The 57671-nt window shown below is 71.6% G+C and carries 53 protein-coding genes and 2 pseudogenes (1 of these 55 only partly in view); 16 read left to right on the plus strand and 39 right to left on the minus strand.

Annotation, left to right across the window (positions count from 1 at the left end; all coding sequences use genetic code 11):
* Window positions 1–161: the 5' portion of a crossover junction endodeoxyribonuclease RuvC gene (gene ruvC / locus T398_RS00555; protein ID WP_018220215.1), read on the minus strand. It extends 370 nt beyond the left edge of the window; the window shows 161 of its 531 coding nt (coding positions 1–161); its start codon is at window positions 159–161; the stop codon falls past the left edge of the window.
* Between the two features lie 234 nt (window positions 162–395).
* Between ruvC and T398_RS00560 the strand changes: the two genes are divergently transcribed.
* Window positions 396–1178: a 3-hydroxybutyrate dehydrogenase gene (locus T398_RS00560; protein WP_496443400.1), complete on the plus strand. Its 783-nt coding sequence runs from the start codon at window positions 396–398 to the stop codon at window positions 1176–1178.
* Between the two features lie 14 nt (window positions 1179–1192).
* Window positions 1193–3112 (plus strand): helix-turn-helix domain-containing protein, encoded by a 1920-nt coding sequence (locus tag T398_RS00565; protein ID WP_496443402.1) that lies wholly within the window; start codon window positions 1193–1195, stop codon window positions 3110–3112.
* A gap of 99 nt (window positions 3113–3211) precedes the next feature.
* Here the strand turns inward: T398_RS00565 and T398_RS00570 are convergent, their stop codons facing one another.
* From T398_RS00570 to T398_RS00610, 9 genes are all read right to left on the minus strand, one after another.
* Entirely contained in the window at window positions 3212–4225 is a 1014-nt protein-coding gene (locus tag T398_RS00570; protein WP_496443404.1) for a branched-chain amino acid ABC transporter permease, read from the minus strand.
* Window positions 4222–5103 carry a branched-chain amino acid ABC transporter permease gene (locus T398_RS00575; protein ID WP_496443406.1) on the minus strand — a complete coding sequence of 294 codons (882 nt, stop codon included), beginning with the start codon at window positions 5101–5103 and terminating at the stop codon, window positions 4222–4224. Before T398_RS00575 ends, T398_RS00570 begins: the two co-directional genes overlap by 4 nt.
* Complete coding sequence (locus T398_RS00580) at window positions 5100–6359, minus strand: ABC transporter substrate-binding protein (protein ID WP_496443408.1); 1260 nt, start codon at window positions 6357–6359, stop codon at window positions 5100–5102. The genes T398_RS00575 and T398_RS00580 overlap by 4 nt, the downstream gene beginning before the upstream one ends.
* Before the next feature lie 40 nt (window positions 6360–6399).
* Window positions 6400–7092 (minus strand): ABC transporter ATP-binding protein, encoded by a 693-nt coding sequence (locus T398_RS00585; RefSeq protein WP_496443410.1) that lies wholly within the window; start codon window positions 7090–7092, stop codon window positions 6400–6402.
* Window positions 7079–7840 (minus strand): ABC transporter ATP-binding protein, encoded by a 762-nt coding sequence (locus T398_RS00590; RefSeq protein ID WP_496443412.1) that lies wholly within the window; start codon window positions 7838–7840, stop codon window positions 7079–7081. Before T398_RS00590 ends, T398_RS00585 begins: the two co-directional genes overlap by 14 nt.
* 709 nt (window positions 7841–8549) lie before the next feature.
* A complete protein-coding gene (locus T398_RS00595) occupies window positions 8550–9437 on the minus strand; it encodes an alpha/beta fold hydrolase (protein ID WP_496443414.1) in 888 nt (295 codons plus the stop codon).
* Between the two features lie 342 nt (window positions 9438–9779).
* The gene (locus T398_RS00600; RefSeq protein WP_496443416.1) at window positions 9780–10823 is read right to left on the minus strand and encodes an aminotransferase class V-fold PLP-dependent enzyme; all 1044 of its coding nucleotides are present in this window, start codon (window positions 10821–10823) and stop codon (window positions 9780–9782) included.
* Between the two features lie 74 nt (window positions 10824–10897).
* Window positions 10898–14431, minus strand: a complete 3534-nt coding sequence (gene dnaE / locus T398_RS00605; protein WP_496443418.1) for a DNA polymerase III subunit alpha — start codon at window positions 14429–14431, stop codon at window positions 10898–10900.
* Window positions 14432–14576: 145 nt separating this feature from the next.
* The gene (locus T398_RS00610; RefSeq protein ID WP_496444037.1) at window positions 14577–16358 is read right to left on the minus strand and encodes a proline--tRNA ligase; all 1782 of its coding nucleotides are present in this window, start codon (window positions 16356–16358) and stop codon (window positions 14577–14579) included.
* A 448-nt stretch (window positions 16359–16806) separates the two neighbouring features.
* Here T398_RS00610 and T398_RS00615 point away from each other — a divergent pair, with 448 nt between their 5' ends.
* The 4 genes from T398_RS00615 (at window position 16807) to T398_RS00630 (ending at window position 20821) form a co-directional block, all read left to right on the plus strand.
* Window positions 16807–18099 (plus strand): sensor histidine kinase, encoded by a 1293-nt coding sequence (locus T398_RS00615; protein WP_496443420.1) that lies wholly within the window; start codon window positions 16807–16809, stop codon window positions 18097–18099.
* Entirely contained in the window at window positions 18096–18788 is a 693-nt protein-coding gene (locus tag T398_RS00620; RefSeq protein WP_496443422.1) for a response regulator, read from the plus strand. Before T398_RS00615 ends, T398_RS00620 begins: the two co-directional genes overlap by 4 nt.
* 90 nt (window positions 18789–18878) lie before the next feature.
* Window positions 18879–19763 (plus strand): ABC transporter ATP-binding protein, encoded by an 885-nt coding sequence (locus T398_RS00625; protein ID WP_496444039.1) that lies wholly within the window; start codon window positions 18879–18881, stop codon window positions 19761–19763.
* Window positions 19760–20821 carry an ABC transporter permease gene (locus tag T398_RS00630; RefSeq protein WP_496443424.1) on the plus strand — a complete coding sequence of 354 codons (1062 nt, stop codon included), beginning with the start codon at window positions 19760–19762 and terminating at the stop codon, window positions 20819–20821. Before T398_RS00625 ends, T398_RS00630 begins: the two co-directional genes overlap by 4 nt.
* Window positions 20822–20896: 75 nt before the next feature.
* Here T398_RS00630 and T398_RS00635 read toward each other — a convergent pair whose 3' ends face one another.
* From T398_RS00635 to pgsA, 7 genes are all read right to left on the minus strand, one after another.
* A complete protein-coding gene (locus T398_RS00635) occupies window positions 20897–21646 on the minus strand; it encodes a YebC/PmpR family DNA-binding transcriptional regulator (protein ID WP_496443426.1) in 750 nt (249 codons plus the stop codon).
* Window positions 21647–21885: 239 nt separating this feature from the next.
* The gene (pdxT, locus tag T398_RS00640) at window positions 21886–22491 is read right to left on the minus strand and encodes a pyridoxal 5'-phosphate synthase glutaminase subunit PdxT (RefSeq protein WP_496443428.1); all 606 of its coding nucleotides are present in this window, start codon (window positions 22489–22491) and stop codon (window positions 21886–21888) included.
* Window positions 22492–22564: 73 nt separating this feature from the next.
* Entirely contained in the window at window positions 22565–23485 is a 921-nt protein-coding gene (gene pdxS, locus T398_RS00645; protein ID WP_496443430.1) for a pyridoxal 5'-phosphate synthase lyase subunit PdxS, read from the minus strand.
* 125 nt (window positions 23486–23610) lie between these two features.
* Window positions 23611–24105, minus strand: a complete 495-nt coding sequence (locus T398_RS00650) for a hypothetical protein (protein ID WP_496443432.1) — start codon at window positions 24103–24105, stop codon at window positions 23611–23613.
* A 63-nt stretch (window positions 24106–24168) separates the two neighbouring features.
* A complete protein-coding gene (locus T398_RS00655) occupies window positions 24169–25329 on the minus strand; it encodes a glycosyltransferase family 4 protein (protein ID WP_496443434.1) in 1161 nt (386 codons plus the stop codon).
* A 16-nt stretch (window positions 25330–25345) separates the two neighbouring features.
* Window positions 25346–26278: a phosphatidylinositol mannoside acyltransferase gene (locus T398_RS00660; protein WP_496443436.1), complete on the minus strand. Its 933-nt coding sequence runs from the start codon at window positions 26276–26278 to the stop codon at window positions 25346–25348.
* Window positions 26279–26300: 22 nt separating this feature from the next.
* Window positions 26301–26936, minus strand: coding sequence for a phosphatidylinositol phosphate synthase (gene pgsA / locus T398_RS00665; RefSeq protein WP_496443438.1), 636 nt, complete (start codon window positions 26934–26936; stop codon window positions 26301–26303).
* A gap of 247 nt (window positions 26937–27183) precedes the next feature.
* Between pgsA and T398_RS00670 the strand changes: the two genes are divergently transcribed.
* Window positions 27184–29337, plus strand: a complete 2154-nt coding sequence (locus T398_RS00670; RefSeq protein ID WP_496443440.1) for an elongation factor G-like protein EF-G2 — start codon at window positions 27184–27186, stop codon at window positions 29335–29337.
* Window positions 29338–29387: 50 nt separating this feature from the next.
* On the opposite strand, the gene T398_RS00675 is transcribed toward T398_RS00670, so the two are convergent.
* From T398_RS00675 to T398_RS00685, 3 genes and pseudogenes are all read right to left on the minus strand, one after another.
* Window positions 29388–29900, minus strand: coding sequence for an HIT family protein (locus T398_RS00675; protein WP_496444041.1), 513 nt, complete (start codon window positions 29898–29900; stop codon window positions 29388–29390).
* A 64-nt stretch (window positions 29901–29964) separates the two neighbouring features.
* A complete protein-coding gene (gene thrS, locus T398_RS00680; protein ID WP_496443442.1) occupies window positions 29965–31980 on the minus strand; it encodes a threonine--tRNA ligase in 2016 nt (671 codons plus the stop codon).
* An 87-nt stretch (window positions 31981–32067) separates the two neighbouring features.
* A pseudogene (locus T398_RS00685) lies at window positions 32068–32456 on the minus strand (ADP-ribosylglycohydrolase family protein); the annotation flags it as partial.
* On the opposite strand from T398_RS00685, the gene T398_RS00690 reads away from it, so the two are divergent.
* Complete coding sequence (locus T398_RS00690; RefSeq protein WP_018725602.1) at window positions 32399–33088, plus strand: response regulator transcription factor; 690 nt, start codon at window positions 32399–32401, stop codon at window positions 33086–33088. The pseudogene T398_RS00685 and the gene T398_RS00690 overlap by 58 nt on opposite strands.
* Window positions 33089–33117: 29 nt before the next feature.
* A complete protein-coding gene (locus T398_RS00695) occupies window positions 33118–34191 on the plus strand; it encodes a HAMP domain-containing sensor histidine kinase (protein ID WP_496443444.1) in 1074 nt (357 codons plus the stop codon).
* 193 nt (window positions 34192–34384) lie between these two features.
* Here T398_RS00695 and T398_RS00700 read toward each other — a convergent pair whose 3' ends face one another.
* Both T398_RS00700 and T398_RS00705 read right to left on the minus strand, forming a co-directional pair.
* Window positions 34385–35407, minus strand: coding sequence for an adenosine deaminase (locus T398_RS00700; RefSeq protein ID WP_496443446.1), 1023 nt, complete (start codon window positions 35405–35407; stop codon window positions 34385–34387).
* Window positions 35404–35996, minus strand: a pseudogene (locus T398_RS00705) (methyltransferase domain-containing protein). The gene T398_RS00700 and the pseudogene T398_RS00705 overlap by 4 nt, the downstream one beginning before the upstream one ends.
* An 81-nt stretch (window positions 35997–36077) precedes the next feature.
* Between T398_RS00705 and T398_RS00710 the strand changes: the two are divergent.
* A complete protein-coding gene (locus tag T398_RS00710; protein WP_496443448.1) occupies window positions 36078–36209 on the plus strand; it encodes a hypothetical protein in 132 nt (43 codons plus the stop codon).
* Window positions 36203–36442: a hypothetical protein gene (locus tag T398_RS00715; RefSeq protein ID WP_496443450.1), complete on the plus strand. Its 240-nt coding sequence runs from the start codon at window positions 36203–36205 to the stop codon at window positions 36440–36442. The genes T398_RS00710 and T398_RS00715 overlap by 7 nt, the downstream gene beginning before the upstream one ends.
* Window positions 36443–36561: 119 nt before the next feature.
* Here T398_RS00715 and T398_RS00720 read toward each other — a convergent pair whose 3' ends face one another.
* The 6 genes from T398_RS00720 to T398_RS00745 form a co-directional block, all read right to left on the minus strand.
* Window positions 36562–36765 (minus strand): cold-shock protein, encoded by a 204-nt coding sequence (locus T398_RS00720; protein ID WP_013732668.1) that lies wholly within the window; start codon window positions 36763–36765, stop codon window positions 36562–36564.
* Window positions 36766–37059: 294 nt separating this feature from the next.
* Window positions 37060–37329, minus strand: coding sequence for a DUF4235 domain-containing protein (locus T398_RS00725; protein ID WP_496443452.1), 270 nt, complete (start codon window positions 37327–37329; stop codon window positions 37060–37062).
* On the minus strand, window positions 37326–37640 hold the full coding sequence (locus T398_RS00730; RefSeq protein ID WP_496443454.1) for a DUF3618 domain-containing protein: 315 nt from the start codon (window positions 37638–37640) through the stop codon (window positions 37326–37328). The genes T398_RS00725 and T398_RS00730 overlap by 4 nt, the downstream gene beginning before the upstream one ends.
* Window positions 37637–38092, minus strand: a complete 456-nt coding sequence (locus T398_RS00735; protein ID WP_496443456.1) for a phage holin family protein — start codon at window positions 38090–38092, stop codon at window positions 37637–37639. The genes T398_RS00730 and T398_RS00735 overlap by 4 nt, the downstream gene beginning before the upstream one ends.
* A 293-nt stretch (window positions 38093–38385) precedes the next feature.
* Window positions 38386–39585: a mechanosensitive ion channel family protein gene (locus T398_RS00740; RefSeq protein ID WP_496443458.1), complete on the minus strand. Its 1200-nt coding sequence runs from the start codon at window positions 39583–39585 to the stop codon at window positions 38386–38388.
* A 266-nt stretch (window positions 39586–39851) separates the two neighbouring features.
* Window positions 39852–40211 (minus strand): hypothetical protein, encoded by a 360-nt coding sequence (locus T398_RS00745; protein WP_496443460.1) that lies wholly within the window; start codon window positions 40209–40211, stop codon window positions 39852–39854.
* A gap of 68 nt (window positions 40212–40279) precedes the next feature.
* Here T398_RS00745 and T398_RS00750 point away from each other — a divergent pair, with 68 nt between their 5' ends.
* Window positions 40280–41491 carry a cysteine desulfurase-like protein gene (locus T398_RS00750; RefSeq protein WP_496443462.1) on the plus strand — a complete coding sequence of 404 codons (1212 nt, stop codon included), beginning with the start codon at window positions 40280–40282 and terminating at the stop codon, window positions 41489–41491.
* Window positions 41492–41548: 57 nt separating this feature from the next.
* Here T398_RS00750 and T398_RS00755 read toward each other — a convergent pair whose 3' ends face one another.
* On the minus strand, window positions 41549–43045 hold the full coding sequence (locus tag T398_RS00755; protein WP_496443464.1) for a glycoside hydrolase family 3 protein: 1497 nt from the start codon (window positions 43043–43045) through the stop codon (window positions 41549–41551).
* 154 nt (window positions 43046–43199) lie between these two features.
* Between T398_RS00755 and T398_RS00760 the strand changes: the two genes are divergently transcribed.
* Complete coding sequence (locus T398_RS00760; protein ID WP_496443466.1) at window positions 43200–43322, plus strand: hypothetical protein; 123 nt, start codon at window positions 43200–43202, stop codon at window positions 43320–43322.
* 78 nt (window positions 43323–43400) lie between these two features.
* On the opposite strand, the gene T398_RS00765 is transcribed toward T398_RS00760, so the two are convergent.
* The 8 genes from T398_RS00765 to T398_RS00800 are packed head-to-tail and all read right to left on the minus strand — an operon-like array spanning window position 43401 to window position 52281.
* The gene (locus T398_RS00765; protein ID WP_496443468.1) at window positions 43401–44384 is read right to left on the minus strand and encodes a DNA topoisomerase IB; all 984 of its coding nucleotides are present in this window, start codon (window positions 44382–44384) and stop codon (window positions 43401–43403) included.
* A complete protein-coding gene (locus T398_RS00770) occupies window positions 44368–45339 on the minus strand; it encodes a glycosyltransferase family 9 protein (protein WP_496443470.1) in 972 nt (323 codons plus the stop codon). Before T398_RS00770 ends, T398_RS00765 begins: the two co-directional genes overlap by 17 nt.
* Window positions 45336–46022, minus strand: coding sequence for an SDR family oxidoreductase (locus T398_RS00775; protein ID WP_496443472.1), 687 nt, complete (start codon window positions 46020–46022; stop codon window positions 45336–45338). Before T398_RS00775 ends, T398_RS00770 begins: the two co-directional genes overlap by 4 nt.
* Entirely contained in the window at window positions 46019–47530 is a 1512-nt protein-coding gene (locus tag T398_RS00780) for a PfkB family carbohydrate kinase (RefSeq protein WP_496443474.1), read from the minus strand. The genes T398_RS00775 and T398_RS00780 overlap by 4 nt, the downstream gene beginning before the upstream one ends.
* A gap of 2 nt (window positions 47531–47532) precedes the next feature.
* Complete coding sequence (locus T398_RS00785) at window positions 47533–48273, minus strand: D-sedoheptulose-7-phosphate isomerase (protein WP_496443476.1); 741 nt, start codon at window positions 48271–48273, stop codon at window positions 47533–47535.
* A complete protein-coding gene (locus tag T398_RS00790) occupies window positions 48270–49490 on the minus strand; it encodes a glycosyltransferase (protein ID WP_496443478.1) in 1221 nt (406 codons plus the stop codon). The genes T398_RS00785 and T398_RS00790 overlap by 4 nt, the downstream gene beginning before the upstream one ends.
* Complete coding sequence (locus tag T398_RS00795; RefSeq protein WP_496443480.1) at window positions 49475–50452, minus strand: glycosyltransferase; 978 nt, start codon at window positions 50450–50452, stop codon at window positions 49475–49477. Before T398_RS00795 ends, T398_RS00790 begins: the two co-directional genes overlap by 16 nt.
* Window positions 50449–52281 carry an HAD-IIIA family hydrolase gene (locus T398_RS00800; protein ID WP_496443482.1) on the minus strand — a complete coding sequence of 611 codons (1833 nt, stop codon included), beginning with the start codon at window positions 52279–52281 and terminating at the stop codon, window positions 50449–50451. Before T398_RS00800 ends, T398_RS00795 begins: the two co-directional genes overlap by 4 nt.
* Before the next feature lie 421 nt (window positions 52282–52702).
* Here T398_RS00800 and T398_RS00805 point away from each other — a divergent pair, with 421 nt between their 5' ends.
* Window positions 52703–53470, plus strand: coding sequence for a polyprenol monophosphomannose synthase (locus T398_RS00805; protein ID WP_496443484.1), 768 nt, complete (start codon window positions 52703–52705; stop codon window positions 53468–53470).
* Between the two features lie 90 nt (window positions 53471–53560).
* On the opposite strand, the gene T398_RS00810 is transcribed toward T398_RS00805, so the two are convergent.
* Window positions 53561–55150 carry a phytoene desaturase family protein gene (locus T398_RS00810; RefSeq protein WP_496444043.1) on the minus strand — a complete coding sequence of 530 codons (1590 nt, stop codon included), beginning with the start codon at window positions 55148–55150 and terminating at the stop codon, window positions 53561–53563.
* Between the two features lie 87 nt (window positions 55151–55237).
* On the opposite strand from T398_RS00810, the gene T398_RS00815 reads away from it, so the two are divergent.
* On the plus strand, window positions 55238–56671 hold the full coding sequence (locus tag T398_RS00815; RefSeq protein WP_496444045.1) for an aldehyde dehydrogenase family protein: 1434 nt from the start codon (window positions 55238–55240) through the stop codon (window positions 56669–56671).
* 47 nt (window positions 56672–56718) lie between these two features.
* Here T398_RS00815 and T398_RS00820 read toward each other — a convergent pair whose 3' ends face one another.
* The gene (locus T398_RS00820; protein WP_496443486.1) at window positions 56719–57132 is read right to left on the minus strand and encodes a ChaB family protein; all 414 of its coding nucleotides are present in this window, start codon (window positions 57130–57132) and stop codon (window positions 56719–56721) included.
* A gap of 112 nt (window positions 57133–57244) precedes the next feature.
* Here T398_RS00820 and T398_RS00825 point away from each other — a divergent pair, with 112 nt between their 5' ends.
* Window positions 57245–57661: a DUF2795 domain-containing protein gene (locus tag T398_RS00825; protein ID WP_496443488.1), complete on the plus strand. Its 417-nt coding sequence runs from the start codon at window positions 57245–57247 to the stop codon at window positions 57659–57661.
* Window positions 57662–57671 lie beyond the last annotated feature (10 nt).

Genomic DNA, 57671 nt, shown 5'->3' on the forward strand with positions numbered 1-57671 from the left:
GTGAGCGAACGGTCCAGGGTCAGCAGGCGCAGCGGCAACTCGTCATCGGGGTCCGTGTGGACGACGTGGTAGGCCACCAACGTGCAGGGACGCCCCGGCACGCCCTCGACCACGCCGACCCCGCACCGGGTCAGCCCCGGGTCAACGCCGAGCACCCGCACGCCGCCTCCTCCCCGACCGCCAGCAGTACGTGTGTTCGACACCCTATCGAGATCGTCGGAGCCGCAGCCGACGGGACACGCCGGAGCCCGACGGCGGTGCGGACGCCGAGCCCGACGGCGGTGCCGGCACCGCCGGGATCCGCCCGATGTCGACTGCGACCACACAGCACCGACGACGAGTATGTGCCGCTACCCCATGTGCGCCTGACCGTACAGGTCGTAGTTTCATCCGCCATGACGGCAGATCCGAGGACGACCCCCCACGTCGTACAGGTCGATCTCACCGGCCGGACCGCCCTGGTTACCGGGGGTGGCAGCGGCATCGGGCGGACGTGCGCGCGCCGACTCGGCGCCGCCGGCGCCGCCGTGGTGGTGGTGGACCGGGACCTCACCGCCGCCCGGACAGTCGCCGCCGAGGTGGGCGGCCGGGCCGTCGGCGCCGACCTGGCGGACCCGGAGACGGTCAACCGCCTCGACACCAAGGTCGACATCGTGGTCAACAACGCCGGGCTCCAACACGTCGCCCCGGTCCCGGAGTTCGCCGTGGAACGCTTCGAATACCTACACCGGGTGATGGTCGAAGCCCCGTTCCTGGTCATCCGCCGGGCCCTGCCGCACATGTACGCCGCCGGCTGGGGACGCATCGTCAACATCTCCTCGGTGCACGGGCTGCGCGCCTCGCCGTACAAGGCGGCGTACGTCTCGGCGAAGCACGCGTTGGAGGGCCTGTCCAAGGTAGTCGCCTTGGAGGGGGCCGCGCACGGTGTGACCGCCAACTGCGTCAACCCGGCGTACGTGCGTACCGCGCTGGTGCAGCGCCAGATCGCCGACCAGGCCGCCCGCCACGGCATCCCGGAGTCCGAGGTCGTCGAGAAGATCATGCTGGGCCGGGCGGCCATCAAGCGGCTGCTCGAACCGGAGGAGGTGGCCGAGTTGGTGGCGTACCTGTGCTCACCACCGGCGGCGTTCATCACCGGCGCGTCCATCGCTGTCGATGGGGGGTGGACGGCGAACTAGGGTAACCCCCCACAATGGCCCTCATGTCCTCGCCGGTGGAGTTCCTGGAACTACTCGCCCGCGAAGCCGCGGCGGTGGAGTTCGAGGGCCCGTTGGTGGCCGCGCGCACCACCGGCGCGCCCCCGGAGCGGCTGGCCGAGCTGGAACGGGCCAAGACGGTCGCGTTGCGGGTACGGGCGCTGCTGGAACGACGGCGACGCCGGGAAAGTGAGCTCTCCGGGCTGTACGACACCGTCAGCGACCTGGCCGGGCTCCGCGATCTGGACGACGTGCTGCGGGCGATCGCGCGCCGGGCCCGGAACCTACTCGACACCGATGTCGCGTACATGACGCTCAACGACGACACGCACGGCGACACCTACATGCGGGTCACCGACGGCTCGGTGTCGGCTCGATTCCAACGGCTGCGGCTGCCGATGGGCGCCGGCCTCGGTGGTCTGGTCGCCCAGTCCGGCGCCCCCTACGTCACCGCGAACTATCCGGCGGACGACCGGTTCCACCACACCCGGGAGATCGATGCCGGCGTCAGCGAGGAGGGCCTGGTGGCGATCCTCGGCGTGCCGCTGCGGCTGGGCTCGATCTCGATCGGCGTGCTCTACGCGGCCAACCGCTCGGCGCGCCCGTTCGCCCGGGAGGAGGTGGCCCTGCTGGCGTCGCTGGCCGCGCACGCCGCCGTCGCGATCGACACCGCTCGGCTGCTCACCGAGACCCGCTCCGCGTTGGCGGAACTGTCGGCGGCCAACACCACCATCGGGGCGCACAGCGCGTCGGTGGAGCGCGCGGCGGCGGCCCACGACCGGATGACCGCGCTGGTGCTCCGCGGCGGCGGAGTGGAGGAGGTCGCCGCCGCCGTACCGGAGGTCCTGGGCGGGGCGCTACTGGCCCTGGACGCCGAGGGCCGGCTCCTGGCCCGGGTCGGTGAGATCGACGAACCGAGGCGGGCGGAGATCGTGGCGGCGGTGGCCGCGTCCCGGGCCGCCGGGCGCAGCGTGCGTCGCGGCCCACTCTGGTACGCCGCCGTGGTCGCCGGCGCCGAGAATCTGGGGGCGTTGGTGCTTCGCCCGGACGACGATTTGGTCGACGCCGACCAGCAGATCCTGGAGCGGGCCGCGCTGGTCACCGCGCTGCTGCTGTTGTTTCGGCGGACGGTCGCCGAGGCGGAGGGGCGGGTCCGCGGTGAACTCCTCGACGACCTGATCGCCGACCCGCCGCGGGACGCCGACGCGCTCCGTGCCCGGGCCCGCCGACTCGACGTGGACGTGGACACCGCGCAGCTGCTGGTCTGCGTGCACGACGGCGCGGTCGCCGCGACGGACTCGGCCCGACAACGGGCCCTCTCCTGGGCCAGCACCTACGCCGGCACCCGCGGCGGGCTGGCCGCGGCCCGGCACGGGAAGGTGGTGCTGATGCTGCCCGGCTCGGACGCGGGCGCCGCCGCCCGCGCCGTGGCGCGGGACCTGTCCCGGCTGACCGGCCGTCGGGTGACCGCCGGCGGCGCTGGTCCCGCCACCGGTCCGGCTGCGCTGGCAGCGGCGTTCCGCGAGGCGGAGCGCTGCCTGACCGCACTTGGCGCGCTCGGGCGGGCCGGGCAGGGCGCCAGTGCCGACGAGCTGGGCTTCGTCGGTCTGCTGCTGGGCGCGGTCGAAATCGGCGGCGACCGCGATGTCTCCCGGTTCCTGGCAGCCACCGTGGGGCCCGTGCTCGACTACGATGCCCGTCGGGGCACCGCCCTGGTGCGGACCCTGGAGGCGTACTTCGGGGCGGGAAGCAGCCTGACCCGCGCCGCGGAGCAGCTCCACGTGCACGTCAACACGGTCACCCAACGGCTGGAGCGGGTCGGTCACCTCCTCGGCGTCGACTGGCAGCAGCCGGAGCGCGTGCTCGAGGTGCAGCTCGCGCTCCGGCTGCACCGTCTCCGCCAACCGTCCGGCTGAGACTGCCCGGCTGAGCCCCGTCCGGCTGAGGCTGCCCGGCTGAGCCCCGTCCAGTTGAGTCCCGCCCGGTTGGGTCCGCGCGCGCCGGGTGGCCGGGCGTCAGTCCTGCCGCCCCCACCAGCGCCGGGCCAACGCGGACGCGGTGCCCCAGATACCCCGCCGGAACAGCAGCACCACCACGACGAAGATGCCGCCGGTGACCAGCCCGATCGCCTCGAAGCCGGAGAACGACAGCCAGTCCTCCAGGCGGACCAGGATGCCGGCGCCGAGCACCCCACCCCAGAGGGTGCCGATGCCGCCGAGGACCACCACGATCACCGCCTTGCCGGAGGTGGTCCAGTGCAGGACCTCCAGCGAGACGAAGCGGTGACTGACGGCGAAGAGCCCACCGCCGAGACCGGCGACGAAGCCGGAGAGCACAAAGACGGTGAGCTTGTACCGGTGCACCGGGTAGCCGAGCGCACGGGCGCGCGCCGGGTTGTCCCGGATCCCGACCAGCACCCGACCGAACGGCGAGTGGACGATCCGCCACGCGCCGGCCAGACCGAGCAGCACGATCGGCAGGATCGCGTAGTAGAAGTAGTAGTCGTCGGTCAGATCCAGCCCGAACAGCTCCCGCGGCACCCCCTGCAGGCCGTTCTCGCCCTGGGTCACCGACCGCCACTCGTTGGCGACGTAGTAGACCAGCTGCGCGAAAGCCAGGGTGACCATGGCGAAGTAGATTCCGGTTCGCCGTACCGCCAGGTAGCCGATCGGCACCGCGAGCACCGCCGCGGCGAGCGCCCCGGCCAGCACCGCGGCCGGAAACGGCAGGCCCAGGTGGATCGCCACCAGACCGGTCACGTATGCCGACACGCCCCAGAAGGCCGCGTGCCCGAAGGACAGCAAGCCGGTGAAGCCGAGCAACAGGTCCACCGCGACGGCGAACAGCGCCCAGCAGAGGATGTCCACCGCCACCGCCGGGTACAGGCCGTTCGGTAGCCAGAGCGCCACCGCCAGGCCGGCGCCGAGCAGCGCGTACCGGGCCCAACCGGGGGCCCGGGCCGCCGCGGCCAGCCCGCTGGGCGCCCCCCGGCCGGCCGGCTCGGACCTGCTCTCCACGGTGTTCGTCATGCTGGCGCCTCCGCCCGGCCGAAGAGTCCGGCCGGGCGCCAGAGCAGCACGGCGGCCATCACGATGAAGACGATCGTCTGGGACACGATCGGGAAGGCGGAGAGGTACGCCTCGGCCCACGCCTGCACCATCCCGATCCCGAAGCCCGCGGCGACCGAGCCGAAGATCGACCCCAGCCCACCGATCACCACCACCGCAAACACCACGATGATCAGGTCCGCTCCCATCAGCGGGTTGACCGCGCGCATCGGCGCGGCGAGCACCCCGGCCAGCCCGGCCAGCGCGATACCGAAGCCGAAGACCGGGGTGATCCACCGCCCGACGTTGATGCCGAGCGCCCGGGTCAGCTCCGGCCGCTCCGTCGCGGCCCGAACGACCATGCCGACCCGGGTACGGGCCAGCGCCCACCACACCCCGACACAGACCGCCACCGCGAACCCGAGGATGAAGACCCGGTACGTCGGGAAGTCGAAGAGCCCGAAGTCGACCGAGCCGCGGAGCCCGGCCGGCGCCTCGTACGGGCTGGACTGCACCCCGTACCGGAGCTTCACCAGGTCCTGCAGGATCAGCGTGAGGCCGAAGGTGAGCAGGAAGTTGTAGAGCGGGTCGAGTCGGGTGAGCCGGTGGATGAACGCCCGCTCGAGCGCCATGCCGAGCAGCGCCAGGGCCAGCGGCACGACCACCAGGGCGACCCAGAACGGTACTCCCGCCTCGGCCAGCAGCACGTACCCGCCGAAGGCGCCGAGCATGTAGAAGGCGCCGTGGGCGAAGTTCACCACCCGCAGCATCCCGAAGATGACCGCGAGGCCGAGCGCGAGCAGGGCGTAGAACGCCCCGCTGACCAGCCCGTTGAAGGTGCTCTGGAGAAAAGCGGTCACAGCGTGCAGTCCGGGGACGGGGCTCGGAACGCCTCCTCGGCCGGGATGGTGTCGAGGATCCGCACGTAGTCCCACTCCTCGGTGACCTCGGACTGCGGCTTCACCTGGGCCAGGTAGGCGTCATGGATCACCCGGTGGTCCGCGGCCCGGATCTTGCCGTTGCGCAGGAAGACGTCGTTGACCTCCTTGCCCTCCAGCTCTGCGACGATCGTGTCGGCGTCGTCGGTGCCGGCCGCCTGTACCGCCTCCAGGTACTGGGTGGCGGCGGAGTAGTTCGCCGCGTGCGCGAACGACGGCCGGGTCCCCGTCGCCTGCTGGAAGCGGTCGGCGAACTCCCGGTTCTGCTGGTCGAAGTTCCAGTACCAGGCGTCGGTGTAGGTGGTGCCGGCCAGCGCCGCCGGGGTGAGCGAATGAATGTCGGTGATGAACATCAGGCCGACGGCCAGACCCACGCCCTTGTCGCGCAGCTCGAACTCGTTGTACTGCTTCACCACGTTGACCAGCTCCGCGCCGGCCTGCATGGTGCCGAGGACGTCCGGCTTCGGGTCCAGCGTCGCCGCCTTGAGTAGATAGGTGGAGTAGTCGCCGCTGGTGTTCGGGAACGGCGCCCCGTCCTTGCCGACCACCCGCCCACCGGCGTCGGCGATGGCCGCGGAGAAGCTCTTCTCCATGTCCTGGCCGAAGGCGTAGTTCGGGTAGAGGATGTACCAGTTCCGGCCGACCTGCTCGGTGGTGGTCCGGCCCGTGCCGTTGGCCAGCATGTACGTGTCGTACGCATAGTGGAAGGTGTATTTGTTGCAGCTCTTGCCGGTGAGGTCGGTGGTCGCCGCGCTGATGTTGAAGTAGAGCCGGCGCTTCTCCTTCGCCACGTCGGCGACCCGCAGTGCCGCCGACGAGGTGGGCACATCCAGGATCAGGTCGACCCCCTGCCGGTCGTACATCTCCTGGGCCTTGCTGTTCGCCAGGTCCGGCTTGTTCTGGTGGTCGGCGCTGCGCACGCTGATGTCCGTGGTGACCGCCCGGTCGCCGTACCTCGCCCGGAAGTCGGCGATCGCCAGCTCCACGGCCGTGACCGAGTTTCGGCCCGACAGCTCGGAGTAGGCGCCGGACTGGTCGTTGAGGACACCCAGCACGATCGCGCCACCGGTCACCTTCTCGTCCCCATCAGACTGGGGACCCCCACCACCGCAGCCGGCGACCACGAGCGCCGTGGCCGTTGCCGCCGCAACCACACCCACCGTCCTACGCATGACCATCCCTTCGTCCGCGCACCGCGCGGGATCGGTCCTGAGCTACTCAGATGCCGAGGTAGGACAACAGTTCACGTTCCCGCGACCGCACCTCGGAGTTCTCCATCGCCGCTGTGACGCACCCCTCGGCCAGCAGGTAGTGCCGGTCGGCGACGCTGGTGGCGAAGCGCAGGTTCTGCTCCACCAGCAGCACCGTCACCCCGTGCCGTTTGGCTTCCCGCAGCAGGTCACCGACCTGCTGCACGAGCAGCGGCGCCAGCCCTTCGGTCGGTTCGTCGCAGAGCAGCATGCGGGCGCCCATCCGCAGGACCCGGGCCAGCGCCAGCATCTGTTGCTCGCCGCCGGAGAGCGTCGTGGCGGCCGAGTCGCGCCGCTGGTAGAGGGCGGGGAACGCCTCGTACACCCGCTCCAACGACCACGGGTCCGGCCCGACGGTGGGCGGCAGGGTCAGGTTCTCCGTCACGGTCAAGGTCGCGTAGCTACCCCGGTCGTCGGGGACCCAGCCGAGTCCCAGCCGGGCGCGCCGGTCCGCCGGCAGGTTGCCGAGCTCTGTCCCGCTCAGCTCGACGGTGCCCCGCCAGCCGGTGTGCAGGCCCATGACGCAGCGCAGCAGGGTGGACTTGCCGGCGCCGTTGCGGCCCACCAGGGTGACCACCTCCCCGGGGCGCACGTGGAGACCGGCGTCCCGCAGCACCCGTGCCTCGCCGTACCAGGCGGAGAGGTTCTCAATGCGCAGCATCGGCCGCTCCCAGATAGGCGGTGATCACCCGTTCGTCGGTACGGACCTGCTCGTACGGGCCCTCGACGAGGACCCGGCCGGCCTGCAGGACGGTGACGGTGTCGGCGAGCCGCCCGACGACGCTCATGTTGTGCTCGACCAGCACCACGGTTCGGCCCTGCCGAACCTGGGCGATCAACTCGACGGTGCGGTCGACGTCCTCCAGCCCCATGCCCGCGGTCGGCTCGTCCAGCAGCAGCACCGTCGGGTCCAGGGCGAGGGCGATCGCCAGCTCCAGGGCGCGCTTGCGGCCGTACGCGAGCGCCTCGGCGGGAACCGCCGCCTGCTCGGCCAGGCCGACCAGCTCCAGCAGCTCGTCGGCCCGGTCGGTGTAGCGCCGCATCAGCTTCACCGACCGCCAGAACCGCCAGCCCAGCCCGCTCGGACTCTGCAACGCCAACTCGACATGCTCGCGGGTGGACAGCTGCGGAAAGAGGCTGGTGATCTGAAAGGACCGGGCGATGCCCCGGCGGGCGACCTGCTCCGCCGGCAGGCTGGTGATGTCCCGTCCCGCCAGCTCGATCCGGCCACCGGTGGGCGGCAGGAAGCCGGTGAGCAGGTTGAACAGGGTTGTCTTGCCGGCACCGTTCGGGCCGACGAGCGCATGCACACTGCCCTCGGCGACCGCCAGGTCAACGCCGTCGACGGCGCGGAAGCCCCGGAAGTCGCGGATCAGCCCGTGGGCCGACAGGAGCCCTTGCCCGGCCATCGCCACCCCTCTCCCCGGCCTGGCGACGGACAAAGTCGGTGACTGCGGTCACAGGTCCGTCGGGTGTGCAGGAAACCTACGGCCGTAGATCGAAGAGAGGCTATGTTGCCAGACACCACATTCCTACACCCGGATGCGTGGCCGGACTACGCCCCCGGAGCGCGCGGTCCCGGGGACGGTCGGACGACGCCCCCGAACGCCGCTTCCGGGGGGTCGTCCGGAACGCGGGGTTCGGGGCCTCGTCAGCGCGGACTTGGTCCATTGTGGGAGGTCGAGGCAGTAGAGGTCATGCATCGCCTCGTACATGTGCCCGGCGAGGTAGCCAGCGAGTGACGCGGTTGGTCCCTCGTACTCGGCCTGCAACAGCAGGCGGGCTTCGGCGCAGGGCCACTGTTGACCACCCACCCACCCTGGCCTCAGCGACCTCGACGCCCACCAGGCCGGCCCGGCCGACCTGGCCGCAGCGATCCGCGGGCACCGGGTAACACCGCCCGCGGGCCGCAGCGCTTCGACTCGCCTATTGACGCCGTCGGGCAGCCTCTTCGACCGGCTACCCGACGACACCAGGTGCTATCCGGGCCACGGGGCAGGACTCGACGTTGGGATGGAAACGTCCGTCACTCGACCAGTGACGGTCGAGGGGCTGGTGGTAGCCGTCAGCCAACGAAGTGTCACCCTGAAACAGGGTGCCGTACAGTGCAGACGATCGTCACGGCGCGCAGCCGGCGAACTCCGGGCTTGCCGGGGTACCGGTGGACGGGCCGAAGAACAGCAGGGCGCAGTCGCCGAAGAAGTCGGGGTTCTCCTCGGGGATCCAGTGTCCGGAGTCAGGGGCGAGCACCGTCCGCACATCGTCGGCGACCTGCTGGAAGGACTCGGCTACGAGCGACCCGAAGACATGCTCAGCGCCCATCGCCATCACCGGTATCTCGAGCCGCTTCGACTCGGCGTGCTCCTGATAGTCGGCGGCGTCGGTCACGAATGCCCGATAGTACTCGTAGCCGGCCGAACGCTTGTCCGGGTTCTTGTAGGCCCTGAAGTAGACATCCTGTGCAATCAGCTCAGGGTGCTGGGCCTGCTCGAAGAGCATGCCCAAATAGGTTGAGACTTCATTGTTGTCCATGATGGTCTCGGGGATCGGTGCCGGCGAGGCGTTGAACAGCAAGTGCCAGCTGATGCCGTACAGGTCTTCCAGTCCGAAGCCCGGCAGCGGGCTCTCCACGACACCGATGCGGGTGACCTCCGTGGGATAGTCACGCGCATAGTTGAAGGCCACCATCGCCCCAAGGTCGTGCCCGAGCAGCGCCACCTGGGTATAGCCAAGATTGTTGACCGCCTGACGGACAAGGCGTGCCGTGGTGGCCTTGTCGTATCCGGCCGTTGTGGGGTCAGAGCCGCCGAGCCCTGGCAGATCCAGGGTAATCACCGTGTGCTGCTCGGCCAGGGCGGGGATCACCGGCTGCCACGACCACGAGGTCTGGGGCCAGCCGTGCAGCAGCACCAGCGGCGAACCAGAACCCGTTATGGTGTACCGCAACGTGCCACCTTCCACAGGGACATCACCCCGCCGGTCAGCACCGCCGCTGACTGTCGTCACGGCCGGTTCCGCCTCGGCGGCTGACACCGCAGCGGTAGCGCTCGCCCCCATGGTGACCAGAAGCCCCGCGGTGACCGCGGCGGAGGCAGCGGCTCGTCGTGCGCGACCACGAGGTCGGTACGACACGAGGCCTGCAACAGCACGTAATGCTCGCACATGCATAGACACATCACTTCCCTGGTCGGGAACCGCTCATACGGCTCGTGAGTCGTCGCTGCCCTGTGGTAGCCGTGGACCCGGCCCCGGACATCGGGCAGACCCACTATTTATACAGTCCCGCTCCATTTTGCTGTAGTGGGCGAAGGCGACGCGCACGGCCCCGGCGCGGACGCGTCGGGGCGGTCAGCCGGTCAGCGCGTCAAGCGCCCGGTCAACGTCGTCCTCGCTGGAGTAGAGGTGGAACGAGACCCGGACCCGGCCGGCGCGTACCGCCGCCCGTAGGCCGGCGCGCTCCAGCCGCGACTGTGCCTCCGGCACCTCGGCGGTGGTGATCGCGCTGTCGCCGGGCGCCAGCCCCAGGCCGGCGCGGAATCGGTTGGCCAGCGCCACGTTGTGCGCGTGGATCGCCGGCATCCCCACCTGCAGCAACAGTTCCAGGGCGGGGGCCGCACCGATGTAGCTGAACCAGGCCGGCGAGATGTCGAAGCGACGAGCGCTGTCGGCGAGGCGCAGCGGCGGACCGTAGTAGGAGTCGTGTGGGTCGGCTCCGGCGTACCAGCAGGCGGCGTCGGGGCGCATCCGGTCCCGCAGCTCGGGCGCGTAATAGGCCAGGGCCGTCCCCCGCGGGGCCAGCAGCCACTTGTACGCGGCGACAACGACCACGTCCGCGAGCGCGGAGTCGAACGGCAGCCAACCGCAGGCCTGGGTGGCGTCAACCGCCACCAGGGCGTCGTGGGCCCGGGCCGCGGCGACGATGTCCGCGTACCGGGCCACCGCGCCGTCGGCGGACTGCACCAGGCTGAACGCGACCAGGTCGGTGTCGGCGTCGATCGCGTCCACGAGACCCGCCAGCGGAACGGTCCGCACCCGGACGCCCCGCTGCTCCTGGGCCAGCCAGGGAAAGAGGTTGGAGGTGAACTCGACCTCGGGGACCACCACGGTCGCGCCCGCCGGCAACGCCGCGGCCACCGGCGCGAGCAGCTGCGACGCCGCACTGCCGATCGCGACATCCCGTTCGGGGACCCCGACCAGGCGCGCGAACGCCGCCCGGGTACGCGTCGTCGCCTCGTCCCAGCCCGCCCACGTCGCCCCCACGTTCCCCGTGCGCCAGCCGGCGAGCGCCTCCTGCAACGCCGCCCACGCCGGGTCGGGCGGCAGCCCGTAGGAGGCGGTGTTCAGCCAGCCCTCATGGGGCTGCCACAGCTGCTGTGCCTGCTTGATCTCCATGGCACCGACGCTAGCGACCGGACCCGTCGCCGCGGAGGACCAATTCGGCGCGGGCGGCCCCGGCACCGGGCCGGTCAGCCCACGTTGGCCGGGCCGAGGACGCTCTTCAGGTCGGCCATCAGGGCGGTTGTCGGCGCCACCCGGAACGGGCCCAGTCGTAGCCGGGTCACCTTGCCGCCGTTGAGGAGCTTGACGTGCACCTCCGCGTCGCCGGGGTGCAGCACCAGGGTCTCCTTGAGTCGCTCCACCAACGGCGGCGTGCAGCGGGTGACCGGGATGGTGAGGGTGACCGGCTTGTTCGCCGAGTTGCTGCTGACATCCGGGATCGACATGTCCATGGCCATGATCCGCGGGGTGTCGTCCCGGCGGTCGACCCGCCCCTTGACCACCACGATCGCGTCCTCGGCGATGTATTCCCCGATCACCTCGTAGGTGTTGGGGAAGAACAGCGTCTCCACCCCGCCGGCCAGGTCCTCCAGCGTCGCCGACGCCCACGCCCGGCCCTGCTTGGTGACCCGGCGCTGCACCCCGGAGAGGATGCCCGCGAGGGTCACCACCGTCCCGTCGGGGACGGTCCCCTCCTCGGAGAGGGCCGCGATGGTGGTGTCGGCCGCCGCACCGAGCACATGCTCCAGGCCGAACAGCGGATGGTCGGAGACGTAGAGGCCGAGCATCTCGCGCTCGAAGGCGAGCTTCTCCCGCTTGTCCCACTCCCCCTCGGCGATGACCGGCATCACCGTGGTGCTCTGTCCGGCGTCGGTGTCGGCGAACCCGGCGCCGAAGAGGTCGTACTGGCCGACGGCCTCCTTGCGCTTGACGTCGGCGTACGCGTCGATGGCGTCGGCGTGCACCGTGAGCAGGCCCTTGCGGGAGTGGTTGAGTGAGTCGAACGCGCCCGCCTTGATCAGGGATTCAATGGTCTTCTTGTTGCAGACGACCGCTTCCACCTTGGACAGGAAGTCGTAGAAGTCGGCGTAGGCGCCCTTCTCCCCCCGGCAGCGCATGATCGCGCTGACCACGTTCGCCCCGACGTTGCGGATCGCGGCCAGGCCGAACCGGATATCCCGGCCGACCGGGGTGAACGGCCCGGCCGAGGTGTTCACATCCGGCGGGAGCACCTGGATGCCCATCCGGCGGCACTCCGACAGGTAGAGCGCCATCTTGTCCTTGTCGTCGCCCACCGAGGTGAGCAACGCCGCCATGTACTCGGCCGGATAGTTCGCCTTGAGATAGCCGGTCCAGTACGACACCAGGCCGTACCCGGCGGTGTGGGCCTTGTTGAACGCGTAGTCGGCGAAGGGGACGAGGATGTCCCACAGCGTCTGGATCGCCTCGTCGGAGTAGCCGTTGCCGCGCATGCCGTCGCGGAACGGCACGAACTCCTTGTCGAGGACTTCCTTCTTCTTCTTGCCCATCGCCCGGCGCAGCAGGTCGGCCTTGCCGAGGCTGTAGCCGGCGAGGACCTGGGCGGCGCGCTGCACCTGCTCCTGGTAGACGATCAGGCCGTAGGTGGGGCCGAGGATCTCCTCCAGTGGCTCGGCCAGCTCCGGGTGGATCGGGGTGATCTCCTGGAGGCCGTTCTTGCGCAGCGCGTAGTTGGTGTGCGAGTTGGCACCCATCGGGCCCGGCCGGTACAGCGCCAGAACGGCGGAGATGTCCTCGAAGTTGTCCGGCTTCATCGTCCGCAGCAGCGACCGCATCGGCCCGCCGTCGAGCTGGAACACACCCAGGGTGTCGCCCCGGGACAGCAGCTCGTAGGTCGGTTTGTCGTCCAGCGGCAGCTGGAGCAGGTCGACCGTGCGCCCGTGGTTACTCTCGATGTTCTTCAGCGCGTCGTCGATGATGGTCAGGTTGCGTAGGCCGAGGAAGTCCATCTTCAACAGCCCGAGCGACTCGCAGGTCGGGTAGTCGAACTGCGTGATGATCGCCCCGTCGGCGTCCCGACGCATCAACGGTATGTGGTCGACGATCGGCTCGGCGGACATGATGACCCCGGCGGCGTGCACCCCCGTCTGCCGGATCAGCCCCTCGATCCCGCGCGCCGTGTCGATGACCTTCTTGACGTCCGGGTCGGACTCGTAGAGGCCACGGATCTCGCCGGCCTCCGCGTACCGGGAGTGTTTCGGGTCGAAGATGCCGGTCAGCGGGATGTCCTTGCCCATCACCGCCGGGGGCATCGCCTTGGTGATCCGGTCGCCGACCGCGTACGGGTAGCCGAGCACCCGCGCCGAGTCCTTGATCGCGGCCTTCGCCTTGATCGTGCCGAAGGTCGCGATCTGGGCGACCTTGTCCTCGCCCCACTTCTCGGTGACGTACTTGATCACTTCACCGCGCCGACGCTCGTCGAAGTCGATGTCGACATCCGGCATCGAGACCCGCTCGGGGTTGAGGAACCGCTCGAAGATCAGACCGTGTGGCAACGGGTCCAGGTCGGTGATGCCGAGGGCGTACGCGACGAGCGAACCGGCGGCCGAACCGCGGCCCGGCCCCACGGCGATTCCCTCGTTCTTGGCCCACTGGATGAAGTCGGCCACCACGAGGAAGTAGGACGGGAACCCCATCTGGATGATGACGCCCAGCTCATACTCGGCCTGCTTGACGTGGGTCTCCGGGACGCCGTTCGGGAAGCGGCGGGCGAGCCCCTTGAACGTCTCCTTGCGGAACCAGGACTCGTCGGTCTCCCCCGCCGGCACCGGGAAGACCGGCATCAGGTTCCGGAAGTCGAACATTCCGGCCGGGTCGACCATCTCCGCGACCAGCAGGGTGTTCCGGCAGCCCGCGAGCCACAGGTCGGAGGAGTCGACGGCGCGCATCTCGTCGGCGGACTTGATGTAGTAGCCGCTGCCGTCGAACCGGAACCGGTTCGGATCGGCGACGTTCGCCGCGGTCTGCACGCAGAGCAGCACGTCGTGCGCCTCGGACTGCGCCTGGTAGGTGTAGTGCGAGTCGTTCGTCACCACCGGCGGGATATCCAGCTTGTGGGAGATCTCCGTCAGCTCCTGGCGAACCCGGCGTTCGATGTCGATGCCGTGGTCCATCACCTCCAGGAAGAAGTTTTCCTTGCCGAAGATGTCCTGGTATCTCGCGGCGGCCTTCAGCGCCTCGTCGTACTGGTCCAGCCGGAGCCGGGTCTGCACCTCCCCGGAGGGGCAGCCGGTGGTGGCGATCAACCCCTCGGAGTGCTCGGCGAGCAGCTCCGCGTCCATCCGCGGCCACTTGACGAAGAACCCCTCGGTGAAGGAGCGGCTGGTCAGCTTGAACAGGTTGTGCAGACCGACCTTGTTCTTCGCCCAGATGGTCATGTGGGTGTAGCCACCGCTGCCGGAGACGTCGTCGCTCTTCTGCTCCGGCCGCCCCCAGCGCACCCGCTTCTTGTGGAACCGCGACTCCGGCGCGACGTACGCCTCGATGCCCAGGATCGGTGTGACGCCGGCCGCCATGGCCTGCTTGTAGAAGTCGTTCGCGCCGTGCATGTTGCCGTGGTCGGTCATCGCCACAGCCGGCATCCCCTGCCGGTTGACCTCGGCGAACAAGTCCTTCAGCCGGGCCGCGCCGTCGAGCATCGAATACTCGGTGTGCACGTGCAGATGCGCGAACGAATCGCCCATGCGTGAGCCCCCCCGGGTCGCTTCATGGGTGGTGGGAAGAACGGTCGGCCCACCCTATCCCTGGCCGCCGACACAGCTCCAGCGAGCCGCGCGGGACGCCCGACCGGTCGGCGGGGCGCCGGGAAAGCACCCCGCTGGCGGGGGATCAGTCGGCGAACACCTCGGCCGGCAGCTCCACCGGGACCACGGTCGCGTCGATGTCGGCCCGCAGGGCGGCGATCCGCCGGACCAGCTCGGCCACCACCCCGGCGAAGGGCACCCGAGTCGTGACCCCGGTCACCCGGTCCCGGACCTCGGCCGCGCCCTCGGCGACGCTGCGCCGGCCGATGGTGAGCCGCAGCGGCAGACCGACCACGTCCGCGTCGGCGAACTTGACGCCGGCCCGTTCGGCCCGGTCGTCGAAGAGCACCTCCACTCCGGCCGCCCAGAGCTCGTCGTAGACCCGCCGGGCCAGTTCACCGGCGGCGGACGCCGGGTCGTCGAGGAGGGTGAGGTGCACGTGGTACGGCGCGACGGTGACCGGGAGCCGCAGCCCTCGCTCGTCTCGGTGTTCCTCCGCGAGGCAGGCGAGCAGGCGCCCCACCCCGATGCCGTAGCAGCCCATGGTCACCGGCTTACGCCGGCCGTCAGCGTCGAGGTACTCCGCGCCGAGGGCGGCCGAGTAGCGGGTACCGAGCTGGAAAATCTGCCCTACCTCGACCCCGCGGGCGGTCCGCAGTGCGCTGCCGCACTCCGCGCAGGCGTCACCGGCACGGGCGGCGGTGATGTCGCCGACGTGATCGGCGACGAAGTCCCGCCCCACGTTGACGTTGCGCAGGTGCACGCCCTCCCGGTTGGCGCCCGCGACCAGGTTCGTGGACGCGGCAACCAGCTCGTCAACGACGACGGTCACGCCCGTCACCCCGACCGGCGAGCCGTAGCCGGCCACTGCGCCGACCTTGGCGATCTCCTCCTCGGTCATCGGACGCAGCTCCGCCGCCTGCACCAGGTTGCCGATCTTGGTCTCGTTCGCCTCCATGTCGCCCCGGACGACCGCCAGGATGAACTCGGTGCGTACCGTCTGGTCGCGCTCCTCCCGCGACGCGGCCAGGAAGATCGCCTTGGCGGTCTCGGCCGCCGGCACGCCCAGCGCCGCCGTCAGCGCAGCGATGGTGGTGGCCCCCGGGGTGGCGATCTCCGCCAACTCCGCCCACGGCGCGGTGGACGGCGCCGGCTTGCCGAAGGTGGCGGCCTCCCGGTTGGCGGCGAAGCCACAGGAGTCACAGATCAGCAGGGTGTCCTCGCCGATCGGGGTGAGGTAGACGAACTCGTGCGCCAGGCTGCCGCCCATCATGCCCACGTCGGAGCGGACCGCCGCGACCGGCAGCCCACACCGCCGGAAGATGGTGAAGTACGCCTGATACTGCGTCCGGTACCGCTCCGCCAGCCCCGCCGCGTCCACATCGAAGCTGTACGCGTCCTTCATGACGAACTCCCGTACCCGGATCAGGCCGGCCCGCGGACGCGGGTCGTCCCGGAACTTCGTCTGGAGTTGAAACACCAGCCGCGGCAGCTGGCGGTAGGACTCGATCTCCGACCGGCCGAGGAACGTCACCAACTCCTCATGGGTCATCGCCAGGACCAGGTCCCGGCCGCGACGATCCCGGAATCGGGCCAGCTCCGGGCCGACCGTGAAGTATCGGCCGGACTGCTTCCACAGCTCCGCCGGATTCACCACCGGCATCGAGACCTCCTGCCCCCCGACGCGCTCCAGCTCCGCGCGCAGCACGGCCTCGATCTTGCGGATGGTGCGCCAACCGAGCGGAAGATAGGCGAAGATGCCCTGCCCGACCTGCCGGAGCATGGCGGCCCGCTGGAGCAGTTGGTGTCCCTCAGACTCGGAACGTCCCGGCGCGGTGTGCAGGGTGGCGCCGAACATGGTCGACATTTTCATGGATGTGCCCTCACAAATCAGGATGGCGCTGCTCAGGGTTACGAAAGTGACCTGGGTCTATGCAGTGGCTGACCTCAGGGTGCGAGCGTGGGAAGTCACGGAACGGCGGCGGGCGCGAAGCGGGCTCATCACCGGAAGGGGCCGAGCCGCCGGAAGGGTTGCCGGCGCGGACACCCGCCGGCGACGGAACGTCGCTCAGCGGGGCGCCGGCGGAGTAGGTCGAGGCGCTGGCGGGCCGGAAGGCGCAACGAGCACCGGGCTCGACCCGCCCTGCTCGATGCCGCTCATCAGCGCCCACCCTCCACATCAACCACTACGACTGTAGCGAAAAACTCCCCCGGCCGCCGGCACGCCTCCGGCGGGCCACGCGGGGAGACCGGTCCCGGCACCGGGCCCCCGTACCGGGAGCAGCACCCCTCCGGCGAGATAGCATCATCGACCGATGGACACCACGGCGGGGACGCACTGGCGGCGGCCCGGGCCGACCCCGGAGCAGCAGCGGCGGGACCTCGTCCTGGGGCTGGCCGTGACCGTACTGGCGATAGCCAGCCTCACCCTCATCCGCGGCGCGGGTCTGTTCCTGCTCGGCCCGCCACCGTCGTTCGCCGAACAGCTGCTCTGGGCCGTCGCGGTGGGCCTGCCGCTGATCTGGCGGCGACGATTCCCCGTAGCGACGACGCTGATCATCTCGGTCGTGTTCGTCGCGGCACAAGCCCGCTCCGCACCGGAGACGCGGGTCGCCACGGGGGTGCTGTTCACGGCCATCTACACCCTCGGCGCCTGGGGACCGGACCGCCGCCTGGCCCGTCGGATCCGGATCGGCGTGATCGCCGCCATGTTCGGTTGGATCGGTTTCTGGTACTCGGTCAAGCTGGGCGGCGTGCTGGCGGACCCGCCCCCCGACGCGTTCGCCAACGCCGTGGGACCGATCCCCCCGCTGATCGCCGCGGTGCTCAGCGACATGCTGCTCAACATCCTGTTCTTCGGGTTCGCCTACTTCTTCGGTGAGATCGCCTGGCTGGCCGCCCGACGCGAGCACGAACTCCAGACGCAGGCCGAAGAACTACGCCGATCGCAGGCCGAGGCCAGAGCACACGCCGTGGTCGGGGAGCGGGTGCGGATCGCCCGGGAACTGCACGACGTCGTCGCCCACCACGTCTCGGTGATGGGGGTGCAGGCCGCCGCCTGCCGCCGGGTCCTCGACCGGGATCCGGCCAAGGCCCGCGCCGCACTGGCCGCGGTCGAGGAGTCGGCCCGCACGGCGGTGGACGAGCTACGCCGGATGCTCGGCGTCCTACGGGCCCGCGGCCACGAGCCGGACACCGTCGAACCGTCTCCCGGGATCAGCCGGGTCGCCACCGTGGTCGAGCGGGCGCGTGAAACCGGGCTGGGAGCCACGCTGGGGGTGTACGGCGACCCGGTGCCGATCCCGGAGTCAATCTCCCAGGCGACGTACCGGATCGTGCAGGAAGCAGTGACGAACACGCTCAAGCACGCCGTGGCGGCGACCACGCTGGACGTGCGGATCCGCTACCTGGCGCACGAGGTGGAGGTGGACGTGACCGACGACGGCCGCAGCAGCGGCACGACGAATACCGACGGGGTGGGCCTGGTCGGTATGCGCGAGCGGGTCGCCACCCATGGTGGCACGCTGGAGGTCGGCCCCCGCGCCGTCAGCGGCTGGCGGGTCCGGGCCCGCTTCCCGCTATCGCTGACCGAGCGGCAGGCGGCGTGACCGCCGCGCCGGCGACCGGCCGGGCCATCCGGATCCTGCTCGCCGACGACCACCACCTCGTGCGTACCGGGTTCCGGGTCATCCTCGAGGTGGAGGACGACATCCACGTCGTCGGGGAGGCCGCGGACGGCGAGCGGGCGGTGAGCATGGCCGCGGCGCTCCGCCCGGACGTGGTCCTGATGGATGTGGAGATGCCCCGGGTCGACGGGCTGGAGGCCACCCGACGGATCGTCGCGGACGTGGCCCGACCGCACGCCCCGGCGGTGTTGATCCTCACCACCTTCGACCGGGACGACTATCTGTTCGCCGCGCTGCGCGCCGGAGCCAGCGGATTCCTGCTGAAGAACGGCACGCCGGAGGCGCTCGTGGCGGCGATCCGGGTGGTCGCCCGCGGCGATGGCCTCATCGCCCCCGAACTCACCCGGCGAGTAATCGCCGCCTTCGCCAGGCCGGACGGCGAACCAACGACGACAGCCGGGGCACTGCCGGACCTCACGCCACGCGAGCACGAGGTACTGGTTCTGGTCGCCTCCGGGGCGAGTAACGCCGAGATCGCGGCCACCCTCGGCCTCGGCGAGGCGACCGTGAAGACCCACGTCAGTCGGGTGCTGGTCAAACTCGGCCTGCGGGACCGGGTGCAGGCGGTGGTCTTCGCGTACGAGCACGGGGTGGTACGGCCGGGGAGGTGACCGGTCTCCGTCGCAGGATGGAGCCGGGCGTCCACCTGTCGGGGGACGGAGCGGGCCGCGAGGTGATCTAGCGTTGCCAGCGTGACGAACATGCTCCAACTCGACGGCGTCGACCGCAGCTTCGGTGGCCGCCGCGTACTCCAGAATGTGTCCTTCGACGCGGAAGCCGGTCGGATGACCGGCTTCGTCGGCGGCAACGGTGCCGGCAAGACCACCACCATGCGCATCATCCTCGGCGTGCTCGCCGCCGACGCCGGCCAGGTGACCTGGCGGGGGGCGCCGCTCACCCGGACGGTGCGTCGGCGCTTCGGGTACATGCCGGAGGAACGCGGCCTGTACCCGAAGATGGCGGTCCGGGAACAGCTCGTCTACCTCGCCCGGTTGCACGGAATGACCGCTCCGGCGGCGGCGCGCAACACCGATACGTTGTTGGAACGGGTCGGTCTCGCCGACCGCGGCAGCGACCTGCTGGAGAAGCTGTCGCTGGGCAACCAGCAACGCGCCCAGATCGTCGCCGCGCTGGTACCCGACCCCGAGGTGCTGGTGCTCGACGAGCCCTTCTCCGGCCTCGACCCACTGGCCGTGGACACCGTCGTTGACGTGCTGAAGGAACGGGCCGCCGCCGGGGTACCGGTGCTCTTCTCCAGCCACCAGTTGGATGTGGTGGAGCGGCTCTGCGACGACCTGGTGATCATCAGCGCGGGGACGATCCGCGCCGCCGGCAGCCGAACGCAGTTGCGGGCCACGCACACGGCACCCCGCTACGAACTGGTGGTGGAGCACGACGCCGGCTGGCTACGCGACCACCCGGGCGTGACCCTGGTCGAGCTCGAGGGCGCCCGCGCCGTGTTCGAGTTGCCCCGGGGGGCAGACGAGCAACCGGTACTCCACGCCGCGCTCGCCCGTGGGCCCGTCCGCGAGTTCCGACCCGTCGTGCCGTCGCTGGCCGAGATCTTCCGAGAGGTCGCCCTGTGAACACCCTCGCCGCCACTCAGCTGGTCGCGGCCCGTGAAGTCCGGGCCAAACTGCGCGACCGCACCTTTCTCCTCAGTACGCTGATCTTCCTACTCATCGCCGCCGCCGCGACGACGCTGCCGTCGCTACTGTCCGGCGGCCCAGCCACGGTGGCCGCCACCGCGGAGGTCTCGGCCGAACTGCGCGCCGCCGGGCTCGAGGTCCGCGAGGTACCCGACGACGCCGCCGCCGAACAGGCCGTTCGGGACGGCGAGACCGACGCGGCGGTGGTCGCCGGGCCAACGGTGCTCGCCCGGGAGGAGGCTCCCGGCGACGTGGTGGCGGCGCTCAGCGTCGAACCGCCGGTACGGTTGCTGAACCCCGCCCCGGCGGAACCACCGGGGGCCGTCCTGGTGCCGTTCGTCTTCGCGTTCGTCTTTCTGCTCACGTCCCAGACCTTCGGCGTACAGATCGCACAGAGCATCATCGAGGAGAAACAGACCCGGATCGTCGAGATCCTGGTGGCCGCCGTGCCGGTACGAGCCCTGCTCGTCGGCAAGATGATCGCCGGCACCGTGCTGGCCCTGGGTCAGATCGCGCTGGTGGCGCTCGTCGCGGTCGTGGGCTTGCGACTCTTCGGTGACAGTGAGCTACTGAACCTACTCGGGCCAGCAATCGGCTGGTTCCTGCCGTACTTCCTGCTCGGCTTCGTCCTGATCGCCGCGCTGTGGGCGGCGGCGGGGGCCCTGGTCAGCCGGCTGGAGGACATCGGCACGGTGGCCATGCCGGTCCAGCTGGTGGTGATGATCCCGTTCTTCGGGGTGATCTTCCTCAGTGACAACGCATTCGCCATGCAGGTGCTGTCCTACGTGCCGTTCTCGGCGCCGACCGCCATGCCGCTCCGGCTGTTCACCGGGGACGCCGCTGGCTGGGAACCTCCGCTGTCCCTGGCCCTGCTCCTGGTCACCGCACTCGCCGTCCTGGCCGCCGGCGCCCGGGTGTACGAGGGGTCGCTGCTGCGGACCAACGGCAACACCTCACTTCGAACGGCCTGGCGGGAACGAGAGACGGTGGACTGAATCTCACCCCCGAAGAGCGCACCCCGTGGAACCGGCCGGGCCGGTTCCACGGGGTGCGCTCTGACCGACGGCGGGTCAGCCGAGTCGCGCGAGCAGCTCGTCGGAGGCGTCGAAGTTCGCGAAGACGTTCTGCACGTCGTCGCAGTCCTCCAGCACATCAATCAGCTTGAGGACCTTCCGCGCGCCCTCCTCGTCCACCGAGACGCTGACGCTCGGGACGAGCGAGGACTCCGCCGACTCGTACTCGATGCCGGCGTCCTGCAACGCGGTACGCACCGCGACCAGGTCACCCGGCTCGGAGAGCACCTCGAACGCCTCACCCAGGTCGTTGACCTCCTCGGCACCCGCGTCCAGGACGGCCAGCATCACGTCGTCCTCGGTGGTGCCGGCCTTGGCCACGATCACCACGCCCTTGCGGCTGAACAGGTACGACACCGAGCCGGCGTCGGCGAACGAGCCGCCGTTGCGGGTGAGTGCGGTCCGCACCTCCGTGGCGGCACGATTCCGGTTGTCGGTCAGACACTCGATCAGCAGCGCGACCCCGTTGGGCCCATAGCCCTCGTACATGACCGTCTGGTAGTCGGCACCACCGGACTCGAGGCCGGAGCCCCGCTTCACCGCGCGGTCGATGTTGTCGTTGGGGACCGAGCTCTTCTTGGCCTTCTGGATCGCGTCGTAGAGCGTCGGGTTACCAGCCGGATCACCGCCGCCGGTACGCGCCGCGACCTCGACGTTCTTGATCAGCTTGGCGAACATCTTGCCGCGCTTGGCGTCGATGACCGCCTTCTTGTGCTTGGTCGTCGCCCACTTTGAGTGGCCGGACATCCGCTACCTCCGTTGCTACCCGCCGTCTGCATCGACCGCACCGCACTCGCCCGCTCCCGCCGACGTACGCGGAGGGTGCCGGCCGGCTCTGGTGGAAGCCGCGGCGGAGAGCTGGCCCTGCCGAATCCCGGCAATCCTACCGGTGGCCCGCAGCCGTGCGTGAGCGCCGCACGGCCCCGCCGGATCGCGTCGTGGGCGGTACGACCGACGGGGCTCGCCCGACCCGAACCGGCGGCCGCTCAGATCGCGGCGCGGACCAGGTCCGCGAAGTACGCGTGCAGGCGCCGGTCGCCGGTCAGCTCGGGATGGAACGAGGTCGCCAGCAGGTTCCCCTGGCGGACCGCGACGATCCGACCCGCCGCCGGCCCCTCGGTCACCGTGCCGAGCACCTCGACGCCCCGGCCGACGCGCTCGACCCAGGGCGCCCGGATGAACAGCACGTGGAGCGGGCCACCGTCGATGCCCGCCATGCTCACCGGCGCCTCGAACGAGGCGACCTGCCGCCCGAACGCGTTGCGCCGGACGGTCATCTCGATGCCGGCGAATCCGCGCTGGTCGGATCGGCCGTCGAGCACCTCACTCGCCAACATGATCATGCCGGCGCAGGAGCCGTAGACGGGCATGCCGTCGGCGATCCGCCTGTTGATCGGCTCCCGCAGCTCGAAGAGGTCGGCCAGCTTGCTGATCGTGGTGGACTCGCCCCCGGGGATGACCAGCCCGTCGACCGTCTCCAGCTCCGTCTGGCGACGAACCGGGCAGGCGTGCGCACCCGCCGCCGCCAGGGCGGCCGTATGCTCCCGGACATCACCCTGCAGAGCGAGCACGCCGATGGTGGGTGCCGTCATGGTCGCTCCCTCCAGAGGGTGTGCCGCAGCCCCGGCGGCCAGACAGCCGACGTCCGCCGGGGCTGCGCTTCCCTCACCAGCCGCGCTCGGCCAGACGGTCCGACTGCGAGAGGTTGCCGGTATTGATGCCGACCATCGCCTCGCCAAGCCCGCGGGAGACCTTGGCCAGTGTCTCCGGGTCGTCGTGGAAGGTGGTGGCCTTGACGATCGCGGCGGCCCGGTGGGCCGGGTTGTCGGACTTGAAGATGCCGGAGCCGACGAAGACCCCCTCGGCGCCGAGCTGCATCATCATGGCGGCGTCGGCCGGGGTGGCGATACCACCGGCGGTGAAGAGCACCACCGGCAGCTTGCCCGTCTCGGCGATCTCCTTGACCAGTTCGTACGGGGCCTGGAGCTCCTTCGCAGCCACGTACAGCTCATCGGTGGGCAGGGACTGGAGCCGGCGGATCTCGGTGCGGATTCCCCGCATGTGGGTGGTGGCATTGGAGACGTCGCCGGTGCCGGCCTCGCCCTTCGACCGGATCATGGCCGCGCCCTCGGTGATCCGCCGCAGCGCCTCGCCCAGATTGGTCGCGCCACAGACGAACGGCACCGTGAAGGCCCACTTGTCGATGTGGTTCGCGTAATCGGCCGGGGTCAGCACCTCCGACTCGTCAACGTAGTCGACGCCGAGCGCTTGCAGGATCTGTGCCTCCACGAGGTGACCGATCCGGGCCTTGGCCATGACCGGGATCGAGACCGCTTCCATGATGCTGTCGATCATGTCCGGATCGCTCATCCGGGAGACCCCGCCCTGGGCCCGGATGTCCGAGGGGACCCGCTCCAGGGCCATCACCGCGACCGCACCGGCGTCCTCGGCGATCTTGGCCTGCTCCGCGGTGACCACGTCCATGATCACACCGCCCTTGAGCATCTCGGCCATCCCCCGCTTCACATGCGCGGTGCCGGTGACCGGGGCGTTGGTGGAAGAATTCGAAGTCTGGGAATCGGGCACGGTTCATCGCTCCTATGGACGTGCACGAGAAGGGCTGGCGAGAATGCTACGAGGGGCCACCCCGGCAGCCCGACAGCCAATCAGACCCACGGTGGCCTGCCCTGTGTCCGCCATCACGTACCCGGTCACTCCTCGACCATGCCCTCCGGGACGGCCAGCGTTGGTTCGTCGATGTCGAAATACCGCGGCCACGGACGCCGCCGCCCCATCCGCAACAGCCGCACCAGCGGCCGACTCCGGGCCGCGCGGGCATCCCGGACCAGATCCGTGTGCACCTGGCGGGCCAGGGCCAGCCGGCGGCTGGCGGCGATGACGGCCTCGGTGTCCGGATCGCCGGGATCGAGCCGCAACGCCCGCAGCTGCCGGGTGAGATCGTTCTCGGCGGCCTCCCGCTCGTCCGGCCGAACGTCCAGGGCCACCCGGGCCGCCGCGTACAACTCGACGCCGTAACGACGTTCGGCGAGCACCGCGGCGGTCGCCGCCCGGCGCAGCAGGTGGGCGTCGAGCGCCCGGGCCGCGAGCTCCGCCCGGTCCTGCAACCGCTCGACCCGGCCGGCGGTCCAGACGAGGTACGTCGCCAGCAGCGCACCGACCAGCGTCGCACCCACCAACCACCACATGCCCGGCATCGTAGTGCTGCTCCGTTCCCTCCGCCGGCCTCCCCGCTACCGCCGTCCCACCGGTCAGCCCAGCCCCACCCACTCCTGGTCGATCACCCGGCCGTCAGCGGCCTCAATCGCGGCGGCGTACACCTCGAGAATCCGGCGGGCAACCGTGGGCCAGTCAAACGTCGCCACCACCTGATCCGCGTACCCGGTCAGTTCGGTCCGCGCGTCCGCGTCGGCCAGAAGGTCGGCCAGCGCCGACCGCAGCGCCGCCGAGTCGCCGGTGCGGAACAGCCGGCCGGCCCGGCCCCGGTCCAGCACCCGGCGGAACGCGTCGAGATCACTCGCCACGACCGCGGTCCCCGCCGCGAGCGCCTCGGTGAGGATCATGCCGAACGACTCCCCGCCCGTGTTCGGTGCCACGTAGAGGTGGACACTGCGCAGCATCCGCGCCTTGTCCACCTCGGAGACCAGCCCGAGAAAAGTGATGCGGTCCCGCAGCTCGGCCGGGAACTGGTCGTACAGGTCGGCCGGATCACCGGGGCCGGCGACCAGCAGGCGCAGCCCCGGACGCTCCCCGGCCAACGACACGAACGCGTCCCGCAGCACCGGGAAGCCCTTGCGGGCTTCGGTGAAGCGGCCGAGGAAACCGATCGTGCCGCCGTCGCCGGGCGTACACGAACCCGGCCAGCCCGGCAGCGGCTGGGCGTCGGCGAACTTGGCGACGGCCACCCCGTTCGGGATCTCCACCGCTCCGCCGTCCATGTGCTCCACCTGCACCTTGCGGGCCAGGGCACTCACCGCGATCCGGGCGGTGATGCGCTCCAACACGATCTGGAGCACCCCCTGGGCGGCGGCGAGCACCCGGGAACGCGTCATCGCCGTGTGGAAGGTCGCCACCACCGGCCCCCGCGCGCAGAGCACGGCGAACATCGACAGGCTCAGCGTCAGCGGCTCGTGCACGTGCAGCACGTCGAAGTCGCCCCGGTTGATCCAGCGACGGACCCGCGCGGTGGAGACCGGGCCGAAGGCGATCCGGGCCACCGAGCCGTTGTACGGCAGCGGAACCGCCCGGCCGGCCGGCACCACGTACGGCGGCAGCTCCGACTCCTCGTCCGCGGGGGCCAGGACGCTCACCTCGTGCCCGAGCCCGATCAGCGCCTCGGCGAGGTCCATCACGTGGTTCTGCACGCCGCCGGGCACATCCAGGGAGTACGGGCACACGATGCCGATCCGCACGTTGGCGCCCCTCCCCTCAGACCTGTCCGGTAGGCGGCGAGAGCCGCGCCGCGCCGTTCGGCGTGGCGCGCTGGTCCAGCCACATCCGTTGCAACATGTGCCAGTCTTGCGGATGGCGGGCCACGCCCGCCGCCAGAGAATCGGCGACCCGCTGGGCCAGTATCCGCACCCGTACGTCGAGCGGGCCCTGCTCGGGATCGGGCAGCTCCAGTGGCCCCTCGATCCTGGCACACGCGACCTCCGGCTCGAACCACAAGGAGGCGACGTAGAGCGGCGCGCCGGTGCGCAGCGCCAGCAGGGCCGGGCCGGGCGGCATCCGGGTGGGGGAACCGAAGAAGTCGACCGGCACGCCTCGGGCCGAGAGGTCCCGGTCGGCGAGCAGCGGCACCACATAACCGGCGTTCACCCGGTCGATCAACACGTCGAAGGCGGGTCGTTCGCCACCGCGGGTGGGCAGGATCTCCATCCCCAGGCCCTGCCGGAACGCGAGGAAACGCTGGTAGATCCCCTCGGGCTTGAGCCGCTCGGCGACGGTGGCGATCGGCCAGCCCATCGCCGCGACCCAGGCGCCCGCCATATCCCAGTTGCCGGAGTGCGGCAACGCCACGATCGCGCCCCGGCCGGCGGCCACATCCGCGGCGAGCAGTTCCTCGCCGTCGAGCCGGAATCCGGCGAGGAGCTGAGCCCGGCTCAGCGTGGGCAGCCGGAACATCTCCATCCAGTACCGGGCGTAGGAGCGCAACCCGGACCGAACCAGCCCGTCCAGCTCGGCCTCGGAGACCTCCGAACCCACCACCCGGCGCAGGTTGGCACGGAGCCGGGCCGCGCCCCCACCGCCGCGGCGGTGGGTGTGGTCGGCAGCCGCCCGGAAGACGGTGGCCGCCACCGGCCGGGGCAGTGCCCGCACCGCACGCCACCCCGCGAGGTAGGCCAGCTCGGTGAGGTTCATCGGCGCCACCGCTCGAGCGCCCTCACCGCTGCCCGCCCGAGGCGGTGGGGAACTGCTGGGCCTGCCGGTACACGTGGGCCATCCGCTGCCCCACCGTGAAGATCGAGACCGCGGCGAGCAGCCAGAGCGCGACCGGCAGGGCGACCTTCAGGCCCAGCCCGGCCAGCAGCCCCCCGACACCGACGATCAGCAGCCGCTCCGTACGTTCGGCGATGCCCACGTCGCAGGTCAGGCCAAGCCCTTCGGCCCGCGCCTTCACGTACGAGACGAGCCCACCGGCGGCCAGGCAGAGCAACGCGGCGGCGACGCCCGCATGGTCGCCCTCGGTGGCGAGGTAGTAGGCCACCGCACCGAAGACCGCGCTGTCGGCGACCCGGTCCATACTCGAGTCGAGGAACGCCCCGAACCGGGTGGAGCCACCGCTCATCCGGGCCATCGTCCCGTCCAGCAGATCGGTGAGAGCGAATACGGTGACAATCAACGCACCGGCGACGAGATGACCGCGGGCTCCGAAACCGAGCGCTCCGACGAGCACCCCGAGGGTACCCGTCACGGTAACCGTGTTGGGGGTCACGCCCGCACGGAGCAGGCGGCGCGCGACCGGTTCGACGACGCGGGTCATGCCCGCACGGGCCGTCACTTGGAAGATCTTCGCCATGGCGGTCCCACGATAACGGTCCGGTGCCCCCAGCGGTACGGACGGTCGGGCGACCCGCCCGAGGGAACTTGTGCCGTACGGGCATCCGGGTGTCTGATCGACCCAGAAAGGTGAGGCAGCTCACCGCTCCGCCTATCCCGTTCCCGCTTGGCAGCAGCACCCCGGAGGATATCGCCGCGCACCCGCCCCAGGCCGCTTCTCGCGCGCGGCGGTCGCCACCACACACCCGGCTGAGGGAGGTGCGCCGATGGCGCAGAAGAGTCAGGACAAGGGGGTCGCCGGTGCGGTACCGGCGGTGACCCACCCCGGAGACATCCGCAACGTGGTGCTCGTCGGGCACTCCGGCGCCGGCAAGACGACCCTGGTCGAGGCGTTACTCGCGGCGACCGGCACGATCGGCCGCGCCGGGAACATCGCCGACGGCACCACCACCTGCGACCACGATCCGGCCGCCATCCGCCAACAACGGTCGGTGACCCTGGCCTGCGCGCCGCTCGTGCACGACGGGATCAAGGTCAACCTGCTGGACACCCCCGGCTACGCCGACTTCGTCGGCGAGCTGCGCGCCGGGCTGCGGGCCGCCGACGCCGCGCTCTTCGTCGTCTCCGCCGTGGACGGGATGGATGCCACCACCGCCGCGCTGTGGGAGGAGTGCGCGGCCGTGAACATGCCCCGGGCGGTGGCCGTCTCCCGGCTGGACCACCCGCGCGCGGACTTCGACGAGGCGGTCGCCCGCTGCCAGCGGGTGTTCGGCGACAATGTGCTCCCGCTCTACCTGCCGATGCTCGGCGACGACGGCGTCTCCACCGCCGGCCTGCTCGGGCTGATCACCCGCCGGGTCCTGGACTACACCGCCGGGCTGCCCGCCGAGGTACGGGAGCCGGACCCGGAACACCTGCCGGCCATCGTCGAGTCCCGCGACGAACTGATCGAGGGAATCATCGCCGAGAGCGAGGATGAGACCCTCATGGACCGGTACCTCGAAGGTGCCGAGATCGGCACCGACATCCTCGTCGAGGATCTGGAGAAGGCGGTCGCGCGCGGTCACTTCTATCCCGTGGTACCGGTCTGCGCGCAGACCGGGGTCGGCCTCGACGCCCTCCTGGAAGTGCTCACCGCGGGCTTCCCCGCACCACTGGAGCACGACCTCCCGGCGGTAACCGGGGTGGATGGCACGCCGCGCCCCCCGCTGGCCTGCGACCCGGCCGGGCCACTGGTCGCCGAGGTGGTCAAGACCACCATCGACCGACATGTGGGGCGGGTCTCCCTGGTCCGGGTCTTCTCCGGCACGCTCCGCCCCGAACAGGTCGTGCACGTCTCCGGGCACGGCCTGGCCGACCGCGGCCACCCCGACCACGACGCCGACGAACGGGTCGGCCACCTCTACTCCCCGCTCGGCGCGACGCTGCGCGAGATGCGCGCCGGTGTCGCCGGTGACCTCTGTGCGCTCACCAAGTCGGGCAGCGCGGAAACCGGCGACACCATCTCGGCCAAGGACGACCCGCTGCTGGTCGCGCCCTGGGAGATGCCAGAGCCGCTGCTGCCGGTGGCGATCGTGGCGCGTACCCGGGCCGACGAGGACGCGCTCGCCCGCAACCTCGCCCGGCTGGTGGCCGGTGACCCCACTCTGCGGCTCCACCGCGACAGCGAGACGCGTCAGCTGGTGCTCTGGTGCATGGGGGAGGCGCACGCCGACGTGGTGTTGGAACGGTTGCGCAGCGGTGGGGTGGAGCTGGACACGACACCGGTGCGGGTCGCCCTGCGGGAGACGTTCACCGTGGCGGCCAAGGGGCACGGCCGGCACGTCAAGCAGTCCGGCGGGCACGGCCAGTACGCGGTCTGCGACATCGAGGTGGAACCGCTACCCCGGGGCGCTGGCTTCGAGTTCGTCAGCCGGGTGGTAGGCGGAGCCGTACCGCACAACTACATCCCGTCGGTGGAGAAGGGGGTCCGGGCCCAGCTGGAGCGCGGACTGGCGGCCGGCGCCCCCCTGGTGGACCTGCGGGTGACGCTCGTGGACGGCAAGGCGCACAGCGTCGACTCCTCCGACGCGGCGTTCCAGACCGCCGGCGCGCTGGCGCTCAGGGACGCGGCCGACAAGGGCCAGCCGGCGTTGCTGGAACCGGTTGACGAGGTGGTCATCCGGGTGCCCGACGCGTCAGTCGGCGCGGTGTTGGGCGACCTCTCCGGCCGACACGGCCGGGTGCTCGGCACCGAGCCCGACACCAGCGCCGAAGGGCGAACGCTGGTCCGCGCCGAGGTGGCCGCGACCGAACTCCTCCGCTACGCCGTGGAGCTGCGCTCGATGACCGCCGGTACGGGCACCTTCCGCCGCGAGTTCGCCCGCTACGAACCCATGCCCAGCCACCAGGCCGACCGGGTCCGCGCGGAGCCCGGCTGACCGCGTACCGGGGTTCGCGGGGGCGCTGGCCGGCGCCGCGGGATCGTGGGTCAGGAGGGCCAGGCGCTGGCCAGCAACGCCCGGGTGTCGCCGAGCAGCTGCGGCAGGACCTTGGTCCGGCCGATCACCGGCATGAAGTTGGCGTCACCGCCCCAGCGGGGCACCACGTGCTGGTGCAGGTGCGCGGCGATACCAGCGCCGGCGACCCCACCCTGGTTCATCCCGAGGTTGAAGCCGTGGGCACTGCTGACCTTACGGATGACGCGCATCGCGGTCTGGGTGACGGCAGCCAGCTCCGCCGTCTCCCGGTCGTCGAGGTCGGTGTAGTCGGCCACGTGCCGGTAGGGGCAGACCAGCAGGTGCCCCGGGTTGTACGGGTACAGGTTGAGCACCACGAACACGTGCTCGCCCCGCGCCACGACCAGGTTCTCCGGCTCTGACCGCCGGGGGGCGAGACAGAAGGGGCAGCCGGTGGGCCCCTCGTATCCGCCCTTGGGCCGGTCCCCGCCGGAGATGTAGGTCATCCGATGGGGCGTCCAGAGCCGGTCCAGGCTGTCGGCCATAGCATCGCTGTTGGTGTGTTCCTCCGCCCCAGTCACAGCAGCGATCCTACGGCCCGGGCGCCCGTCACCCCTCGGCAGCGGAGGGCCCCTGGTTGGCACGGGAGTTGACCACGTCGAGGACGTGGTTGACCGCCTCGGCCGCCGGCACCCCGTTACGCTGGGAGCCGTCCCGGTAGCGGAACGACACGGTGCCCGCTGCCACATCGTCGTCGCCAGCGATCACCATGAACGGAATCTTCTGCTGCTGGGCGGTCCGGATCTTCTTCTGCATCCGGTCGTCACCGGCGTCGACCTGGGCCCGCACGCCGGCCGCACGCAGCGCGGCGACGAAGCCGTCCAGGTACTCGGTGTGCTCGGCGCGGATCGGGATGCCGACCACCTGCACCGGCGCCAGCCAGGCCGGGAACGCTCCGGCGTAGTGCTCGGTGAGTACGCCGATGAAGCGCTCGATCGAGCCGAACTTCGCGCAGTGAATCATGATCGGCTGCTGCCGGCTGCCGTCGGCCGCCTGGTACTCCAGCCCGAAGCCGGCCGGCTGGTTGAAGTCGTACTGGATCGTCGACATCTGCCAGGTGCGGCCGATCGCGTCCTTGGCCTGGACCGAGATCTTCGGGCCGTAGAAGGCCGCGCCCCCCGGGTCCGGCACCAGCTCGAGCCCGGTGTCCCGGGCGCACTGCTCCAGCACCGCCGTCGCCGTCGCCCAGTCCTCGGCGGAGCCGACGAACTTGTCCGGTTTGGTCTCGTCGCGGGTGGACAGCTCGAGGTAATAGTCGGTGATGCCGAAGTCCTGCAGCAGGCCGAGCACGAAGGCCAGCAGGTGCTTGACCTCCGCTGGCGCCTGCTCCTGGGTGCAGTAGGAGTGCGAGTCATCCTGGGTGAAGCCCCGTACCCGGGTCAACCCGTGGATGACGCCGGACTTCTCGTACCGGTAGACCGAGCCGAACTCGAACAGCCGCATCGGCAGTTCCCGGTAGGAGCGCCCGCGCGACCGGTAGATCAGGTTGTGCATCGGGCAGTTCATCGCCTTGAGGTAGTAATCCGCCCCTTCGAACTGCATGGGCGGGAACATCCCGTCGGCGTAGTACGGCAGGTGGCCCGAGGTGTGGAAGAGGCCTTCCTTCGAAATGTGCGGGGTGCCGACATAGTCGAAGCCCTCCTCGACGTGCCGGGACCGGACGTAGTCCTCCATCGTCCGCTTGAGCACGCCGCCCTTGGGGTGGAACACCGGCAGGCCGGAGCCGATCTCGTCGGGGAAGCTGAACAGGTCGAGGTCGGCGCCAAGCTTGCGGTGGTCCCGCCGGGCGGCCTCCTCCAGCAACCGCAGGTACGCCTTCAGCTCGTCCCGGGTCGGCCACGCGGTGCCGTACACCCGCTGTAGCTGTGGGTTCTTCTCCGACCCACGCCAGTACGCGGCGGCCGACCGCATCAGCTTGAACGCCCCGATCAGTCGGGTGTTCGGCAGGTGCGGGCCACGGCACAGGTCCGACCAGCAGACCTTGTCCGAGTCGGCGGCGAGGTTGTCGTAGCTGGTCAGTTCCCCGCCGCCGACCTCCATCACCTGGGAGGAGTCCAGCCCGTCGCCCTTGAGCTCGATCAGCTCCAGCTTGAACGGCTCGGCCGCGAGCTCGCCGCGGGCCTCGTCCCGGTCCCGGAAGCGGCGGCGGCGGAACCGCTGACCGGACTTGATGATCTCCTGCATCCGCTTTTCCAGCTTCGTCAGGTCCGCGGGCTGGAACGGCTGGTCAACCGCGAAGTCGTAGTAGAAGCCGTTTTCGATCGGCGGACCGATGCCCAGCTTCGCCTCGGGAAAGAGATCCTGCACGGCCTGGGCGAGTACGTGGGCCGTGGAGTGCCGTAGCACGGCCAGCCCGTCCGGGGTGTCGATGCCCACCGGCTCGACCACGGTCTGCTGTTCCGGGGTCCAGTCCAGGTCGCGAAGCTGGCCCTGCGGGTCCCGCACCACCACGACCACGCTGCGACCGGTCAGCGGTAGTCCGGCCGCCGCGACCGCGTCGGCCGCCGTCGTCCCGGCGGCCACGACGACGGGGTCGGCCACAACGGGGTTACGGGGTGCGGACACGGTGACTCCTCAGGGCAGACGGTACGACTCGCTGCCGATGCTATCGGTCCACCCACTGCGCACCCGCCACGGCCGGGCCGTCGGCGCTCAGGGCAGCCAGTCCGGCAGCGACTCGCGAGCGGCCAGCCACTCGGCCGGCACTCCGGCTGGGGTACGAGCCCGGTGTACGCGGCGACGATCGCACCGACGATCGCTGCGGTGGTGACCACGTCCCCGCCCGCCTCGACGCAGACCCGCACCGCCGTCGGGGGTGACCGGCGGCAACCCAGCAGGTGAAGGGGACGGTGTCCGGCGCGCGTCCCGGGCGAGCGCGAGTCTCGTGTCGGCGAAGAGGGTGAAGGGCATCGTTTTACCAGCTTGCCGCTTTCACCGCAGTGCCGCAACGCGACCACCTTCCCGCGCCGAGTACCGTCTTGGGGTGGCCACCGTGCTCCTGGTCGAAGACGATCACGTCGTCCGCGGCGCGATGCTGCGCTCCCTCACCGGCCGGGGGCATGCCGTACACGCCGTCGGCACCGCGCTCGAAGCCCTGCGCCGAGTGGCGGCGGAGACCCCCGACCTCGTCGTACTCGACCTGGGCCTGCCCGACCTCGACGGTTCCGACGCCCTACGGATGCTGCGGGGTATCACCGATATCCCGATCATCATCGCCACCGCCCGCGACGATGAACAGTCAGTCGTCCGGCTGCTGCGCGCCGGTGCGGACGACTACATGATCAAGCCATTCACCGGCGCACACCTGGACGCCCGGATCACGACCGTGCTGCGGCGGGCCGGTCGGGCCAGCCGGACGGTCCAGCCCGCGGTGCACGAGGTCGGCGGACTCCGCATCGACGTCGGCGAACGCAGCGCCGAGCTGGACGGGGAGCCGTTGGCGCTGACCCGCAAGGAGTTCGACCTGCTGGCGTACCTGGCGGCACGACCGGGCCGGGTAGTGTCGCGCCGGGAACTCTTGGAGGAGGTATGGCGACAACCGTCGGTCGGCGAGGACCAGACCATCGACGTTCACCTCTACTGGCTGCGCCGCAAGATGGGCGAGACCGCGGCGAAGCCGCGCTACCTGCGCACCGTGCGGGGGGTGGGCCTCCGGCTGGTAGCACCCGGCTGAGGTGGTCACTGGCCCTGACCGTGACGGGTGTGTGCACGCTCATGGCCCTCGCGTTCCTGGCGCTGTCGGCCACCGGTCTCGGCGACGGGAGCCCGTGGTGGCTTCCGGTCGGCGTGGGGGTGACGCTGGTCGCCACCGCGGTGTTGGTGGTTGATCGGGTGGCGGCCCGCACCGTGCAAGCGGCCCGGGACCTGACGCAGGGAGCGCTGGCCCTCGGCGCGGGCGACCTCAACGTCCGGGTGGAGCCGAGCGGTCCAGGAGAGTTGGTTGCGGCCGGGTACGCGTTCAACCGGATGGCCGAGCACCTGGTCGCCACTCGCGCGGACGAGCGGGAACTGGTGGCCGACCTGTCCCACCGGCTGCGCACGCCGCTGACCGCGCTGCGGCTGGACGCCGAGGCGCTGGACCCGGATGACACCAGCATCGGAATCTTCAGCGAGGCGGAGCTGGATCGTCGGCGTGGAATCCGGCGGATCCGGCAGGCGATCGCCACCCTGGAGGACGAGGTCGACCAGCTAATCAAGACAACCCGTAAGGCTGCCACGCAGGAGACCGCGCCGGGCAGCTGCGATGTCAGCGAGGTCGTCCGGGAGCGGATGCGGTTCTGGTCCGCGCTGGCCGGCGACCAGAACCGGCCGTTCCGGGTCACCGGGGCGCAGCTGCGCATTCCGGCGCCGGTGCCGCGGGCGGAGCTGGCCGCCGCGCTGGACGCGGTGATCGGCAACGTGTTCCGGTACACGCCCCAGGGAACGGCGTTCGAGGTAGCGGTCTCCCGGCGGGACGGATACGTCGCCATCCGAATCGACGATGCCGGGCTGGGCGTCGCCGACCCGGACCGGGCGCTGCGCCGGGGTGCCAGCGACCGTGGCTCGACCGGGCTCGGCTTGGATATCGTGAAGCGGGTCGCGGTGCAGGCCAACGGCTCGGTCAGCATCGACCGCGCCCAACTGGGTGGGGCGAGCGTGGTGATGCTGCTGGCCGACCCGGAGGCGACACCGCGGCAGGTCAGCCGGTTCGGCCTGGTGGGCCGGAGGACCCGGGAGGCCCGCGACCAGGCCGACGGCGGCCGGCGCTGGAACCGGCACCGCCCGGCTGATCGCTGAGTCACCCAAGCTGTGCCCGCGCCTAAGTTCTCCTTAGATCCCGCTTAACACCGGCGCTGCGCCGACACCAGCCTGTCATGATCAGGAGGCGAACCCACCACTTCGCCGGCCCGCCGCCCAGGCGGCATCGGCCGGTGAAGCCGTGCGCGCGGCGGGAACCCGTTCCCCCTCCTCCCCGCCGCGCGCACCCCGCTCAGGACGCCTTCGCCAGATAGGCGCCGATCTCCCCGGCGATCCGCTGCTTGCTCGCGGGGGCGAGGAAGGACGCGGTCACCGCGTTGTCAGCCAGCGCGGCGACGCCCGGTGGGCCGAGGTCGAGCAGCCGGGCGGCCACCGCGTACTCGTCGTTGAGGGTGGTGCCGAACATCGGCGGATCATCGGAGTTGATCGTGACCAACAGCCCGGCCTCGACCAGCCGGGGCAACGGATGCTCCTCGATGCGGGCCACCGCGCGGGTGCGGACGTTGGAGGTCGGACACACCTCCAGGGCAAGCTGCCGCTCGGCCAGGTACGCCAGCAGTTCCGGGTCCTCGACCGCCGAGATGCCGTGCCCGAGCCGTTCGGCGCCCAGGTCGCGCAGCGCGTCCCAGACGGTCCGCGCCCCGGTGGTCTCCCCCGCGTGCGGCACCGACCGGAGGCCGGCCGCGCGGGCCTGATCGAAGTACGGCTTGAACTGGGGTCGGGGCACACCGACCTCCGGGCCACCCAACCCGAAACTGATCAGACCGTCGGGGCGCTCGTCCAGGCTGATCCGCAGGGTCTCCTCGGCCGCCGGCAGGCCGGCTTCACCCGGGATGTCGAAGCACCAGCGCAGCTCGATGCCGAAGTCGGCCGCCGCCCGGTTACGGGCGTCCTCGATCGCCTCGCAGAACGCCGGCGCGGGTATCCCCCGGTGCACGTGCGAGTACGGGGTGACGGTCAGCTCCGCGTAGCGGACCTGCTGACGGGCCAACTCCCGGGCCACCTCGTGGGTGAGCAGCCAGACATCCTCCTGATCCCGGATCAGGTCCACCACGCTCAGGTAGATCTCGACGAAGTGCGCGAAGTCGCGGAAGGCGAAGTATTCGGCGAGGGCCTCCGGGTCGGCCGGAACCGGGCTGCGCCCCTCGTGCCGGGCGGCCAACTCGGCGACGATCCGGGGCGAGGCGGAGCCAACGTGGTGCACGTGTAACTCAACCTTGGGCAGGCCGGCGATAAAGGTGGACAGGTCGGTCACAGGTTCTCCTCCACGCGAGCGGCGGTACGGGCAACGAAGAAGACGCGGCGGAACGGAAAGCACACCTGGCCCTGCTGCACCGGGTACGCCTCGGCGAGCCGTACGCTCAGTTCCCGGCGAAAGTCGGCCCAGCCGGTGGGGTCGAGCGCGCCGCGCACCGGACGTAGCGCGGTCCCCTCCATCCAGCTCAGCACTGGATGGTCGGCGTCGGCCGGAGCCGGAAGCAGGTGCACGTAGCTAGTCTCCCAAGCGTCCACCGTGCACCCCGCGGCGGCCAGCAGCCGGGCGTAGCCGAGTTGCTGATGACCACGTCCTGGTCCCGGCCGGGGCGCCAGTGTCGGACGTCGGCGACGGCGAACTCCACCGGACCGGCCAACGAGGCGGCCCGGTCGATCATCTCCGGTGCGGCGTCGATGCCGGTGATCCGGCTGTCGGGCCAGCGCTCGGCGAGGATCGTGCTCAGGGTGCCGGGCCCACAGCCGAGGTCGACCACCGCCCGGGGCCGGGTGGTCGGCACCCGGGCGAGCAGGTCGTGAAACGGCCTGGCCCGTTCGTCGCCGTAACGCAGGTATGTTGTCGGATCCCACATGACCCCTCCAAACCGTACGTACGTCTTGTTGAATTGTGGCCCACCGTAGTCCGGACCAGCCCGAATCACTAGGCTCACCTCATGGAGCAGCGCACCCTTCCCCGGCTGGACCGCGCCGTCGGCGTGGTCGGCCTCGGCACCTGGCAGCACGGAGCCGACCGGGGCACCGTCTACAACGACCCGGTCCGGCCGCAGGTGCACGACCGGTGGTGAACGGGACGGACGCCCCCGGCGGGCGAGAACGCGAATTCGCGCTGCGGGGCTGGCTGGCGCTGGCACTCGGGCTGCTGGCCGTGGTGCTCGGCGCCCTCTGGACCGTACAGGGGCTGGGATTCATCGAGGGCAGCGTGCTGACCGACGTGCGGCTCTGGGCCGTCGCCGGTCCGGCACTCGCGCTCGCCGGGCTGGTCTCGCTCTGGCTCGGCCTCCGCACCCGCCGCCGCTGAGCCCCACCGGACCGAACCCGGAAACGACGAGGCCCCGCATCCCGGAAGGGATGCGGGGCTCGTGTCGATCCGGGCGAGCCGGATCAGCCACTGACCGGCGGTCCGCCGGTCAACGTAGCTCAGAGGGGGCGGACCTGCTCGGCCTGCGGACCCTTCTGACCCTGGGCGATCTCGAACTCCACCCGCTGGTTCTCCTCCAGCGTGCGGTAGCCGCTGGACTGGATGGCCGAGAAGTGGACGAACACGTCAGCACCCCCGCCGTCGACGGTGATGAAGCCGAAGCCCTTGTCAGCGTTGAACCACTTCACGGTTCCCTGCGCCATGTGTATCTCCTTCTAAAACTGGCGGCCGTGCACGCCGTGCGGCCGGTTGGCCGTTTTCGAGCAGCGGCGCCTGAGGCGGCCCCCCTGAAGGAGACTTCTCTCAACCCACGCCATCTCGTCAACAGCGTGGAACAGCAAACCACGTACGCAAAAACTCTGCACAGCCTACCGGACGAAATTCTCTGACATGTGACCTGTCGGATGCCTAAGATCAGCCCGGCCGACCCACCACAAACCAACGAAAAGGCCCCACGTCGCCCGAATTCGACGAGGGATCCAGCTCACAGAGCCGAGTCACTTCGGCCAGTTGCCGGTCATCCGGCGCATCCCCACCGCTCCGCCCCGGTCCACCGCCGCCCGGACAACCGCGAAGATCGCCCCCTGCAACGCCGCCGCCGCCAGGATCTCGCCCCAACCGCGGTCCTCGTCGGTGGCGCTCGGCGCCGCGCCGGCACCCGCCACCTTCCACACCTGCTCGAAGATGGCACCCGCTGCGGCACCGGCGGCGAAACCCAACAGAATGCCGACCGGCTTGTACGCGGTCTTCCCCAACCCTCTACTCACCGACGCCTCCCCCGGACGATCATCAGTACGGCGACGGCGGCCACCGCGCCCGCAGCCAACACGGTGAACGACACCGGGCTGCCGTGGACCCGTTCACCGCGCGGCCGGGCCCGCCCGCGCACCCGCGCCGCCGCCTCGGTCGCCTGCTCCCGCATCCGCTCCTTCGCCTGCTCGGTCGAGGAACGCAGCCGCTTCTTCACATCAGCCTTGGCGGCCAGCGCCTCCATGGTCTCGCTGAGCTCGACCCGGGTCCGCCGGATCTCCTCGCGGAGCGCCTCAGTGTCCCCGCGGGCCCGCCCATTACCCGTCATCCCGGTCTCCCATCCTGCGCTGCGGCCTTCCCATCCCTCATCGCTACGGTGACGGTGTCGACATCCGCCCGGACGCTGCGCACCGTGCTCGCCGGCACCGGCGGGACCGCCTGAACAACCTGCTTCTTACCAACCAGGGCGAGGACCCCGGCGGCGACGAAGAGCACCACCGCGACGATCAGGGCGGCCACCCAGGCGGGCAGGACCAGGGCGAGCAGCAGAATCACGGTCGCCACGAGCGCACCGAGCCCGTACAGCGCCAGCATCCCGGCGCCGCCGAAGAGGCCGATACCGATCCCGGCGTGTTTCCCCTTCTGGGCCAGCTCCGCGCGGGCCAACGCCAACTCGTCGCGGACCAGCCGGGAAACCTGCTCGGTGGCCCGCTGCACCAGTTCGGCGGTGGACGGCTCGCTCCCGGCCTGGGTTGGACTGGCATTCGCCAGGTCAGCCATGCTGTCCTCCTCTCCTCGTCACCGCGCTTCATGCCCTCAAGGGAGCCGTCCGTCGATCCATCGCCCGAGCCACCCCACCCGGCGCAGGTCAGGGGTCGCGCAGCAGGTCCCCCCAAAACGTCGTGCCAAACGTGGTCGCACTCGGCCCAACGTCCCCCGCCCGACCACGTCACGCTAACCCCTCCGGCCAACCGGCGCAGCCGACGGTCGTGGCGGAGGCCCGTCGCGGGCCCACCGTCCGGCACAACCAGCCGGCAGCACGAAGGCGGCGACCAGGGGCGGGGCGGAGGCGATCAGGGGCGGGAGTCGGCCGGCTCGTCCGGGCCGACGAATGCCTCGCTACGGGCGGCGCCATCCTCGCTGCCGCCGAAGATCCGGGCATCGTCGGACCCGGCACCGGCGGCGAGTCGACTGGCCGGCGACGGGCGACGGGGCACGTCCCACTGCCACGGCTGGCCACCCCCGGTGTCACCGACCTCGGCCCGCATTCGGGGCATCGCGGTCGGCCGCTGCTTCCACACCCAGGCGACCAGGTGCTCGCGGACCAGACAGCGCAGGTCCCAGAGGTTGCCGGCGTTCGCCGCGCTGACCAACGCGCGCACTTTGATCATGCCGCCGGTCGCGTCGATCACCTGCAACACGCAGACTCGGCCATCCCACAGTTCGTTGCCCTCCGCCAGCCGACGCAGCTCCTCCCGCATCGCCTGCACCGAGATCGACCAATCGACATCGAACTCGGCGGTGCCGAGCACCGCGGCCTCGCTCCGGGTCCAGTTCTGGAACGGCTTGCTGGTGAAGTACGACGTGGGCAGAATCAACCGCCGGTCGTCCCAGATTCGCAACACCACATAGCTGAGGGTCAGCTCCTCGATTCGACCCCACTCCCCGTCCACGACCACCACGTCGCCGAGGCGTACGGCGTCGCTGAAGGCGAGTTGGAGACCGGCGAAGACGTTGCCCAGCAGACTCTGCGCGGCCAACGCCGCCACCACACCGACCACACCAGCGCTGGTCAGCACCCCAGCGCCGATCCCGCGGACGGCGGGGAAGGTCATCAGCATCACGCCGAGCGCCAGAAAGACCACCACCGCGATGGTCAACCGGCGCAGGAGCACCACCTGGGTACGAATCCGGCGGTGCCGGTTGTCCGCCACCTCGACCTGGAACCGGGCGAGTGCGGTGTCCTCGACCACCACCAGCAACGTGGCGACCAGCCAGGCGGTGGCGGCGATCACCCCGAGTACCAGGATGTGCAGCAGAGCCCGACGCCAGGTGGTGCCGGTCCCGTAGCCGGTGGTGAACCGCACGGCGAACTGCACGGCGAGGATGGTCGTCGCCACCTGGAACGCCCGGTGGGCGTGCTGGGCCAGCCCGGTCAACAGCAGCGAACGCTGGCCGAGCCGCCGGGTTATCCGGTGCGTGATGCCGACCACTAACAGGGCGCCCGCCGCGGCGGCGAGCGCGGCGATGATCGTCCCGAGGTAGCTCTGCACGGTCTCTCCTCCTCACCACCGGACGTCGGGACGCCCGGCGAAGGCCCAATGGTGCCGTTGATCGGCCAGGCCGACCAGTTCCGACCTTCTGGTCACGGCAGCGGAGGAGACAGAAGGCACCGAAGGGGGTGCCGGAGCGACGACGCTGACAGCACCTGCCCGGGAAGCTACCGTACGCCACACCGGCGACAGTAGCCCCGGAGACGCCGTCCCGGAGCGAGTGGAAATCCGCACCGGGACGAGGGGGACTCCGGCTACTCAGCCCGCTAACCCTGCGTCAACCGGATAGCGACCTGGTCGGCGGTGACGTTCTCCAGCGTGACCGAGAGCCCACCGACCTCGGCGGCCGGCTGCCCGGTGGTGAGGGTGAGCTGCTCGCCGGCGACCTCGATAGTCACCTCGTCATCCTGGGCGCCGATCAACTTGGCCTCGACACCGAGGATGCTGGCCTCGGCGTTGGTCTCGCGGTCGAAGGTGACTGCGCAGCCGTCCAGCCCACAGTCGGTGGAGACCCCCTCGGCAGAGCCGCAGCCAACCAGAACGGTGGCACCGAGGGCCAGGCCGACGAGGAGGCCGGCGGTGCGACGGGGGGTTTTCAGGGGGAGGGGAACGTATCGTTTCGTCACGTTCCAAGCGTACGAGACGATCGCCGTACCGGCTCTTCGCGGGCGGCAGCGCGGGTTAGGGTCCACTCATGCCGTTCGACATCGCCCGCATTCGGGCCGCATATCCCGGCCTGACGCAGGGGCACGTCCATTTCGACGGTGCCGGCGGCACCCAGACCGCCGCGCCGGTGATCGCCGCGGTGACCGAGACGATGGGTACGGCGCTGAGCAACCGCAGCGGCGGCAACCTTCCCGGTCGACGCTCGCTGGAGCTGGTGGCCGCCGCCCGTACGGCCCTGGCCGACCTGCTCGGCGCGGACCCGGAGGGGGTGGTGCTGGGCCCGAGCGCGACCGCGCTCACCTACACCCTGTCCCGCGCCCTCGCCTCAACCTGGCGGCCGGCCGACGAGGTGGTGGTGTCCCGACTCGACCACGACGCCAACGTCCGGCCGTGGATCCAGGCAGCCGAGACGGCGGGCGCAACCGTACGGTGGGCGGAGTTCGATCCGCACAGCGGCGAGCTGCCAGCCACCCAGTACCCCGATCTGGTCAACGAGCGGACCCGGTTGGTGGCGGTCACCGCCGCCAGCAACGCGATCGGCACGATGCCCGACGTGGTGGCGATCGCCAAGGCAGCGCACGCCGTCGGAGCGCTAGTCTGCGTGGACGGTGTGCACTCGGTGCCACACGGTCCGACCGACCGCACCGCGTTGAGCGCTGACTTCCTGGTCACCAGCGCCTACAAGTGGTCTGGCCCACACGTGGCCGCGGTGGCGGCGGACCCGGCGTGCTGGGAACGCCTGCATCCGGCGAAGCTGCGCCCCTCCGCCGACTCCGTACCCGATCGATTCGAGTACGGCACGCCCAGTTTTCCGCTGCTGGCCGGCGCTGCCGCCGCCGTGGACCACCTCGCCGGGCTGGACCCGACGACCACCGGGACCCGGCGGGAGCGGCTGCGGAGCAGCCTGAGCGCGGCCCGCGCGTACGAGGAGGGGCTGTTGGACCGGCTGCTCGACGGCCTCGCCAACCTGCCCGCGGTCACCGTGCTCGGCTCGCCGGCCCGGCGCTGTCCCACGGTCTCCTTCCGGCTGGCCGGCCGGTCTCCAGCCGAGACCCAGGCGGCGCTCGGCGCGGCGGGGTTCTGCCTCTCCGCCGGTGACTACTACGCCTACGAGTACTTCCAGACGTTGGGGCTGCGAGACAGCGGCGGGGCGGTACGCGTCAGCCTGTACCACTACAACACCGCTACCGAAGTGGATCGGCTCCTCGACGAGCTGGCGAGGCTCTCCCCCAGCCGCTGACGCGCTCCTGACCGGGATCGGCCGACCCCGTGCCGAACGGCCCATCCCGGCCCGCGATCAGCCGATCCCGGTCAGGAGCTCCGCCGCGGCCCGACTGCCGGCGCGGGTCGCGCCGTGGGTGGCGACATGCACCGCCCCGGTGACCAGTTCGGGTAGGCCCAACTCGACGACGACGGCATCCGGTCGGTCGGCCAGGGCACGGGTCACGGCCGTCCGCATCCACGGATGCCGGTGCAGGTCACGGACGACGAGGACAAGGTGACGACCACCGGCTTCGGCGGTGAGGTCCGGAGGCACCTCGGCCTCGGCGTACCGGACGGCGGTGGTGCCCGGCAGCAACGCTGCCAAGGGCGCGGCGACACCCCACGGTGTCTCGGTGCCGATCGCGAGGTTGCGGGGCGGTGCGAACTCGACCACGTGGGCCGGGCCGGCCAGCGGCAGCGCGCCCAGCCCGGCACGTTCCGTGGTGACCCGGACGGCCCGGCGGGCGGCGGCGAACCCCACCACCGAACCGCTGCCGGCCGCCGGGCGGGCGGTCCGGCCGGCCTGGCGAGCGGCGGTGGCGGCGGCGAGTTGGTCGACCCGCTTGGCAGCCTCGACGAGGCGTTCCTCGGGAAGTTCGCCCGCGGCGACGGCGGCCACGATCGCGTCCCGCAGCCGCCGAGCCGCATCCTCGTCAGCGTGCTCGCCACCGACGCAGATGGCATCGGCCCCGGCGGCCAGGGCCCGGACCGCGGCGCCGGTGAGGCCGTACCGGTCGGCGACCGCGCGCATCTCCATCGCGTCGGTCACCACGACTCCGGCGAAGCCCAACTCGTCCCGGAGCAGGTCGGTGAGGATCCGTCGGCTCAGGGTGGCCGGCAGGTCCGGGTCCAGCGCGGGCATGAGCAGGTGACCGGCCATGACCGCCTGCACGCCGGCGGAGAGCGCGGCACGAAACGGGGTCAGCTCCACCGCGTCCAACCGACGCCGGTCGCCGACGATCCGGGGCAGGCCGTGATGGGAGTCGACCCGGGTGTCACCGTGCCCGGGGAAGTGTTTGGCACAGGCCGCGACGCCGCCGGCCTGTAGGCCCCGCACCCAGGCGGCGGTGTGTCGGGCGGTCAGGTCCGGATCCGCGCCGAAGGACCGGACTCCGATCACCGGATTGTCCGGATTGGAGTTGACATCGGCGTCCGGCGCGTAGTTCAGGGTGATCCCCAGCGCGGCCAGCTCCGCGCCGAGGTCGTATGCCACCTCCTCGGTCAGCAGCGGATCGTCAATCACGCCGAGGGCCAGATTGCCCGGGCGGGAGCTGCCGAGACCCGACTCGATCCGGGTCACGTCACCGGCTTCCTCGTCGATGGCGACGATGACGTCCGGCCGCTCCGCGCGCAGCGTCGCGGTGAGCGCGGCGACCTGCTCCGGGTCGGCCACGTTGCGGGCGAAGAGCACCACCGCGCCGAGCCCTTCCCCCAGCCAACGACGCACCCAGGACGGGGCGGTGGTACCAACGAAGCCCGGCTGAAGGACGGTGGCGGCCAGGGATGCGAGCTGGGTCTCACGGGTGCTCACACCGCCACCTCGGGCCGCTCGGCGAACCTGTCGGTCATGTCCCTCCCCCGTCTCTGCGCCCGGCGGTGACGCTTTGCCATGGTCACATCACCCAAATGAATAGTCAATAAACCTAACAGTTGCTGGGCGGCGACCGACCCGGGAGAGTTCAGGGATGGACTCCGAACTTCTGGCCGAGGCGACCGGCCCAGCCGACGTCCCCGGGGTACGCCTCCTCGGCGTGGTGGTGGGCGGTCTGCTGCTGTTCGCCGCGATCCGAGCGATATTTCGCCGTTGAGCCCGACCCGCTTCACCACGGACCGCCCGCCGACGCGGTCCGGGTTGGCTGCCCCGACTCGGAGACGACCGCCACCGGTCAGGTCTCCGCCAGCAGTTCGAGGACCCCCCGCTCGGCATCCTCGCGGGGCATCCACCGACCGACCGGCGCCAGCACCCCGTCGTGGTAGAGGTCCACGACCCGAGGGTCGACGTAGGACGTACGGGCCACCGTCGGCGTGTTCCCGAGCAGCCCCGCCACCTCACGCATGACCGCGGCGACCGCGCGGCGGCGAGCGGTGGTCGACCGCTCGCCGCCAGCAGCGGCCAGCCCGGTGGCCGCCAGGACGGTGGCGTGCCAGGTCCGGAAATCCTTCGCGGTCATCTCACCACCGCTGGCCACCCGCAGATACCCGTTGACATCGTCTCGGCGCACGTCCCGCCAGTGCCGGCCGTCCCAGTAGCCGAAGAGCCGAGCCGCGGCACGGCGGCGACGCCGCAGGTTGGCCAGCACCTGGCACAGCACCGGGTCCTCAATCCACCGAACCTGTTCGACTCCGCCCTTCGCCGGAAACTCGAGGACCATGCAGCCACGGCGGGCGCGGGCGTGCTCCGGACGCAGGGTGGACACCCCGAACGTCGGATCATCGCCCGCCGCATACCGCTCGCTGCCCACCCGGAAGGCACCCAGATCCAACAGCCGAGCGACCGTGGCCAGCACCCGATCTCGGTTCAGTCCCCGACCATCGAGGTCCGCCGCGATGCGCTCGCGCAACCGGGGCAACCGCCGGGCCACCTCGAGCACGTGGTCAAATTTCGCCTCGTCCCGCTTGCGCCGCCACTCCGGGTGGTACAGATACTGCCGGCGACCAGCCACGTCAACTCCGGTGGCCTGGATGTGCCCGTTCGGATGCGGCGAGATCCACACGTCCTGCCAGGCCGGCGGGATGACAAGGTCACGCAGGCGGGCCAGCCGATCCGGATCACGGATCGGCTCGCCGGCCGGATCGCAGAACCCCCAGCCCCGGCCACGCCGGTGGCGCCGGTAGCCGGGCCGGCCCGGGTCACTACGCCGCAGTCGCACCGGTCGTCCGCACCATCTGCTCCACCTCGGCCACGGCGACCAGCACCTGGTCAACGTTGATCGCCGCCAACGTCGGATGGGGCCCCGCCCCGTCCCGCTCCGAACCGTCCCGCTCCGGCCCGTCCCCGCCGCCGTCCGCGCCGAGGCTCCGATGCCACGTCCGTTCGGGTGGTGGCCCCCAATGGGCCGGCGAGTGGGGACCGAAGAGGACCACCGAGGGAGTGCCGTAGGCGGTGGCGAGGTGGGCGATGCCGGTGTCGCCGCTGACCAGCAGGCGGGCGTGGGCGACCAGGCCGGCGAGGTGGCGCAGGTCGGTACGGCCGGCTCGTACCGTGTACCCGGGCAGCCCGGCGAGCTGCGCGACCCGGCGGGCGAGGGGACGCTCGGCGGTGTCGCCGGTGATGACGATCTCATGGCCGGCGCCGGCGAGCTGTCGGGCGAGGGCCGCGAACCGCTCCACCGGCCAGCGTTTGCCCGGGATCTTCGAGCCCGGATGCAGCACAGTCACCCCGGTCGGAGTCCGGCCCGGTGCTGGCCGGCGCAGACCCAGGTCCGTCGGGTCGGTCGGAACACCGTGCCAGGCCAGGAGGCGGCACCACCGGCGGACCTCGTGCTCGTCAGCCCGCCAGGAGGGGCCGTCGTGGTGCCCGGCGACCCGGTTAGCGAAGGCGAACAGCCGGCGGGGGCGGGTACCGACCAGCAGGCGGTGTGACTCGGGCCCGCGGCCGTGCAGATTTACCGCCAAGTCGGGGGCGGGACCACGCCAGCGCAGGTGAGACAGATCGGCGGTGTCGACCAGCTCGTCAATACCGCCGATCAGCTCGACCAGTGGGGCCAACCAGCGCGGGGCGAGCAGGACCAGTCGTTCGTCGGGGTAGCGGACCCGCAGGGCACGCAGGGCCGGCACGGCGGTGGCGAGGTCGCCGAGGCCCAGCGCACGAAGGATCAAGATCACGGGTAGGAGGACTCCTGTTCGGCACAGACCACCAACTCCCGGACGGCGCAGCCGGCGGGTTGGGTCAGGGCGAACATGACGGCGGCGGCGGTGTCCGCGGGATCGTTGAGGATCGCGTCCGGCCCGGGTCGGTACTGCGGGTCGCGGTCGTCGAAGAAAGCGGTGCGCATACCGCCGGGGATGAGCAGGGTCACGCCGACCCGGCCGGCCAGCTCGGCAGCGAGGGAGCGGGTGAACCCGACCACCCCGAACTTCGCCGCGCAGTACGCCGTCGCGTCACTGACCGCCCTCACCCCCAGCGTCGAGGCGACGGTGACGATCCGGCCGCGGGACGTCTCGAGGAACGGCAGTGCCGCCCGGACGACGGCGGCGGTGGCGAGCAGGTCCACCGTGACGATCCGGTCCCAGACCTCCCCCGGCAGGTCGGCCAGCCGACCCGGTACATCCATTCCGGCCGCCGTCACCACGGCGTCCAGGCCCCCGTGGTCCGCGGCGAGTTCTCGGGTGGCGGCCTCGGCCGCCCGGGTGTCGGCCAGATCGCAGGCCGCCCACGGCACCCCCTCCGCCGGGGGCTGCCGGTCCAGCACCAGCGCTCGCCCACCCGCCTCGGCCACCGCCGAGACCACCGTTGCGCCCAGCCCACTCGACCCGCCGGTCACCAGGACCGTGTACCCGGCGTTCATCGGATCCCCGCCGACCGGTGCGGTCGGGTCGCCGCCGCGGGTGGTGGGTCTCCCCGCAGCACCGCGGTCGCCGCCGAGTTGGTGGCGCTGGTGCCACCCCGCCGGTGCGCAGCCGCGATCAGGTCGGTAGTCGACCGCCCATCCAGGTACGGCACCACCACGGTGTGCCCGCCCCACCGCCGCACCAGCTCCGCCTCCGGCAGCACTGGTTCGCCACCACCGGTGGCATAGTCGCCCCCCTTGACCCAGATATCCGGCCGGAGCCAGGTCAGGGCCGCCTGCGGAGTCGGATCGTCAAAGACCATGACCGCGTCGACGCAGCTCAAGGCGGCGAGAAGGCGGCTCCGGTCCCCCTGCGGCATCACCGGCCGGTCCGGACCCTTCAACGCCGCGACGCTGGCATCGGAGTTGAGGCAGACCACCAGGCAGTCGCCGAGTTGACGGGCGGCCTGCAAGGTCGCCACGTGCCCCGCGTGCAGCAGGTCAAAGCAGCCGCCGGTCGCGACGACGATGCCGCCGGCGGCGCGGACCTCGGCGACGACGGTGGCGGCAGCCGCCACGCCGACCCGCTCGGCCGGGACCCCCGGCACCACCGATGGCAACGGCCCCACCGGTGGCGGCAGCATGCTCGCCACTCCCCCACCCGCCACGTAGGCACCGGCCTCGGCGACCGCCTCCTGCACCGCCTCGGAGACCAACGCACCCCGGGCCAGGGCGAGTGCGGCGGTCGCCGCGAACCGATCCCCCGCACCGCAGGTATCACCATCCGCTGTGGAGACCGCGGGCACGATCAGCGGCGCCGGCCCGGCGTGGCAGAGCAGCGCACCCTCCCCGCCCATCGTCACCGCGACCGCCCGCGCCCGCCACCGCTGACGCAACTCCAGTGCGCCCCGCGAGGCGGTCACCAGCCGAGTCTCGCCCGGCGGTACCTTCGCCAGCTCGCGCACCTCGGACTCGTTGGGCGTAGCCAGGTGCACCCCGGGCACCGCGGCCGGCCCCCGGGGATGCGGATCCCAGACCACCGGTGCCCGGGTGCCGGCCAACGCCGCCCGCAGTGCCAGCTGCCCGGCCACTCCGCGGCCGTAGTCACTGACCAGCACGGTGGCGGCCCCGGCGAGGACCCGCAGCACCGCCTCCGCCGGCGGGCCGGGCTCACCGACGGCACCGCCGCGGTCATGGCGCAGCAGGACCCGGCCCTGCGATCGCAACCGAACCTTCTCCGGAGTCCCACCGGCCAGCCCGAGGGCATACACCTGGACGCCGGCCGCGGCCAGAAGCGAGCTGAGCCGGGCGGCACCGGCATCGTCGGCCAGGGCGGTCACCAGGACGACCTCGGTGTCCGGCGCCGCCGCCGCGAACATCGCGGCCAGGCCGGCACCACCCGGCCGGTCCGTGGACGCGGTCTCGTCGAGCACCGGCACCGGCGAGTCCGGACAGAGCCGGTTCACCGCACCCTCCACGTCCCGGTCGAGCAGGGTGTCACCGACCACCACCACGGGTCCCCTCACACCTACCTCCTCATCCCCTCGAACTGCTGCCCGTCCTCCGGGACCACCTCAACCCCGGCCCGTACCGGCCCGGTGGCCGGTAGGTCGGCCGGCACCTCGGCCGCCAGGCCGGTCACCGGTGGCCCCGCCACCGGCGGCCCCGCCCGCGTACCCGCGGTGGCGGCCAGGGCCACCGGCAGCGCCTGCTCGACGTACTCACAGAGCAGGTGACTGGTGACCAGGTGCAGTTCCTGGACGATCTGCCCGTCCGGCGCGGGAACGGCGAGGGTCTCGTGGCAGAGACCGGCCAGCGGATTGGGAGCGGGGCCGGTCAGCGCCCAGCAGCGCAGGCCGACCTGGTGGCCGGCCTGCGCGGCCTGGAGGAGGTTCTGGCTCCGGCCGCTGGTGGACAACAGCAGGAGAATGTCACCGGGGCGACCGTGGGCATGCACCTGACGGGCGAAGACCTGGTCGTAGCCGTAGTCGTTGCCGATGGCGGTGAGGGCGCTGGTCTCGCCGTGCAGGGCGATGGCGGAGAAGGGCTGGCGGTCGGCGCGGAGTTTGCCGACGAGTTCGGCGGTTAGGTGCTGCGCCTCGGCGGCGCTACCGCCGTTGCCGGCCACCAGCAGCCGACCACCGCCAGCGAGGGTACGGGCGAGCTCGGCCCCCCAGGCGGGGAGTCGCTGGGCGGCCCGCCGATACGAGGGCAGCGCGGCGGCGAGGCCCGCCAGGTGCTCCTCCAGCAGCGACCGGGGCGGTGTCATCCGGCCACGACCCGGGTCGCCCGGCCGACAGCCGCCACGTCGCCGTAGACGTCCACCAGCCGCTCCGCCGTGGCCGCCCACGCGTAGCGCTCCCGGGCCCGATCCAGCGCCGCCGCCGCATACCCGAACCGACGGATCCGGTCGTCGAGCAGTCGCTGGATCGCGGTACCGAGCGCCCGGGGGTCCCGGGCGGGTACGAGGTCACCGGTCACCCCATCCACCACGGTGTCCCGGATCCCCCCGACCGCGGTCCCCACCACCGGCACGCCGCACGCCATCGCCTCGAGCGGGGTCAGCCCGAACGGCTCGTACCACGGCGCGGCCACCAGTAGGTCCGCGGACCGGTACCAGTGGCCCATCTCCTCCCGGGGCACCGCGCCGGCCAGCCTGACCCGGTCGGCCAACCCACAGCTGTGGGCCAGGGCGCGGAGCCGACCGGCGTACGGGTCGGCTTCGAGGAGCCCGGCCGGCGGGCCGCCGACCACCACGCACTCCGCCTCCGGCACGTGGGCCATCGCCCGGACCACGGTCTGGAAGCCCTTCCGTTCGACCAGCCGCCCAACGGTGAGAATGCGGGGGCGGCCGTCGTCGCGTGCGGCGGCCGGCCCCAGCGGGGCGAAGGTACGGAGGTTGACTCCGGAGGGGACGACCGTCATCCGCGACCGGGGCACCCCCATCCGCACCAACTCGCCGACCTCGTCCTGGCACTGGGCGATCACCCGGTCCACCGAGCGGCCGAGTTGCCGCTCGTACCCGATGCGGCGGGCCGGGCTGGTGTCCTGCACGCCCTGGTACCGCCGCTTCACCACGCCGAGCGCGTGGTACGTCTGCACCACCGGCACCCCGGTCCTACGGCCGGCGGCGAGCGCGGCGAGGCCGCTCATCCAGAAGTGCGCGTGTACCACCTCCGGGGTCCACTGATCGCCACGCCACCGTTCGGTCAGCCAGTGGCTGAACTCCGGCATGTGTGGCAGCAGGGCGTCCTTGGCGAGCGGCTCGGCCGGGCCGGCCGGGACGTGGACCACCTCGTACCCGTCCGAGCAGCGAACCGTTCCCGGCAGGTCAACGGCGTCCCAGCGGGTGTAGACCCGGACCTCGTGGCCGGCCGCGGCGAGCGCCGCGGAGAGCTCGGCGACGTGCGTGTTCTGGCCGCCGGCGTCCTCCCCGCCGAGGACCGCGAGCGGGCTGGCGTGTTCCGAGATCATCGCGATCCGCATACTTCCTCCTCCAGCAGCCGGTCCCAGTCGGTGAGGAAACGGTCCAGGCCATACCGGTCCCGGGCGGCCCGCCGGGCGACAGCCCCCGCCCGGCGGGCGCTCACCGGGTCCGCCAGCAACTGACCGGTGGCGGTGAGCAGGTCGTCAACCCGGGTGGCGAGGGCGCCGGCCCCGGGCGGCACCGCCATCACGGCCTCGGTGGCGGCGAGCGCGACGACCGGCATTCCGATGGTCATCGCCTCGATCAGACTCAGCCCGAGCGAGGTCCAGCGGCACAGGTGCAGGTACGCCCGCCGCCGCGCCAACTCGGCGTGCATCCGCGCCTGGGGCAGGTCGTCGTGACTGGTCACACGGTCGGGGGGCAGTCCCAGCCGGTCGGCGAGCCCGGTCACCTTGAGGCCGAACACGTCCAGCGGGGCGAGTTCGGCGAACCGGGGCAGCAGGTCGGTACCGGTGACCCGCCACCGGCGAACCGGTTCGTTGATCACCACTGCGAGCCGCTCCAGCTCGCCGCTGTAGCCGACCCTCGGTGGTACGACCCCGTGGTCCACCACGGTCGTTCTGGTGCCACCGGTGTCCCAGTAGAGCTGGTTGAAGGCGGTCACATGGGCGATCAGCAGGTCGGCACGGTCCGCCATCGGGTGTCGGCTGTTCGGCACCGCGCCGTCCTTCGGGGTGTTGTGCTCGACGTAGATCGCCGGGATGTCGCGGCCCGGCCGGCGGCCCAGCCACTCGGTGGCCAGGGCCTCCTCCTCGGGGCGTTGCAGGAGGACCAGGTCCACCTCGGCGGCGGCCAGCTCCGCCGGTGTGATCTCGACCGCGTTCTCCGGCCAGGGGTAGGTACGGGCCCGGCCCCGACCGTCTGGACCACGGTCGGGGGTGACCGGCACCAGGTAGCGATGCTTGCCGTGGACGAACGACGTCGTCCAGGAGCCGTGCACGTGCCAGAGCAGGATGTTCATCGGCCGCTCCGGGCCAGGGCGGTGGCCCCCGCCGACCTCCGCGGTCGGGACGGCGCCACGCCGAGCAGGGTCAGTGCGGTCAGCACCTCCTCGGGCCGGATTCGGCTCAGGCACGGGTGGCCGGGCACCGGGCAGGTGGCGGCGCGGGTGCCACGGCAGGCGGCGTCCGGATCCCCGAGCCGAACGGTCGGCACCCGCCACGGCCCCCACTGACCGAACGGGACGGTCGGGGCGAAGAGGCTGACCACCGGGACGCCGTACGCGGCGGCGAGGTGGGCCGGACCGGTGTTGCCGACGATCACCGCGGCGGCGCCGGCGACGGTCGCGGCCAGTTCGGCCAGCTCGGTCCCGCCGCCGAGGTCAACGGCGAGTCCGCCGGCCACCTGGGCGGTCAGCGCCGCCTCGTCCGGACCGCCGGTGACCACTACCCGGTGGCCCGCATCGACCAGCGTCCGGACCAGCTCCACCGCCAGGTCCGGCGGCAGCCCCCGGGACTGTGCCGCCGAGCCGGGGTGTAGCACCAGGTAGCCCGGTGCGCCCGCCCGCGCGGGCGGCGGCGGCACGGGCCGCAGCCGCAGGGCCGGTTCGTCGTCGGCCGGCAGGGGGTATCCGGCAGCGGCGGCGAGTGAGAGCGCGCGTTCGGGCTCGGGGACGCCGACCGGGACGCGGTGGCGGACGTCGAGCAGGCTCCCGGGGTAGTCGTCGCTGATCGCGCTGATGCGCCGCACGCCGACGGTACGCAGCAGCAGCGCCAGGGGGAGAGGAGACTGGTGGTAGCTGGTGAAGATGATCGCCTCGTCGGCGTTGACGGCGGCGAGGGTGGCGGTGAGCGCGGCGATGTCCGGCCCGGTGACCGGTGCGGGCACCGGATCGATCCAGGGCAGTTGGTGCACGACGACGGTGTCCACGCCGGGTAGGAGGTCGGCGGCGGCGCGACCCTGCGGTCCGCACAGCAGGACGACTCGGTGCGCGTGGGCGGCGACAGCCCGAATACCCGGACCGGTTACGACGACGTCACCAGCCGAGTCGGAGCGAACGACAAGAACGGTTCCGGTGCCTCCGTTGGAGCGTGTCGGCCGGGCCGGCCCAGCAGGGACCAGGGACGACGCGGAGCCAACAGCGGCTAGGGGCGGCGGGGACCCCACCGGGAGCAGGGGCGATGCGGGGCCAACAGCGGCCACGGGCGGCGGGGCCGCCGACGCAGCGGTGGACTGGTGGGAGGCCGGGGCAATCGCGGTCTGCCGACGAAGAATCTCGGCTACCGCGGTCGGCAGATCCGCGGCGACCCACGGGGCGGCGCTGGTCTCGGCGGGTCGGGTCAGCGGCGTGGGCACCAACACCGCCTGGGCGCCGGCGGCCAGCGCAGCGGTGACATCGCGGCCGATGTCACCGATCAGAACGCACCGTTGCGGTGTGGTGTCGAGCCGGCGGGCGGCGGAGTGGACCAGTTTGGGCGCGGGTTTGCGGCAGCCGCACCCGTCCGCATCGTCGTGCGGGCAGACCAGCCAGGCGTCGAACGGGCCGAGCAGCTGCTCGACCCGGGCGTGCACGGCCCGCAGTTGCGCCCTGGTGAACAGCTTCTTGGCCAGCCCGGACTGGTTCGTCACCACCGCCAGCCGCAAGCCCGCCGCGCGGAGGGCATCCAGCGCCGCCCGCGCCCCCGGCATCGGCCGTACCCGCTCCGGGTCCCCGTTGTAGGGCACGTCCTCGATGAGGGTGCCATCCCGGTCCAGCAGGACCGCGTCAAAGAGGCGGGGAACCCCACCAACCCGGCCGGAGCGGGCTACTACCCGGGCCGACCTACGCTGATCCGGCTCCACCTGTGGCACGGCCGGCGGGTTCCCGGGGCCCCGGGGAGTAAACCTCGGTGCCGACGCCCCCGCCCTGGGGACCCGATGACCGAAGGCGGTCTCGGCCCCGGACGCGGTCTCGGCCCCGTGGTGGACTTACCCGCCGCCCGCGAGAAGCTAACCCGGCCCCCGGCCCCCGACCCCCGGCCCCCGGCCGCCCATCCCGCCTGACCAAACCACCGGGCCCCGCGCGCCGGTTCGGCGCACCTCCGGCGTCCGTGCAGAATGTGCCCAACTGCCCGCATAGCAGGGCCTTTCACTAACCAAGCGTGTCCTTCGGGCAACGCTGGGCGTTAACAGACAACGTGGGCCGAGCCAAGGCCAGGGAGCAGTCACACGACGTACCGGGGCACTGGCTACCCTCTCAGGGAGCCAAGCCCGCGAATCAAGGATTTCCGACATGAGTGAACCCGTGCAGTTGCCGTCGCCCTGGCGGGACGTGCGCCTGACCGTGGTAGTGCCGACCTACAACGAGGTGGGCAACCTTCCAGCGCTGGTGGAGCAGCTACTCGCGCTGCCCTTGCCGGGGTTGAAGGTCCTCGTGGCCGACGACAACTCGCCGGACGGCACCGGCGAGGTCGCGGACAAGCTGGCCCTCGAGCACCCGGGCCGGATCGAGGTCGTCCACCGGGCCGGCAAGGAGGGCCTGGGCCGGGCGTACGTGGACGGCATCGGGCGGGCCCTCGACGACGACGCCGAGTTCGTGGCGCAGATGGACGCCGACCTGTCCCACCCACCAGACGCGCTGCCGGGCATGCTGGGCGCGCTGCTGTCCACCCAGGCTGGTGTGGTGATCGGGTCTCGCTACGTGCCGGGTGGCGAGCTGGACGAGAACTGGCCGATCTACCGGCGGGCGCTGAGTGGCTGGGCGAACCTGTACGTACACACCCTGCTGCGGGTACGGATCCGAGACCTCACCGCCGGTTTCAAGATCTGGCGGGCCGACGCGCTGCGCGACATCGGCCTGGAGCGGGTGCAGTCCAATGGGTACAGCTTCCAGGTGGAGATGCACTACCTGGCCACGAGGCTGGGGCACACGATCCTGGAGGTGCCGATCCGGTTCGAGGAGCGGCGAGACGGCGCCTCGAAGATGACCACCGCCACCAAGATTGAAAGTGCCCTGATGCCGTTCCGCCTGCGCAGCAAGCACCGCAACGTCGAACGCTGAGCTGGCCGCCGGGACGGCGTCGCGGCTACCTCCGGTAGCGCGTCGCGAGGGGCGCGGTGCCGACGGGGTTCGCACCATGCCGCGCCACGGTCAGCGGTAGACCGCGCGCTGGGCGGCGCCGACTGTCGCCGCGTACGCACCACCGGTGAGCGCGGCGTCGCGGGCCACCGCCGCCCGCGCCGCGTTCGCACCCGGCGCCCCATGAACCCCAGCGCCGGGATGCGCCGACGAACTGGCCAGAAAGAGCCGGTCAACGGGGGTGTCGGCGCGGCCGAGTCCCGGGACCGGGCGGAAGAAGAGCTGCTGGTGGGCGGCGGCCGTGCCACCACCGATCGTCCCGCCGACCAGGCTCGGGTCGCCCGCCTCCAGGTCCGCCGGTCCCGCCACGTGCCGGCCCACCACCAGCGCGCGGAAGCCCGGGGCCGCCTCCTCCAGCACCTGCTCCATCCGCTGCACCTGCGCGGCGATCTCCTCGACCCGCCACCGTCGTCGGAACGGCAGGTGGGTGTACGACCACAACGACTCGGTACCGGGTGGCGAACGGCTGGGGTCGGCCACCGTCATCTGCCCGACCAACAGGAACGGGTCCCGGGGGAGCTCCCCACGGGCCAGCGCCGCCGCATAGCTGGTCAGCCCGTCGAGGTCAGCTCCGAGGTGTACGGTGCCGGCGGTGGCGACCGCCCGGTTCCGCCACGGCACCGGGGCGGAGAGCGCCCAGTCGACCTTCAGCGTCGAGCCGTCCCAACGAAACTGGGTCAGGTCCGCCACCAGCCGCGGCGGCAGGACGTCGGCCCCGACCAGATCCAGATAGAGCGCGGGTGCCGGCACGTCGGCGAGCACCGCACGGCGGGCCCGCCAGAGCCCGCCATCCTCGGTCCGGACGCCCATCGCCCGCCCCCGGGCGGTCAGCACCCGATCCACCCCGGCGCCACAGCGGATCTGGCCGCCCCGGTCGGTGAGCCGGGCCACCAGCGCATCGGTGATCTGTTGGGCACCGCCGTCCGGCACCGGCCAACCCACCTGCTGACCGAGCATGGCCAGCAGCCACCCGTACGCCCCGGAGCCGGCCTCCTCCGGGGCCAGGTCGGTGTGCAGCGCGCAGCCGGCGAGCAGCGCCGTCCCGCCCGCTCCGGTGAAGAGCTCGTCGCCGAGCCGGCGTACCGGTGTCACCAACTGGCGGGCCAGCCGCAACGCGCCAGCGACCCGCAGCCGGCGGAGCAGCGTGAGGCTGCTGCGCACCGGCGGGAAGGGGGTGGTGATGGCGTCCAACACCGGGCCGCCCACCTGGCGCCAGTCGTCGTAGGCCGTCAGCCACCGTTCCCCGTCACCAGCCCCGAAGCTCTCCAGGGAGGCGGCGGTGCTCTCCGGGTCGCGGTTGAGCACCGCCGCCCGCCCGTCCGGCAGCAGGTGCGCCAACACGTCTGGGGCATGTCGCCACCGCAGCCCGTACCGGTCCAGGCCCAGTCCGCGGAGCACCGGCGACGCGTAGCCAAGGGGGTAAAAGGAGCTGTAGAGGTCGCTCAGGTAGCCGGGTGCGGTGACCTGGGCTGACCGGACCGCGCCGCCGGGCGCCCCGGTCGCTTCCAGCACGAGCACGTCCCAGCCGGCGTCGGCGAGCAGGTTGGCGGCCACCAGGCCGTTGTGGCCCGCCCCGATGACGATGGCGTCCGGGGACGCCACATCGACTCGACTCACTTGATCATGTTAGCCGGCGGTCTCCGGCACGAATAGCGTTTGCCCGGGGCTACCCGGGGCATCTACCGCCGCATGTACCCGGTTACTCAGCTCATCGGCGGCGTGTGGGGGGCGGGCGGCGCGGACGGCGACCTGATCGTCCACGACCCGGCCGACGGCACCGCGGTCAGCTCGGTGCCGGTGGCGACGGCGGAGGAGGTCCGCCGGGCGGTGGCGGCGGCGCGGAGCACCGCCGCCGATTGGGCCAGGACACCTCCGGCGGAACGGGCCGCCGCCCTACATCGGGCCGCGGACGCGGTGGCGGCGACCGCCGACGAGCTGGCGCAGGCCACCACCGTGGAGATGGGCAAGCCGCTCGCGGATGCGCGGGGCGGGGTGGAGGCGGGCGTGGCCACCCTGCGCCAGTACGCCGAGCTGGCACCGATCCGCGGTGGGCGGACCCTACACGGCGCCGCGGAGGCGATCGACTTCATGCTGCCCCAGCCGCGCGGGGTGGTCGCCGCGATCACCCCCTGGAACGATCCGGTCGCGGTCTCCTGTGGCCTGCTCGGCGCGGCGCTGGTCACCGGCAACGTGGTGCTCTACAAGCCCAGCGAACGGACTCCGGCGACCGGATGGCTGCTGGCGAAGGCGGTGAACACGGCGCTACCGCCCGGCGTGCTCTCGCTGCTGACCGGCGGGCCCGAGGTGGGCGCGGCACTGGCCGCCGAGCCGGTGGACGTGCTCGCCCACGTCGGTTCGACCGCCACCGGCCGCGCGATCGCCGCCGCGGCGGCCCGGACCGGGGCGAAGGTCCTCCTCGAAAACGGTGGCTGCGACCCGCTCGTCGTTGACGCGGACGTGGACCCACAGTGGGCGGCCGCGCAGGCCGCCATGGGTGCGTTCGCCAACGCCGGCCAGATCTGCGTCGCCGTGGAGCGGATCTACGTACACCGGGATGTGGCCGAGAGCTTCGTTGACGCCCTGGTCGACCGGGCGCGGGCCCTGCGTACCGGACCGGGCCTCGATCCGGCGACGGAGCTGGGCCCGCTGGTTGACCGGCGGCACCGCGACCACGTGCACGGGCAGGTCACGGCCGCGGTGGCGCAGGGAGCCCAGCTTCGGATCGGCGGCACGCTACCGGACGGCCCGGGTGCCTTCTACCCGGCAACGGTGGTCACGGACTGCCGACAGGACATGCCCCTGGTTCGCGACGAGACCTTCGCCCCGGTCGCCCCGGTCGTGGTGGTTGACTCGTTCTCGGCGGGCCTCCGGTACGCGGCCGACTCGGCGTACGGGCTCGCTGCGACCGTACTGACGGCGTCGATGAGTCATGCGCAGCGCGCCTGCCGGGACCTCCCGGTCGGCACTGTGAAGATCAACGCCGTCTTCGGCGGGGCGCCGGGTGGGGCCGCGCATCCGCGTCGGGGCAGCGGGCAGGGCTTCGGGTACGGCCCGGAGTTGCTCGACGAGTTCACCGCCACCAAGGTGGTCCACCTTCGGGCGCCGGGCGGCGGACACTGGTGAGGTGGCCGCCCGGCGCCGAGGGTGGTGTAGCGGCTCTGAGCCGGGATCTAACGGCTCCGGCCCTGCTGCCGAGCCTGGGCGGTCCGCCGGTTGTTGGCCTTCTCGATCGCCTGCACCAGTTCCGGCTTGGTCATGGTTGACCGGCCGGAGATGTCGAGTTTCCGGGCGACCCGCAACAGGTGATCCTTGCTGGCGTTCGCGTCAACGCCCCCCGCTGTAGCCGCGCGACGCCGGGGACCGCCACCGGCGGCCTGCCGGTCGCTCGGACCCTTGCGGCCCTTCGGCTCCCAGTGGTCGCCGACCTTTTCGAACTCATTCTTGACCGCCGCGAACGCGGTCCGGCTGGCCCGCTCCCCTCCGCCGTACGTCTGCAGGGCCGAGTCGTGGGTCTTCTCCCAGATAAGCTGCGCCTTGTCTGGGGAGCGTCGCAGCGTACTGGGCATGTCCTCCCGCCCGGGCATCTCGATCCTCCTCCGCGTCAGTGCGTCTACAGTGATCTTTCCCCACGGCCGATCCGACAAACCGAATCTGGCCGGGGTTTACCCCCGGAGCCCGTCGGGTAGCGCAGAAGACATGGAACGCGGCAGCAGCAAGCACGGACCGAGGCTCGACGACGAGATGGAGAGCGAGGTCAGCGGCCTCGTACAGGGTCCAGGAGCGGCCGGCTCGCGGGTCAACGAGTTCCGTCAGCCGGAGCCGGCAGGCGAGGACCAACCGGAGCCCACGACGGCGCCAGCCGGCGCGCTGCGCAGCGGCAACCCGCAGGGCATGAGCTCCGACGATGTCGAGGCCCGCAGCCGGCTCGGGCGGTTCATCACGATGACCGCCCTGCCGGGCGACCGCGAGACCCTGATCGCCAACGCACAGGACAACGACGCTCCGGCCGACCTGGTCGCCGAGCTGGAACGCCTACCCACGGGGACCCGCTACCAGACAATCTCGGAGATCTGGGCTGCGCTCGGCCACCGCAACGAGACGACCCGCTGGTAACCCGGGCCGT

The sequence above is a fragment of the Salinispora goodfellowii genome, from assembly GCF_059570675.1.

Excerpts from the sequence above, each read along its gene's own strand:
- T398_RS00560 (WP_496443400.1), top strand. The coding sequence starts at position 396 with ATGACGGCAGATCCGAGGACGACCCCCCACGTCGTACAGGTCGATCTC.
- T398_RS00565 (WP_496443402.1), top strand. The coding sequence starts at position 1,193 with ATGGCCCTCATGTCCTCGCCGGTGGAGTTCCTGGAACTACTCGCCCGC.
- T398_RS00570 (WP_496443404.1), bottom strand. The coding sequence starts at position 4,225 with ATGACGAACACCGTGGAGAGCAGGTCCGAGCCGGCCGGCCGGGGGGCG.
- T398_RS00580 (WP_496443408.1), bottom strand. The coding sequence starts at position 6,359 with ATGGTCATGCGTAGGACGGTGGGTGTGGTTGCGGCGGCAACGGCCACG.
- T398_RS00585 (WP_496443410.1), bottom strand. The coding sequence starts at position 7,092 with ATGCTGCGCATTGAGAACCTCTCCGCCTGGTACGGCGAGGCACGGGTG.
- T398_RS00590 (WP_496443412.1), bottom strand. The coding sequence starts at position 7,840 with ATGGCCGGGCAAGGGCTCCTGTCGGCCCACGGGCTGATCCGCGACTTC.
- T398_RS00600 (WP_496443416.1), bottom strand. The coding sequence starts at position 10,823 with ATGGAGATCAAGCAGGCACAGCAGCTGTGGCAGCCCCATGAGGGCTGG.
- dnaE (WP_496443418.1), bottom strand. The coding sequence starts at position 14,431 with ATGGGCGATTCGTTCGCGCATCTGCACGTGCACACCGAGTATTCGATG.
- T398_RS00610 (WP_496444037.1), bottom strand. The coding sequence starts at position 16,358 with ATGTCGACCATGTTCGGCGCCACCCTGCACACCGCGCCGGGACGTTCC.
- T398_RS00615 (WP_496443420.1), top strand. The coding sequence starts at position 16,807 with ATGGACACCACGGCGGGGACGCACTGGCGGCGGCCCGGGCCGACCCCG.
- T398_RS00625 (WP_496444039.1), top strand. The coding sequence starts at position 18,879 with ATGCTCCAACTCGACGGCGTCGACCGCAGCTTCGGTGGCCGCCGCGTA.
- T398_RS00635 (WP_496443426.1), bottom strand. The coding sequence starts at position 21,646 with ATGTCCGGCCACTCAAAGTGGGCGACGACCAAGCACAAGAAGGCGGTC.
- pdxT (WP_496443428.1), bottom strand. The coding sequence starts at position 22,491 with ATGACGGCACCCACCATCGGCGTGCTCGCTCTGCAGGGTGATGTCCGG.
- T398_RS00650 (WP_496443432.1), bottom strand. The coding sequence starts at position 24,105 with ATGTGGTGGTTGGTGGGTGCGACGCTGGTCGGTGCGCTGCTGGCGACG.
- T398_RS00660 (WP_496443436.1), bottom strand. The coding sequence starts at position 26,278 with ATGAACCTCACCGAGCTGGCCTACCTCGCGGGGTGGCGTGCGGTGCGG.
- pgsA (WP_496443438.1), bottom strand. The coding sequence starts at position 26,936 with ATGGCGAAGATCTTCCAAGTGACGGCCCGTGCGGGCATGACCCGCGTC.
- T398_RS00670 (WP_496443440.1), top strand. The coding sequence starts at position 27,184 with ATGGCGCAGAAGAGTCAGGACAAGGGGGTCGCCGGTGCGGTACCGGCG.
- T398_RS00675 (WP_496444041.1), bottom strand. The coding sequence starts at position 29,900 with ATGGCCGACAGCCTGGACCGGCTCTGGACGCCCCATCGGATGACCTAC.
- T398_RS00710 (WP_496443448.1), top strand. The coding sequence starts at position 36,078 with ATGGAGCAGCGCACCCTTCCCCGGCTGGACCGCGCCGTCGGCGTGGTC.
- T398_RS00720 (WP_013732668.1), bottom strand. The coding sequence starts at position 36,765 with ATGGCGCAGGGAACCGTGAAGTGGTTCAACGCTGACAAGGGCTTCGGC.
- T398_RS00730 (WP_496443454.1), bottom strand. The coding sequence starts at position 37,640 with ATGACGGGTAATGGGCGGGCCCGCGGGGACACTGAGGCGCTCCGCGAG.
- T398_RS00735 (WP_496443456.1), bottom strand. The coding sequence starts at position 38,092 with ATGGCTGACCTGGCGAATGCCAGTCCAACCCAGGCCGGGAGCGAGCCG.
- T398_RS00750 (WP_496443462.1), top strand. The coding sequence starts at position 40,280 with ATGCCGTTCGACATCGCCCGCATTCGGGCCGCATATCCCGGCCTGACG.
- T398_RS00760 (WP_496443466.1), top strand. The coding sequence starts at position 43,200 with ATGGACTCCGAACTTCTGGCCGAGGCGACCGGCCCAGCCGACGTCCCC.
- T398_RS00775 (WP_496443472.1), bottom strand. The coding sequence starts at position 46,022 with ATGAACGCCGGGTACACGGTCCTGGTGACCGGCGGGTCGAGTGGGCTG.
- T398_RS00785 (WP_496443476.1), bottom strand. The coding sequence starts at position 48,273 with ATGACACCGCCCCGGTCGCTGCTGGAGGAGCACCTGGCGGGCCTCGCC.
- T398_RS00790 (WP_496443478.1), bottom strand. The coding sequence starts at position 49,490 with ATGCGGATCGCGATGATCTCGGAACACGCCAGCCCGCTCGCGGTCCTC.
- T398_RS00795 (WP_496443480.1), bottom strand. The coding sequence starts at position 50,452 with ATGAACATCCTGCTCTGGCACGTGCACGGCTCCTGGACGACGTCGTTC.
- T398_RS00805 (WP_496443484.1), top strand. The coding sequence starts at position 52,703 with ATGAGTGAACCCGTGCAGTTGCCGTCGCCCTGGCGGGACGTGCGCCTG.
- T398_RS00815 (WP_496444045.1), top strand. The coding sequence starts at position 55,238 with ATGTACCCGGTTACTCAGCTCATCGGCGGCGTGTGGGGGGCGGGCGGC.
- T398_RS00820 (WP_496443486.1), bottom strand. The coding sequence starts at position 57,132 with ATGCCCGGGCGGGAGGACATGCCCAGTACGCTGCGACGCTCCCCAGAC.
- T398_RS00825 (WP_496443488.1), top strand. The coding sequence starts at position 57,245 with ATGGAACGCGGCAGCAGCAAGCACGGACCGAGGCTCGACGACGAGATG.